This window comes from Nocardia sp. NPDC058244 (genome assembly GCF_042882065.1).
Taxonomy (GTDB): Bacteria; Actinomycetota; Actinomycetes; order Mycobacteriales; family Mycobacteriaceae; genus Nocardia.
In genome coordinates this window covers 505,265-559,776 of the sequence record NZ_JBHVWX010000004.1, presented here as the reverse complement: position 1 = coordinate 559,776, position 54,512 = coordinate 505,265, and the positions used below count along the sequence as shown (strand labels likewise).

Below are 54,512 nucleotides of genomic sequence, written 5' to 3'. Positions count from 1 at the left end.
GTGCCGATGTCGACCAGGCGCAGGGTGCCGTCGGCGGTGTTCACCAGCGAGATCCGCTGCGGCCGTTCCAGTTCGGCGTCCTTGTCGACCTTGTAGTCGCCGAGCACGATCGGTGAGTCCGCGCTGCCGGACATGTTGCCGATCCGGCCGTAGGGATCCGGGCTGGCGACCTTGGTGAACTTCCCGTCGCGATAGACCACGGCGCCGGTCTGGCAGCCGATCACCACCGCCTCGTCCTTCGCGGTCGCCTCGCCGTGCACGCCGGGGCAGTCCTCGTTCCTGGCGAGCTCCTTGCGATCCTGATCGAGCGCGACCGCGCCGACCCGCTTGTCCTCGGTGCCCAGGGTCACCACGAGCTGCCGGTTGCTCAGCTCGATCGCGACACCGTGGTGCGGTGCGGCCGCCCGATAGACCTCGGTCTTCGGCGTGCCGTGCGCGAGCTGCGCGGAGTCGAAGACGGTGACCTCACCCGATCCGTCGGCGAACAGCACGGTCTTGCCCGCGTGCCGCACGACGTGGCCGGGCTTGCGCGCGGGGAACTCGGTGCCGGTGAATTCCCGGTCGTAGGCGTCGAAGACGCGGAAGCCGTCCTTGGTCGACACCATGAGGTGGTCGTCGTCGCCCGCCGGGTTGAGCCGGTTGTAGCCGTCGAGCCGCACCTCGCCCTGCTGGGCCAGCGTGGCACCGTCGAGGACGTAGATGCCGCCGTTGTAGGTGAGCGCGATCGGCTCCGCGCCCGGCGTGTGCTCGTGGTCGTGCGCGGCGTCGTCCGTGCCGCAGCCACTGAGCGCGACCACCGAGGCGAAGACCCCGGACAGGGCCACCAGCGTGGTGGTCCGTGACCGACTGTGCATGTGCTGCTCCATTTCTCCTGCGTGAACTACGTTGTCGGCCCGGCCAGCCCGCGGGCGATGGCCTCGGTGTTGGCGCGGGCCATCTCGAGATAGGTGGCCGCGCCGCCGCCGGGCGCGGTGAGCGATTCGGTGTGCAGGCCGATCACCCGCACCGTCAGACCGGTGTGCTCGGCGAGGACGCGCGAGAGCCGGTCGGGCTGGGCGGAATCGGCGAAGATCGCACTCACGCCCGCGGCCCGGATGGCGGCGGCGAGCCCGTCGAGATCGGCGGCGCTGGGCGAGGCCAGGGTGGTGCCGCTGGGGATCACCGCGCCGATCACCCGGAAGCCGAATCGCTGTGCGAGATAACCGAAGACGTGATGGTCGGTGACCAGCTGCCTGCGGTCGGCGGGGATTGCCGCGAACCGGTCGGTCATCCACCGGTCGAGCTGATCGATCTCGGCGAGATAGCGGGCGGTGTTCGCGCGCACCGCTGCACCGTCGACGCCGTCCACCCGCGCGAGGACTTCCGCGCTGATCGCTTCGACGGCCGTGCGGACCCGCCGCGGGTCGGTCCAGAAGTGCGGATCGGGCTTGCCCGCCGACTCATCGGAGGTGTAGGCGATCGGGTCGACCCGTTCGGCCACCGCCAGCGTGGGGACGCCCGCCGCGGCCGCCGCCTGCACGTGCCGTGCGACGCCCTCCTCGAGGCCGAGTCCGTTGTGCACGACCAGCGCCGACCGTTCGATCTCGGCTGCCTGCCGGGCCGAGATCGCGAACGAGTGCGGATCGGCCCCGGCCTGCATGAGCACGGTGACCGGCACGGTGTCACCGACGACCGCCTTGGTCAGATCGCCGAGGATATTGGTCGTCACGACGATCCCGGAGCGATCGCTGTCGGCCGAACAGGCGCTGATCAGCGACATCAGCACGGCCACGCACAGCGCGAAGATCATCGCGGCAGGCCACGACCTCCGCCGGTGTGGACGACGGCTCCGAGCCGGCCGCAGGGTTCTCGTCCACCAGGAAGGGACGAGGTCGCGCGGCGGTCCCGGGTGGGAGACGCCGTCGCGCCTGCCGAAGGCCAGGACGTTGTCGCGGCCCAGGCCGAGACCACGGTTCGGGCTGCGGTCCACAGCCTGGCCGGGCGCTCCTGCGCGTCGGCGGGGTGTCGCGTTCACAGTCCGGTCTCCACGATCAGCGTCGGCGCGATATCCAGCGGAAAGTCGCGCGCCACACGAAGGTTGTCGTTGTAGGCGATCTCGTGGATGGCACGTGCGCGAATGTCGTTGACGTAGCCGCGATCCGGATCGACCTGGATCGCGGCGGTCTCGACCGGCCCGTCGACGAGGCCGAGACGTGCTGTCTCCGCTCCGGTTACCGGGTCGAGGCCGTGCAGGACGCCGTCGCGGGTGAGGATCAGCAGCGACGACCCCTCGCCCGCGGTGTTGACTGCCACCGCGTCGGCGATCGGCGTCGACCTCCAGGTCTTCGCCCTGATATCGAGCGTCCATACCCCAGTGCGTCCGGCGAGCGCGGTCAGCGTGGTGCTTCCCGGCCGATGGGTGAAGGCGGTCGCGCGCTCGGCGGACGCCGCCGGGTACGGAATCTTCTCGCTGACGAAACTGCCATCACGCTCCGCGACGACGAGAGCACCGTCGGCACAACCGAAGACGACCCCACGCCTGGTCACCGCCTGCCCCCGCGTCTCAGCGCAGGTCACCGGCTGCGCTTCCCCCGCCGCGCCGTCGCGCCCGCGCACCTCCACCCGCCCCGCACGATCGACGACGATCAACCGCTCCGCGTACGGCACCGCCACACCATCGATCCGCCGCGGCTCCCCCACTGTCCCTTCGCCCAGCGCGGCCCGATCGAACAGCATCGTCTCGCCACCCTCCGAGACGACCGCTGTGACAACGGGATCACTGTGGGCCGTGATCGGGCCCGGCTCCGCCGCCGCGAAATCGGTCGACCCGACCATCCGAATCGGCGCGCTGTAGTAGTGCCGATGATCGCCGTGATCGACGGTCCACGCGCCACTGTCCACGATCGTCAGACGGCCGCCGACAGCGAGGAAGCCGAAGCGGCCGTCCCCGGCCAACCGCACGGCGGCGCCATCCGAACTCGGCGAATGTGCCTGCGGGGAAACAGATTCCACAGCAGCGAGAGTGGTCACCCGCTCGGTGAGCAGGTCGACGATCCGCACCTCCCCCGTACCCGCGTCCGTCACGATCAACCGCGTCTGCGGCTCGGCCATCTCCTCGGCCCCCGCGACGAACCCGTGCGGCGTCTCCTCGACCATCGGCGGCTCCCCCGACCCACACCCGACCAGCGGCACGGCAGCGAGTGCGGCCACCGACGCGGCACCGAGCCGACGTGCGCCGAAGCGGTCGCGCAGCGCGGCGAGGATCGCCGACAGGAAGAACGCGGCGACCGCGACGGCGGCGATCGTCGCGCCCGCCGCGGTTTCCGCGTGCCACGAGACGAGCAGGCCGACGGCGGTCGACGCACCACCGAGCAGCGCCGCGACCACCATCACGACCGGAATCCGGTCCGACCAGTACAGCGCCGCGGCCGGCGGCGCGATGAGCAGGCCGAACACCAGCAGCGTGCCGACGACGTGGAACGACGCGACGATGGCCAGCGTCACCAGTCCGATCAGCGCCACCTGGGCGACCTTCGGCCGCAACCCGAGCGTGTGGGCCTTGCGCGGATCGAAGGTCGAGGCAACGAACGCCCGATGCCCCACCACCGTCACCACGAGCGCGATCACCAGCGCCGCAGCGAGATACCCCAGATCGCGCGACCGCACCGCCAGCACGTCACCGAACAAGAAACCGGTCAGGTCCACGGCGAACGACTGCGAACGCGACACGATGATCACCCCGGCCGCGAGCATGCCGACGAACAGCAGCCCGATCGCGGTATCGGGCGCGAACCGCTTGCTCCGGCCGAGCGCCGACACCCCGAAAGCCATGGCGGCGCAACTGATCGCGGCGCCGAGCAGCAGATTCCCGCCGAGCAGTGCCGCGACCGCGACGCCGGGCAGCATCCCGTGCGACATCGCGTCGCCGAGAAAGGCCATGCCACGCACCACGACCCAGGTCCCGGCCAGGGCGCACACGCACGACACGAGCAGCCCACCCCACAGCGCGCGTTGCACGAAGGCCACCTCGAACGGGGCGAACAGCCAATCCATAGCGCGAGACGATATACTGAAAATGATTATCGTTTCAATTGAGGTGAGATGCAGCACACAGAGGACAGCGCGATCACGATCGAGCGCTTGACGGCGGGCTACGGCGCGACGCCGGTGCTCACCGAGGTGTCGGCGACGATTCCGCGCGGACGGGTGACGGCGATCGTCGGCCCCAACGGTTCGGGGAAATCGACCCTGCTCGGGGTCCTGGCGGGCACGGTGCCGATCCAGGCGGGCCGGATGACCCGCGACACCACCCACCGACCGGCGATCGTGGTGCAGCACACGGCGATTCCACCGACCTTGCCGTTGACCGTGCGCGACACGGTGGCCATGGGACGGTGGGCGCGGCGCGGACCGTGGCGCCGCCTCACCCGCGCGGACAGGGCGATCACGCAGGCCTGCCTGGAGCGGATGGATCTCACCGCACTGGCGACGCGGCGGCTCGACACCCTCTCGGGTGGACAACGCCAGCGTGCCCTGCTCGCCCAGGCCCTGGCCCAGGAGTCCGATCTGCTGCTACTCGACGAACCGGCGACCGGCCTGGACGCGGACTCGCAGGCCGCGATCGCCCAGGTGCTGACCGAGGTCGGCGCGGCCGGGGTCACCGTCGTGCAGGCCACCCACGATCCGGCCGAGGCGGCGAGGGCCGATCATCTGCTGACGCTGGCCGAGGGGCGGATCGCCGCGGGTCGGCCCGGCGAGGTGGGTGCCCGGTCGTAGAATCGCGGGGCATCCGCTCCACCCGCTCGCCGCGCAGCAGGAGGAATCATGGCCGCGACACCGATCTCCGTGGACGCCTATCTGGCCGATCAACCGGAAGCTCAGCGCGCCGCGCTCCAGCGGATCCGCGAGACGATTCATCGCGTGCTGCCGGAGACGGGCGAGAAGATCAGTTACGCCATCCCGGCCGTCACCCTCGACGGCCGGGCGTTCATGTCCTTCGCCGGGTGGAAGGAACATGTGAGCGTGTACCCCGTCCCGGACGGGGACGAGGCGTTCGAACGTGCCGTCGCGCCCTACGTCGCGGGGCGTGGCACCCTGAAATTCCCGCTCGGAGAACCGATTCCGTACGACCTGATCGCGCAGGTCGCGGTCCGGCTCGCCGAGCGGGAACGCAGGCGCTGACTTACCAGTCGGCTTCGGTGAAGCGGATGATGCCGCGAATGTTCTTGCCGTCCAGCATGTCCTTGTAGCCCTGGTTGACCTCTTCGAGCGAGTAGGTGCGGGTGACCATGTCGTCCAGATTGAGCTGACCCGACTTGTAGAGCGACAGCAGGCGCGGCGCGTCCTGACGGGCGTTGCCGCCGCCGAAGATGGTGCCCTTCACCGTCTTCTGCAGCATGGACAGCAGGAAGCTGTTCATCTTCACGTCGCCGGCGTCCATGCGGCCCATCGAGGTGACGACCAGGGTGCCCGCCTTACCGGTCAGGATCAGGCCCTCTTCGATGTAGTCGCCGTGCATCTCACCCATGGTGAGGATGACCTTCTCGGCCATCCGGCCCTCGGTGGCGTCGATCATCGGCATGATCGCGGCGGCCATGCTCTCGTAGGTGTGGGTGGCGCCGAACTTCTGCGCCTGCTCGCGCTTCCACGGGTTCGGGTCGATCGCGATGACCTTCGACGCGCCGGAGAGCACCGCGCCCTGCAGCGCGCTCATGCCGACGCCGCCGATGCCGACGATGACCGCGGTCTCACCCGGCGACACCTGGGCGACGTGGGTGGCGGAACCGAAGCCGGTCGGCACGCCACAGCCGACCAGGCAGGCGACCTCGAACGGGATGGTCGGATCGATCTTCACGACCGAGGTGTGGTGCACCGTCATGTACGGGGAGAAGGTGCCGAGCAGGCACATCGGGATGACGTTCTCGCCGCGCGCCTGGACGCGGTAGGTGCCGTCCGAGATCGCCTGGCCCATCAGCAGGCCCGCGCCCAGGTCGCACAGCGCCATGTTGCCCGCGACGCAAGCGGGACAGCGGCCACAGGCCGGGATGAACGACAGGATGACGTGGTCGCCCACGGCCAGGTCGCTGGGGCAATTCGGGCCCAGCTTGGTGATGACACCCGCACCCTCGTGCCCGCCCATCACGGGGTACGACGGCATCGGCGTCGCGCCGGTGACGATGTGATGGTCGGAGTGGCACATGCCCGCCGTTTCCATCCGGATCTGCACTTCACCGGCGACGGGATCGCCGACCTCGATCTCCTCCACCGACCATTCCTGATCGATGCCCCACAGGATCGCGCCCTTCGTCTTCATGTCCGGTCGACCTCTCGCCAAGCTTGTGCCACGTTGTGATTGCACTCACCCTAACGAAGAATCGGCCAATTCTGAAACACGTTCTAGAAATTGTCCGAGAAAAATCTATCCGCGCACGTCATGGACATGATGGACGAGGTCGTGGAGGAAGTATCGGGACAGCGAGGTCACCGTGAACAGCGATCCGTCGCTGCGCGCGCCCCGCGCGCCGAGCCGATCCGCCGGCACCGCGGCGAAGGCGGCGGCGACCCGATCGGCGGCGGCCGCGAGTTCGGTCGCCACCACCGCCGGGTCCTGCCGGTCGTAGCGGTCGGCGACGGCGGTCGCGTCCTGGTCCCAGTTCTCGAAGCGCGGCGGCTCGACGCCGTCGTCGGCCAGCATCAGGGCCAGCCGGGCGTCGAAGATCCGGCACACGTCGCGCACGTGGGCGCCGTATTCGAGCACCGACCAGGTCGCGTCGTCCGGACGGACCCGCGCGTCGTCGCGCTCGAGCGCGGCGCCGATCCGCGCGGCGCTGTCGAGGGTCCGCTCGGGCACCGCCGCGTAGGCGGTCGCCTCGGCGTCGAATCCACAGTCGGGACACGCGCGTTCGAGGACCCAGGTCCAGTTCTTGGTGTCGGGAACGATCATGTCCCCAGCCTAGGATGTCTGAATCTTGCGATCCATCGATATTCCGCCAACCATCGGCGAGATCCGGGCATCACGCGGTCAGCTGACGGGCCTTCTCGAACAGTTCCAGGGTCACCGCGTGCAGGAAGTCACCGACCGGCTTGGGCGCCTTGCCCGCGAAGGCGCGGGCGTGCGTGCCCTCGAGCACGATGCCGAGCTTGAAGCAGGCGAGCACCTCGTACCAGGTCACCGCGCTCAGATCGCGGTCGGAGAACCGGCCGTAGTGCTCGATCATCTCCGCGGGCGTCGGCAGGCCGCCGACGGTGCCGAGGGTGCCCATCAGGCCGGCGCCGACGGTGCCTGGCACCGGCCGGGTGGCCAGCTGCCAGCCCAGGTCGAGCATCGGATCGCCGATGGTCGACATCTCCCAGTCGACCATCGCGGCCACCTGCGGTCCGTCGTAGTCGAACATCATGTTGGCCAGGTGACAGTCGCCGTGCATGATGCCCGGTGTCCAGGTGGCGGGCCGGTTGCGCTCGAGCCAGTCACCGACCTGCTCGACCCCCGGGATCCGCGGGCCGGGATAGCCCTCGTTGGCGGTGTAGGAGTCGAGTTCGCGCAGCCAGCGCGGGACCTGGCGTTCCAGGAAACCCTCGGGCTTGCCGTAGTCGTCCAGGCCGAGCGCCCGATAGTCGAGCGCGCCGAGCCGCGCGATCGCCTCGACCGCGGACAGGCCCATCTGCCTGCGGATCTCGGGATCGTTCGCGTGCAGCTCGGGCAGTTCGGTCTGCGGGTTGAAGCCGTGGATCGGCTCCATTAGATAGAAGACCGCGCCGATCACGGTCTCGTCGTCGCAGGCGGCGATGACCCGGGGCGAGCGCACCTCGGTGCCGTCGAGCGCGCCGAGGAGCCGAGATTCGCGGCGGATCACGTCGTTGCTCTTGGCGCGCAGATGCTTGGGTCCGCGCCGCAGCACGTACTCGCGATCACCACGGCGGAACCGCAACATGATGTTCTGCGTGCCACCGCCGATCGCGCTGACCGGGCCGAGCTCGCCGACGGGCAGGCCTCGCTCGTCCATCCATCGGCCGATCGCAGCGAAATCCGCGATCGCCGGGTCCACGTCGACCGGTTGCGAAACAGACATGGCGATCATTGTGCCCGAGGTGGGTCGTCCGTGGGCCCGGCGTAGGGTTTCTGCCACGATGCGGACGCTCTTGATCGACAACTACGACTCGTTCACCTACAACCTCTATCAGCTGATCAGCGAGGTCAACGGGAACGAGCCGATCGTCGTGCGCAATGACGAGGCCGACGGGCTCGCGCTGGCCGATTTCGACAATGTGGTGATCTCGCCCGGCCCCGGCCGACCCGATCGCGCGCGCGACATGGGGGTGTCGACGGCGGTGATCGCGGAGTCGACCCTGCCGCTGCTCGGTGTCTGCCTCGGGCACCAGGGCATCGTGATCGGCGCGGGCGGCACGGTGGGCCGCGCGCCCGAGGCCCGGCACGGCTACCTCGATCGGGTCTCCCACGACGACCGGGATCTGTTCGCCGGGCTGCCGCAGGATTTCACCGTCGTCCGATATCACTCGCTGGCCGCGCGGGAGCCGCTGCCGCCGGTGCTCGAGGTGACCGCGTCGACGAGCGACGGCGTGATCATGGGGGTGCGGCATCGCGAGCGGCCGCAGTGGGGTGTGCAGTTCCATCCCGAGTCCGTGTCGAGCGAGTTCGGCGCGGCACTCCTGCGCAACTTCGCCGACCTCACCAAGGCGCGCACGCGCGACGGCGCGCCGATCATCGTGCGCGGACCGCGCGAGGAGCCGCGCCGGACGGCGCCGGAGCGGCGATTCCGGCTGCGGCACAGCGTGATCGAGCGGGCCATCGACACCGAGGCGATCTTCCTGCGCCGCTACGCCGCGTCGCCGACCGCGTTCTGGCTCGACAGCGAACACGTCGAGCCGGGGCTGGACCGGTTCTCCTTCCTCGGCGACGCGTCGGGCCCGCACGCGGAGATCGTCGGCTATCGGGTCGGCGAGGGAGCCGTCACGGTGACGGACGGCGAGGGCGTCCGGTCCGTTCCCGGCACCGTCCTGGACTATCTCGACCGCGAACTGCGGCACCGGCACTGCGACACTCCCGATCTGCCGTTCGATTTCGCGGGCGGGTATGTCGGCTATCTCGGCTACGAGGTGAAGGCCGACTGCGGCGCGAGCGCGGTCCACCGCTCCCCCACGCCGGACGCCCAGTGGATCTTCGCCGACCGGCTGATCGTCGTCGATCACGAAGCGGGGCACACGCATCTGCTCGCGCTGACCGAGCACGACCTCGCCGCGGCGGATCGCTGGCTGGCCGAGACCGCCGCGGCCCTGGCCGATCTGCCGACCTGGGTCAATCCGGCCGACCTGCCCGTGCCCGCCGATCCGGATGCCGTGCAGGCGCATCTGGTGCGCGGTCGCGACCGCTATCTGGCCGATATCGCGGTCTGCCAGGAGCGGCTGCACGCGGGCGAGTCCTACGAGATCTGTCTGACCGACGCCGTGGCGGTCGCCGCGACGCCGGACGACGGGCTCGCCTTCTACCGGCGGTTGCGCCGCTGCAATCCGGCGCCGTACGCGGCGTATCTGCGGTTCGGCGGGCTCGATGTCGCCTGTTCGTCGCCGGAGCGGTTCCTCAAGATCGACCGCGACCGGGTGGTGGAGAGCAAGCCGATCAAGGGCACCGCGCCCCGTGGGCGGACCGTCGCCGAGGACGAGCATCTGCGGCTGTCGCTGGCCGACGATCCGAAGACCAGGGCCGAGAACCTGATGATCGTCGACCTGCTGCGCAATGATCTGGGCCGGGTCTGCGAGGTCGGCTCGGTGCACGTGCCGGAGCTGATGGCCACCGAGACCTATTCCACCCTGCACCAGCTGGTGTCGACGGTGCGCGGGACGCTGCGGCCCGAGGCCGGGGTGATCGACTGCCTGCGGGCCTGTTTCCCGGGCGGCTCGATGACCGGCGCGCCGAAGCTGCGCACCATGGAGATCCTCGACGAGCTGGAAACGCAGGCGCGCGGGATCTATTCGGGCACGATCGGCTTCCTCGGGCTCGCCGGTACCGCCGACCTGAACATCGTCATCCGCACGGCGGTCCGGTACGACGACGAGTGGCGGATCGGCGCGGGCGGCGCGATCGTCCTCGATTCCGACGCCGAGGACGAGTACGCGGAGATGGTGCTCAAGGCCGCCGCGACCTTCCGGGCCCTGCGCTAGCGGCGCTTGCCCTTGCCGGTGTCCGGTGGTGGTTCCTCGCCCGCGCGGCCGGTGATCCGGCCGAGCAACCCGACACCCGGCAGCTTCGCCAGCGCGCCGAAGAGGTCCTCGCCCAGCGAGATCATCGCCTCGAGCCGGGGCAGGAGCCGGTCGTAGGTGGCGAAGACCGGGTCGGCCAGCGCCAGGGTGCGATCGAGCCGGTCGATGGTGCTGTTGAGCCGGTCGACCGCGATCGACAGGTTCTCCACCAGATCCGGCAGCTGCGCGGCCAATTGCGCCGACGCCGGTGGCAGCCGCACCGCCGCGTCGAAGGCATAGCCCGCCGTCTGCTGCGCGGCGTCGATGGCCTGCCCCGCCGCCGTCTGCGCGGCTCCCACCGCGGCCTGCGCCGCGGACAGCAGATCGGCCCCCGGCACCTTTCGCCCCTGCGGCTCCGGCGGGGGCTCCGCGGCGCGTCCCCGCTTCTTCGGGTTCGTCATGCCACCACTGTGCCGCACCGAACACCAGGACGCAGGGATCCACCCCACCGTGTCCTGGGACAACGGTGCCTGATCGGAGGGGCCGCGCTTCGAGGGCGCCAGCGCTCCACAAACACTGTCGGTAGGGCGTGGCATCATGCGAGGACCATGGAACTCCGTAAGGGCGCGCACGCGCCGGTCCCGACATCGCTTCTCGCCGTGGTTCTTTCATGGCGGTCGGCGCATGCCGTCGACGCGCACGCGCTGCTGGTCACCGAGTCGGGGCTGGTGCGTGGCGATCGGGATTTCGTGTTCTTCAACGCCCCTCGGCACGCCTCGCAGGCGGTGACGCTGGATCAGGAGCCCGCGCCCGGCACGGCGCGGTTGAGTGTGTCGCTGCCGCGGACCGAGGCGGAGGTGGCGCGCATCGTCGTGAGCGCCTCGCTCGACGAGGGCACCTTCGATCAGCTCACCGAGCTGACGCTCACCGTGCACGCCGCCGACGGGCCGGTGGCCACGTTCGCACTGGACGCCATCGAGGACGTGCAGGCGATGATGTTCGGCGAGTTCTATCGGCGCGACGGGCAGTGGCGGTTCCGGGCGATCGGGCAGGGCTGGTCCGGTGGGCTGGCCGGGCTGGCCACCGAATTCGGCGTCACCGTGGACGAACCCGGCCGGGCCGCCGCGGATCGATCCGGAGTGCCCGCGCGGCCCGCTCCGGCGATGTCCGCTCGCGTCGCCGATCGCGCGGAGGTCGCCCTCGGTTCGCACGGCGATGCCTCGGTCGCCGCCGGGTACGCGGACACCGCGACCGACGATCCGGTCGACCCCGCCGGACGCGCGCTGCCACGTCCGCCCGCGCTCACCCGCCGCGTCATCGACGTCCCGCCACCACCGCCGCCGGATCCGGAACTCGCCGACTGGCATCCCGACCCGCAGGTCCCCGATCAGCTGCGCTGGTGGGACGGCGACGAGTGGACGACCAGCACCCGCACGCACGTGCGCGACAATCGCGCCCGCTGTCCCCGCTGCGACAACCCGCTGCGCCGCAAACTCTTCGGCGGGCACGGCCCGTGCCGGGCGTGCGCGGGCGAGATCGAGGAGTTCCTCACCCACTGGCGCACCCGCGCCCGCCGGGTGCTCACCGGCCCCGGCACCCTGTCCGAGGACTGGATCGAGGTGTGGGCGGCCCTGCGCTACCAGCGCATCGACGAAGAACGCGGCCGCGCGGTGCTGCGCGAGGCCGGGCTGACCCAGGTGGAGCGGATGGTCGCGTTCGCCTTCGCCGACGGCGAGGTCTTCGCCGACGAGCTCGACGCGTTCGAGCACGTGGTCAGCGAGCTGGCCCTGTCGGGCCCGATGGTCGAGGACCTGCGGCGCCGGATGCACCGCGGCCGCACCCTGTCCCGGCTCCGCGCGGGCGAACTGCCCACCATCGATACCCCGGGCCTGCACCTGGATCCCGAGGAACGCGTGCACCTGGATCTGCCCGCCGTGCACATCAGGATGCTCGCGCGCGGCCCGCGCAATACCGAGGGCCGGTTGATCGGCAGCTCCAAGAAGCTGCGTTTCGTCGGCGACGGCACCGGCATCGAGCTGCCGTGGAACCGCGTCGTCTCCGTGCATCCCGAGCACGGCACCGTGGTGCTCGCCGCCACGTCGGCGCGCGGCGGCGCCACCTTCGGCGTCACCGATCCCGACTATGTGGCGGCCGCGCTGGAAGGCGCGCTGCGCGTGGCGAAGCGCCTGGTCCTGACGCCGGGCCAGCGGGACAGCCGCAGCATCCCGCAGGACGTGAAGGCCCAGGTGTGGCAACGCGACGGTGGTCGCTGCGTCGAGTGCGGTGACGGCCACTACCTGGAGTTCGATCACATCATCCCGCTGAGCCGCGGTGGTGCGACGAGCGCGGCGAACCTGCAGATCCTGTGCCGAGCCTGCAACCGCGCCAAGGGCGCTCGGATCTAGCCGAGAATCGCGTTCATGATGGTGCCACCGCTGGTGGCCACCACGCCGCCGATCATGGCGCCGGCGATCATCTTGGGCGACTCCATGGCGCTGCCGTTCCACTTCTCCCAGGCGAACTTTCCGCCCGCGACGGTGATCGCCAGCACGCCCGACAAGATCATGAACCAGGTCAGGTACTGGACCATCTGCATGATCTTGTCCGACAGCGGCGGCGCCTCGGGCGTAGGGTTGCCGACCTGCGCGAACGTCGTGACAGTCTCGGCCATCGACGTCAGAATGATGCTCATAGCCTGCTCCCCTTTTCGCGTGATGCGAACTGCGTTCCAGCACTGCCGTATTCGAACGAGTCCAGGATACGGGCGCGCACCCCCGGCACACCAACAAAACCGATCGGTCCGCTCCGGGTGGGCGGCTGCGGCACCCGATTCGACCGGATAACATCAGCGACAGCAGTGCATCGCCGTTCCCCCGAGTACCGAGTGAGAGCAAACATGATTCTGGCCGCCGTCACCGATACCCTGGCGCAGATCGGCAATCCGACTCCCGAAGCACCCCCGATGTCGGACAAGATCTTGCAGCTGGTGCGTTACTTCACCTGGTTCATCCTGCTGTCGGGCGTCATCGCCATCACCTACGCGGGCGGCAGGTTCGCCTGGGAGAAGTGGACCGGCGGCGGACTCGAGTCGCCGAAGATGATCGCGGGCGCGATGATCGGCGGCGCGGTCGCCACCAGCGCGGGCACCATCATGAACGCCATGCTCTGATCCCTGTCCGCTCGGCGCGGTCCGGACAACTCCGGGCCACCTCGACCGGCAAGGCATCGCGACCCGAGTTCTCTTGTTCGGCAGGAGAACTCGGGTCGTCTGGCGTGCGGGGTCTCAAGTGTCGGCCCATGGCAGCTACCTCCTTACGTGTGGCGGGTCGGACCGGCTAGGTGTACAGGCGGTCCAGGAAGGCGAACAGGTTCTCGCGGACCCGCTGCGCCTTCTCCTCCGGCGTCAGGTCTTCGCGATACCGGCTGCCCAGCGCGGGCCGCTTCTTGTTGCGGGCGTACAGCGAGCAGGCCAGGTCGGTGCAGAGATAGCTGCCGACCGTGTTGCCGCGCCGACCCGACTCACCGGCCTTGTTCGCGGTCATCAGCGAGACGCCGCCGCCGGTGTGGGTGGTCAGGCAGAACGCGCACATCTGCGTCTTGCCCGAGCCGCCGGTCTCGTGCCGCAGGGCGACGCTCACCAGTTCACCGTCGCGCGGGACCGCGAGATAGCAGCGGCCCGGGTACGACGGATCGGTCCAGCCGAGGAAGTCGAGATCGTCCCAGGGACGGTCGTCGAGGTCGCGCGGCACGGACAGCCGTTTGGCGTCGCCCTTCGAGCAGTTGACGAACGATGACCTGATGTCGCGTTCGGTGACGGGTTCCATCGGAATGTCCTTTCGGTGTGGTGGTCACAAACGGTAGACAGGCTAACGATGCTGCTCGTGGTCGACAACCGATTTTCCGCCCCCGACCTGGGCACCGGAATCGCCGCTATTCCGCGCGAACCGGCCCGGAGGTAGATTCGAAAGGCGGCGGATTCGATCGGTCACCGCCGCCATCACGGCACACAGCTGCCGTCGACAGGACACCGGCGATCTTTCCGGATGTCCATGAAAATACGCCCACACTCAGCCGCGGTACCGACACTGCGAGGGACGATTTCGATGACACCCGATGAACTCATGGAAGAGGCATGCAGGCTGGCCAAGGAGTCGGTCGACAACAATTGGGGTGGCCCGTTCGGCGCCGTCATCGCGAAGGACGGCGAGATCATCGCACGAGGTCAGAACCGGGTACTGCTCACCGGCGACGTCACCGCGCACGCCGAGATCGAGACCATCCGCAAGGCGGCCCAGGTTCTCAACGGGGAAGCGCCGTCCATTTCCCGGGAACACCAGAACGAATCGACCCTGACATTGGTCCCGCGCCCGGAGGGATCCGCCGACAAGCTGCCCGAACGCGCGAAAATGTTGATGGGAATGGAGATCTACATCAGCGGCGCGCCCTGCCCCATGTGCATGAGCGCCATTTACTGGGCACGCCTCGACGCCGTGCATTTCGCGAGCGACCTGGCCGACACCAGCGAGATCGGATTCGACGACGCGTTCCAATACGAGGACTTCACGCGGCCGCTGCCCGAGCGCCGGGTGCGCATCGAACAGTTCCGCCGCGATCTGGGCGCCGTCGCGTACAAGGCGTGGGCCGAGAAGCCCGACAAGCACCCGTACTGACATGCCGGCCGCGAAGGCCGTGCCGCCCGCCGCGGCGACGGTGATCATCACCCAGCGGTTGCGCGCGGGCCGCGAGGCCGAGTTCCGGCGGTGGCAGGCGGAGGTCAACGACGCCGCGGCCGGTTTCCCCGGGTTCCTCGGCGCCGATGTCACCCCGCCGGGCGACACCGGGGCCGAGTGGTCGGTGCTGTACCGGTTCGACGGCATCGACCATCTGAAACGCTGGCTGGACAGCGAGACGCGGCGGGACCTGCTCGCGCGCGGAACCGGGTTCTTCGAGCGGCCGTCGACCCAGCACGTCCTGGTCGACGAGCCGGACGGCGAGGTGGCGACTGTCGTCGTCTCGCATCCCGTGCCCGCCGACCGCGAGACGGAATTCGTCGCCTGGCAGGCCCGCGTGACCGAAGCCGAGCGGACCTTCCGCGGCTTCCGCGGGTCCGAGCTGCACCGGCCGATTCCCGGTGTGCAGGACGAGTGGACGATCGTCTATTCCTACGCCTCGGTCGAGGATCTCAACGGCTGGCTCGAGTCCCCCGAGCGCCAGGCGCTGCTGGCCGAGGCCCCCGACTTCCGCGACTTCGAGGTCCACCGCATCGCCAACCCCTACGGGTCGTGGTTTCCGCCGACCACCGGGCCCGACGGCGGTCCCGCCTCGTGGAAGACGGCCCTGTCGGTGCTGGTCGGCCTGTATCCGACGGTGGTGATCCTCACCCTGGCGATCGACGAGCTCTGGCCGAGCGCCCAGCTGTGGCTGAGTCTGCTGATCGGCAACATCCTGTCGGTCAGCCTGCTGACCTGGGTGGTGATGCCGATCGTCACCCGCGCGCTGGGTTTCTGGATGCGCCCCGACCGCGACCCGCGCACCGACGTGCTCGGCCTGGTCTGCTCGATCGGTTTCCTGACCCTGGCCGCGCTGTTCTTCTATCTGGTGACGAGGGTGTTCTGGACCCTGCCGTGAGCGCGGTCCGGCGCTACCGGTCGAGGAGCGCCGCGACGGCGCGTTCGGCGCTCTGGACGGCGCTTTCCATCGTCGCCGACCAGTCGGTGCGGGTCCAGTCCCCGGCCAGCATGAGGTTCGGGACCGAGGTGCGCTGGTCGGGGCGCAGGTTGTCGGTGCCGAGGACCTGGGAGAAGGTCGCTTTGGGCATCTTCACCACGTGGCCGGTCACGACCTTCGCGTCGGCGGCTTCCGGGTAGTAGCGGCGGATGAGGTCGATCTGCTCGGCGACGATCTGCTCGTTGCTCTTGTGGATCTGCTCGTAGGCGCCGCTGGTGGTCAGACAGTACAGCCAGGTGCCGTCGGGGGTGCGGCCGTGCATGCGCTGCCGGTCGAAGACCTGATCGATCACCCCGGTGCCGCCGATCAGCGCCTCCATGGCCGACGCGGTCTTCAGCGGCCGGTCGAGATACAGGTTCGTGCTCACGATCGGGGTGACGTTCAGTTTGTCGGCGGCGGCATAGATTTCGGCATGCTCGGGCAGGTCGTCGAGGAGGCCGCCGATGTTGGAGTTCGGGACGGCGCAGATCACCGCGTCGGCCTCGAGCACCGTGCCGTCGGCCAGCTGCACACCGGTCGCCCGGCCGTCGGTGACGACGATCTTGCGGGCCACCGCCCGGTAGCGCACGTCGACGCCGTGGCGTTCGAAGACCCGCTCGGCTCCGGCGATGTAGAGGGTGTCCAGGTCCACGGTGGGGTATCCGATCGTGACGGCCGCCCGGTCCCGCATGCCGATCCGGACCCCGGTGGCCAGCACGTCGGCGAACACCTTCGCCGACTCCCGGTCCACCGGTTCCGCCGCGATCCCGAGCGCGAGCCAGTCCCACAGGGCTTCCCTGGCTTTCGCCGGCATGCCGACACGCTGGAACCACTGCGCGGTGGTGAGGTCGGCGAGGTCACGCGGCTGCCACAGCGCCTGGCGGACCAGCGTCAGCGCGGAGCGCAGCGCACGCAACCGCTCCAGCGGGCCCGCGTCCGGGTGCGCGCCCATCAGCGTGCGCACCGCGCCGAAACCCTTGGTGTACAACATGACCGCGCGCCCGCCCGGCCAGCGCAGGCTCCCGGCGCCGGGGAACTCCACGTACTGCCGGGTGCCGACGCTGTCCAGATACCGCCACAGGCTGTGATACCCGCTGGCCACCACGTGCTGGCCGTTGTCCGCGAGATCGTCCACCTCGGCGACGCGCATCGCCTGCGTGCGACCGCCCAGCCGAGCCCGCCGCTCCAGCAACGTCACCTGTTTCCCGGCCTCCGCCAGCCACACCGCGGCGGCCAACCCGGCCAGACCACCCCCGATGACGACGAACCGGCGCGAATCGCGTGCACCCACCATTGAGACAATGTAATTCAATTGCTCTCTTTATATCGCCAGAACGGCGGAGCGGCATCCGCCCGTAGCGCGGACACAGATGTTCGGACGCAAGCAGAATGCGGGGATGACGCGAGGACCTCTGAAGGTGGATCTCCAGCTGGACGGCCGCCCGGACAACGCCGCGGCCCGGGCGGCGGAACTGGCCGCCTGTGGCGCCGACGGCCTGTTCACCTTCGAAGGCCCGCACGATGTCTTCCTGCCGTTGACACTGGCCGCCGGCACCGCCCCGGTCGACCTGATGACCAATGTCGCCATCGCGCTGCCGCGCAGTCCCCTGCACCTGGCCCACGCCGCCTACGATCTACAGCTGCTCAGCCACGGCCGGTTCCGGCTCGGGCTCGGTTCGCAGATCCGTCCGCATATCGAGAAGCGCTACGGCGGAACATGGTCGCGGCCCGCCGCCCACATGCGCGAGACCGTCCTGGCGGTCAAGGCGATCCTCTCGACCTGGCAACATCGCACGCCGCTGCGATTCGACGGGGAATTCACCCGGCACACCCTGATGGCGCCCACCTTCGATCCCGGTCCCAATCCCTATGGGATGCCCGAAGTCTGCCTCGGCGCCCTCGGCCCGATCATGACCAGGGTGGCCGCCGAAGTCGCCGACGGTCTCCTGATCATGCCCTTCAACAGCGCCCGTCATCTGGCCGAACGCACCTGGCCCGCGATCGAAAACGGGCTCGACCGCGCCGGGCGGCAACGCGCCGACCTGGCGGTGTATCCGCAGGTCATCGTCGCGATGGGCCGGACCGCCGACGAGCTGGACGCGGCCTCGGTGGGCGCGCGGCGCCTGCTCGCCTTCTACGGATCGACGCCCGCCTATCGCCCGGTGCTCGAGGTGGAGGGCTGGCCCGACCTCCAGCCCGAGCTCAACGCGCTGTCCAAGCGCGGCGCGATCGCGGCCATGACCGATCTGGTCGACGACCGGATGCTCGGCACGCTCGCCGTCCACGGCACACCGGAGCAGTGCGCCGCCGCCATCCGGACGCGCTTCGGCGGCTTCGCCGACCGGATCTGCTGCTATTTCCCGGGTTACGCCGTCGCCGACGCCGATATCCGCGACCTGATCGCCGCCCTGCGGAACGGCGCGTAGGCTCCGCAGCGACCAGGGCGACCTTCCGCTCAGCGCTTGGCGGGCAGCATCACCGCGACCATCGTCACCGGCTTGTCCGTCCGATTGCTCCAGGCGTGCTTGATCCCGCGATTGATCACGGTGTCGCCCGCGCGCAGCAGGGTCTCGCCGGTCTCGTAGATCGCGTAGATCTCGCCGTCGATGATGGTGGCGATGTCGACGGTCTCGGTGGCGTGCAGGCCGACGATCGCGTCGTCCTCGGCCTTGGCGTCCTCGCCGTGCAGGTTGCCGATCGACTCCGCGTACACCGCCGGATCGATCTCGGCATCCGGCGGGAAGGTCGCCAGCCGAACCACCACACCCGCCGCGGGCGGATCCAGTTCGACGTCGGCGGCCAGGGTGTCACCATCGGCCATGGCCGCGGGCAGCGCGTCGACCCGCCAGACGTCGTTCACCGTGAACGCGGGCAGCGCGACCCGCGTCGCGGTGTTCTCGTCGACCGCGATGGCCGACTTGCCGTCCGCGTCGAGCCCCGCGATCACGCGCCGCGCGACCTTGGCCAGATGCTCACCACTCATGACATCACCCTTCGATCCGGAGCCGAACCGCTCGACCCTCATCTCATAGATAATATATTCAATATCACACTAGATGATCGCGCAAGGACTTGCGCAGAACCGGGTCGGGGTGGTCGCGGCCGCGCCGCGCGACCTCGCGTCGTCCGGCGCGGGCGGAAGCAATGGGTCCGGCGCTACCGGAGGATGCCCGCGGTGCGGGCGGCGCGGAGCCAGTCGGGGAATTCGCCGAGCAGGCGGCGGTAGAGTTCGGCGTCGTCGACGCGGTCGATATCGTCGATGGCGAAGAAGCCCGCGTTGTCGACGACGCGGCCGTCGAGTTCGTCGAGGGTGCGCAAGACGCCGAAGTTGGCCTTGCCGAGGCCGATGAACTGCCAGAAGGCGGGCAGGGCCGCGGCTTCGCGCATGAGCGCGGCGATTTCGCGTTTCTTGGCGAAGCCGCCGTCGGTGAAGAACAGGACCAGGGTGGGGGCGGCGCCCGCGGTGAGGGTGTCGATGACGGCGCGCATCACCGGGAGTTCGTCGTTGCGGCCGCCGATGCTGTCGTAGTCGATGCCGTCGTGGGTGCCGGTCAGGTGGAGGTAGGTCTGGGCCCACTGCTCGCCGCCCGCGACGGTGATGTCGGGCAGTTTGGCGAAGGTCAGCGCGTAGAGGTAGGCCTCGAGGGTGCCGTCGTCGTCGAGCTGGGTGGCCACCGGGATCATCCGTTCCACCACGCGGTGCACGGTGCCGCCGCGATACAGCTTCTGCATGCTGCCGGTCTTGTCGATGACCAGCACGACCCGCGCCCTGGTGCCGAACGCGCTCTTGTCGAGGAGCACCTTCGCGACCTCGCGCTTGCGCAGGTCCAGCTTCTCGCGCTTCTCGAACGACAGGGCCGCCTCGCCGGGGACGGTCCGCACCTCGGGCTGGGTCGCCACCGCGGGCTCGTCGTCGACGCTCACCCCGTGATCGGTGACCAGATCGGCGAACCCGCCGGCATACCCCTGCCCGACGGCCCGCACCTTCCACTGCTCACCCCGCCGGTACAGTTCGAGCGCGATCACCACCGACTCCCGGTCGAGCCCGTCGATCACGTACTCGTACAACGGGTTCCCCGCCGCGTCGGACACCGCGGCCACCGGTGCGACCGCACCGCCGAACGTCGTCCCTTCGGCCGCGACGGTGATCACCGCGCGAATCTGCTCGATGTCGGCGGGCACGGCCGCGAACGTCACCGCGAGCGCCGTCCCGTCGAGCCGAACACCTGGCGCCTGGGGCTGGTTGAAGAACACGAAATCGGCGTCGGAGCGCACTTTTCCGGCCCCGGTCACCAGCAGCGCCGACAGATCGGCCGGCACACCGCCCCGGACGGTCAGCACCACCTCCGGCTGCGCCAACCCCGCGTTCTGCCCCTTCACCAGCTCAGCAGCCACTGTCACTCCTCCATCGGCCGTCCTGCCCACACCCTAAGCGCCGCGACGCAGGCGGGCAGCGCGATCCCGCGACCAGATGCCGCTGTCAGCAGCGTTCGTACCGGCGCGCGAAATCCGTCGACTCGGGCGAGACCTCCCGCTCGGATCCGGGACAGCCGCCCACCAGAACACCGAAACCGAGATCGGGACCATCGCGCCGGACGATCTGGTAGTCGACCACGGCACCGAGCCGGGCGAGGTGCGGAAGATGCCATTCGGCGAGCTGCCGCGTCTGTTCGGCGCTGAATTTCTCCGCATCGGGCGGGAACACCATGACTTTCATGGCGCGTCCCGCGGTGTCGGGCGGGTCGATGACCGATATCTCGACGATCGCTCGGGTGGGTGGATCGGTCAGCAGCCGCTCCCACAGATCGAGTTCACTGTCGGACGGGAAGCGGCGGGGGCGGCTCCCGTAACCCAGACTGGGCTCGAGCGACGAATGCCCGCTGGTCGACCACTTCGCATGATCGGAGGACACCGCCCAAAAGTTGGCTGCCAGTTCGGGAAACCCGGCGATGATCCGGCGCATCGCCGCCGTCGCGTGGTGAGGTTCGGTCGCCGAGCCGGCGCTGACTTCGATGGTGCTGGACCAGCGGATCTTCGCACCGGTCCGGGCCGCCGACAGCCGGGACCAATCGGATACCGCGTTCGCTTCCACGTCCACGTTCCGCCCGAACAGCCAACTTCCGTAGTAGGAGTCCGACCCACGGTCGATATCGAGCAGGGTCGATTCGCCGTGATACTGCGGCGGGAGCTGCTGGGCGGCCATGGTCCGGACGACAGCCGCCGCCTCGGCCGGGGTGGCCTCGTCGTCGAGCCGCACATCGAGCTTGGAGGTGTAGTACGAGTTGTGGCCGTAGGGGTGGTAGTCGAACGAGTGTGCCGCGTCGGCCACTCCGGGAAGATCCTCGACCGCGGACTCGATCGCCCGCGACCAGCGGTCGCGCTCGGCTTGATCGGGACCCTGCGGAAACAGGGAACATCCGGTCAGCAGGATCGCCGCCAGCGCCGACACGAGGGCGAGCACAGTGAAACGCACGACATTCATCCTGCCAGCGGCAGGCACGAGTGTCGGGTCGAGCACCGATGACCTTGGGCGCGTACTAGATCCAGCCCTTCTCCCTGGCCTTGAGGGCGGCCTCGTAGCGGTTGGAGACGCCGAGTTTGCTCATCGCCGAGGACAGGTAGTTGCGGGTGGTGCCCGGGGACAGGTGGGCGCGGCGGGCGATATCGTCGACGGAGGCGCCGTCGGCGGCGAATTCGAGGACGTCGGCCTCGCGCGCGGTGAGGACGGTGTCGCCCGCGCTGATCGCCTCGGCCGCCAGCTCCGGGTCGACGTAGCGGCCGCCCCGGTGGACGGTGCGGATCACCTCGGCCAGGGTCGCCGCCGAGGTCGTCTTGGGCAGAAAGCCGCGCACCCCGGCGGCGAGCGCGCGTTTGAGATAGCCGGGCCTGCCGTGGCTGGTGACGATCAGCGTGCCCGCGCCCGGGGTGATCCGCTGCAGCTCGACGGCGGTATCGATGCCGTCGATTCCCGGCATCTGCAGGTCGATGACGGCTACCGCCATCGGCTCGTCCGCGTCGGCGCGGCGCCGCCACAGGTCGACGAGTTCGGAGCCCGATCCCACGTGCGCGACGACCGTCAGATCGGCCTCGAGCCCGAGCATCGTCGCGAGCGCGGCTCGGATGAGCGTCTCGTCGTCGGCCAGGTAGATCGGAATCACATCGTCTCCCAGTGGATTTCGAGGGTGAATTCCTCGGCGATCGCAGTGACGTCGAGGGTCGCGCCGACGGCGGTGAGCCGCTCGTCCAGGCCGCGCAGCCCGGAGCGCGCGCCGATCGCGGCATGCGGGCGGTCGTTGCGCAGCGACATCCCGGCGCCGCCGAGTGCCAGCGTCGCGGTGGTCGCGGCGGAGTGCTCGACGATATTGGTCGTCCCCTCGCGCACCACCCAGGCCGCCACCTCGTGGAATCGCGGCGGCACGGCGGCCGCGTCGCCTTCGACGACGAGCTCGCAGCCGACCGCAGAGAGCAGCGACCTGGCCCCGGCGACCTCGCCCCGCAGGTCGATATCGCGGTAGCCACGGACCAGCGCGCGCATGGCACCCATCGACTCGACGGCGAGCATCCGCACCGCCTCCATCTCCGACTCCGCGTCCGCGTGCTGACCCGATCGGGAAAGCGCGACGGCCAGTTCACTTTTCACCGCGATCGCGGAGAATCCCCGCCCGACGACATCGTGCAGATCGCGCGCGAAGCGCAAGCGTTCCTCGGCGACCTGCAACTCGGCTTCGACGAGTTTCGCGCGGTCGAGTTCGTCGATGATGCCCAAGCCCCACACGGTGAGCAGCGTGACCGCGACGGCGAAGAAGCCGGTGCCGAGGAACACCGCCGCGGCCTGCGGCGCGGCTCCCTGTGGGAGCCCGAAGACCAGCGCCGTGGCCAGGGCGAGTCCGATCAGCAGCCACCACCTGTGCCGGACGAACGGCACGACGGCGAACATCGCGAACATCGTCGCGAATCCGCCGGCCGCCCGCGCGGTGTCGACGATCCGCTCGTCGGTGGCCAGCAGGGACACCACCGCGCCGATCCCCCACAGCCCGGCCAGCGTGGCTGTAGCCACCGGCAGCAGCCACGGCCGCGCCACGATTCCGCGCCTGGTGGCGAGATCGGGCTGCGCTTCCACCGCCGCGACGGCCGCGATCCCGCCGAGGACGATCACCGGGATCGCCAGGCCCGAGGAGGCGGACAGGGCCATCGCGGCCACCACCGTGACGATGGCCGCCTGGAGGGTGAGCCGCGAGTACAACCGGAACTTCGCCGCGCTCGACAGCTCGTGCCACCAGGCGGTCCAGCGCCTCATCCCCGATCGTCCCAGCGGAAGCTCTTGCGGGTCAGCGCGAGTGCCAAGACCGTCCATATCGCCAGTGTCGCAAACGCGGGGCCCGACGCGGTGACGGTCCCGACCGGGCTCAGCACCGGATCGGTCGCCGCGGCCGTGGCCGTCTTGCCGGACGCGCCGAGGAACACCAGGTCGGAGACGGCGGCGAACGGCGTCCAGTCGGCGAGCACGGCCAGCCGATCGGGCAGGACGGTGCGGATCGAGGCGAGCCCGAGCATGGCCAGCAGCATCACCGGCAGCGAGGTGATCTGGGCGGCCTCGGCGTTCTTGGTGACCGCGCTGGTCGCCAGCGCGAGCAGCGCGAACACCCCGATCCCGCCGACGAGGGCCGCGATCATCAATACCGGATTGACCGGTGCGGGCGCCCCGCTGCCGTAGACGACGGCGGTGACGGCGACCGCGCACGCCAGGGTCACCAGCACACCCGGAACCGCGGGCGCGGCCTGGATCTGCCAATCGGCGGCCTCGCCGGTGCGCAACCGTTTCAGCACGCCCTCGCTGCGGCGGGTCGTCACCATCGACAGCACCGAGTAGTACTGCACGAATACCAAGGCCATGAGCGCGAGCATCTCCACGGCCACCGCGGCCATGGCGGCCGTCGGCGCGGTGTCCTTGCGGGCGATGAAGTAGGTGGCCAGCGGGATCCCGACCGGGAACAGCGTCGCCAGGTAGACGAGGGTCTTGTTGCGCCGGAACTGCAGCCACTCGGCCGCGGCGAGGGCGGCGAGCGGACGGCGGCGGGGCGCGGTGGCGGTGGTCATCGTCGGGCTCCGATCAGTTCGGTGGCGGGCGCGGGGGCGTCGTGGTCGCCCGCGATGTCGAGGAAGACCGATTCGAGGGAGGCGGCGCGGGCGTCGAGCCCGGCCAGCCGGACGCCGGCCTCGCGTGCCCAGTCGAGCAGGGCGAACAGGTGTCCCTGCAGGTCGTCGGTGCTGATGGTGACGCGCTCGCGCGCCTCGATCCGCGCGCCGCGCAGCGGCGGCACCGGCAGTCCGGGATGGTCGAAGACGATCCGCGACGGATGACCGTCGACGATCTCGCGCAGGGTCCCGCGCCGCGCGACCGCGCCCTTGTCCATGATCACGATGCGGTCGGCGAGCGACTCGGCCTCGTCGAGGTAGTGCGTGGTGAGCACCATCGTCACCCCGGCCGCCTTCAGGTCGGCGAGTAATCGCCAAGTCGCGCGGCGGCTTTCGGGGTCGAGGCCGGTGGTCGGTTCGTCCAGGAACAGCAGGCGCGGCTGACCGAGCAGCGCGCAGGCCAGGTCGACACGGCGTTGCTCACCGCCCGAAAGCGAGCCGACCCGCACCGTCGCGCGGTCGGCCAGGCCGACCTGGGCGAGCACGGTGTCGACCGTGGTCGGCGTGCTGCACGTCCCGCGCCACATCGCCAGTGTCTCGGCGACGGTCAGTTCGGCGGGCAGTCCCCCGGACTGCAGCATGATCCCGACCCGCGGACGCACCTGATCGCGATGCCGGATCGGGTCGAGACCGAACACCTCGACCCGGCCCGCCGACGGCGCGGCCAGCCCCTCCAGCATGTCCAGCGTCGAGGTCTTGCCCGCGCCGTTGGTCCCCAGCAGCGCGAACACCTCCCCCTCGACGACGTCCAGATCCACCCCGGCGACGGCTTCGAAGGCCCGCGCACCGCGACCGTAGGTGCGGCGCAGCCCGTGTGCGGCGATGACGATGTCGTTCATCGTGTGCCCCTTTCTCACACTCTCCACGGTCGTCGACGCGGGCTCTCCCCAGTAGTACGCGCGATCACCGATCAGCGATGAATCCCGCACGGGCGGCCGATGACAAAAGTCATGCGGGCTCGGCGACCGACGAATTCCGCAGCAGCGCAAACCCGTACACCGCGAACCAGATCGTCCACAGCAGCCAGCCGGACAGGCCGACCATCCCGAGCGGCCCCTTCTCGTCGATCACCACCGGCACGAGGGTCGCCGCAGTGAATTGCAGTGCGGCGGCGAGGAATCCGATCACCGCGTGCCAGCGCGGAACGAGCCCGGCGAGTCGTCCGGCCAGCGTCAGGCCGACGAGCGCCAGCGCCAGGAAGGTGCCGTTGAGCGCGAGCAGCGCATCGTGGAGCACCCACAGCGCCCCGGTCTCGGGCGCGAGACCCAGGGCGTAGCGGATCGCGACGATCACCGTGAAAGCGGCGTTCTGCAACAGCAATCCGGCGAAGCCGACGAGCGACCACCCGGTGCCCGCCGCGCGTTCGGCCCGCCGCACCGCCGTCAGCACACCGGCGCCGAACACCACCGCGCAGAACCACGCCAGCGGTGTCGGCGCCATGGCCGCGGCGACCAGACCGCGATGGTCGGCGAAGAACGCGCCCGCCGCACCGGAATCGGTGCCGGGCGTTGGTAGCCCCGAGGGCACGAGAACCAGGTTCGCACCGAGGATGACCAGGACGAACACGATTCCCGCCACGCCAGCGATCCGCTGGAACCGCACCTCGGCCGAGATATTGGCTTCATCACTCATGTTTTGAATATAGTGACCGTAAAACGAAAGGGGAACCATTGCCGAGCGACCCACCGCGCCGCCGCTACGACTCACTGCGCCGCACCCTGCAAGCCCAGGCCACCAGCGCCGAGATCGCCCACGCCGCGCGCCGCCTGTTCGTCGCCAACGGCTGGGCCGCGACCACCGTCCGCGAGGTCGCCCGTGAGGCGGGCGTCTCGGTGCCCACCGTGTACTCCGCGTACGGCAGCAAAACCGGCCTGGTCCAGGCGATCGTCGATGCCGCCGACCTGTCCGCGGACGGGCCGCGCATGCTCGCCGAACTCGACGCCGCCGCAGGCGATCCACCGCGCCAGCTGGCCGCCATGGCCGGCTACGACCGCCGCCTCTTCGAACGCGCCGCCGACGTGATCGCCCTGGTCCGGGAAGCCGGTCGCACCGAACCCGAGCTGGCGACCACCTACCGCGACGCCCGCCGTCGCGCCGACGACGTCCGCGTCCAGGTCTTCACCTCCTGGCCCGACGGCACCCTCCGCGACGACCTGGACACCGCCGTCGACGTCTACGCCGCCCTGTGCACCATCGACGTCTTCACCACCTTCACCACCGAACGCGGCTGGTCCCCGGACCGCGTCGAGAAATGGTGGGCCACCACCCTGTCCCGCGAACTCCTGGCCTGAGGTCAGCGGCGGCGCAGGGCGGGATCCAGGAGCGACGGTGGGGCGTCGTTCTTCTCGGCGGGTGCGAGGTCGGTGCCGGGAGCGACGATGGCATCGATGGCGTCGAGGACATCGGCGGACAGGCGGGTGTCGGCGGCCGCGAGTTGCGCGTGCAGGTGCGCCGGGGTGCGCGGGCCGATGATGGCGCTGGTGACGCCGGGGTGGGCGGTGACGAAACCGAGGGCGAGCTGGATCATGGTCAGCCCGGCCTGGTCGGCGACCTCGGCCAGCTGTTCGACGGCGGCCAGCTTGGCCCGATTGGCCGGGACGGTGGTGTCGAAGCGGTGGGGCATGAACGCCGAACGGCTGGTGGCGATCTCGCGATCGGCGCGAATGGCGCCCGAGAGCCAGCCCGAGGCGAGCGGACTCCAGGCCAGCACGCCGAGTCCGTACTCCTGGGTGACCGGCAGGACGTGGGTTTCGATGCCGCGCTGCAGGATCGAATAGCTCGGCTGCTCGGTGACGTAGCGGCCCAGGTGGTGTTCCCGCGCCGCCCATTGCGCCTGCACCACGCGGTAGGCGGGGAACGTCGACGAGCCGAAGTAGCGGATCTTGCCCGCCTGCCGCAGGTCGGTCAGCGCCGACAGCGTCTCCTCGTCGCTCACGCTCGGGTCCCACCGGTGGATCTGAAAGAGGTCGACGTGATCGACCCCGAGGCGGCGCAGACTGTCGTCGAGCGCGGTGACCAGCCAGCGACGCGAACCGCCGCGACGGTTGCGCTCCTCCCCCATCGGCAGGCTCGCCTTGGTGGCCAGCAGGAGATCGTCGCGACGCCCCGCGACGGCCTTGCCGACCAGTTCCTCCGACTCGCCACGGCCGTAGACATCGGCGGTGTCGACGAGGTTGACACCACCCTCGACGGCGATGTCGATCATGGCGGTGACCTCGTCCTGGGTGGACCTGCCCAGCGCGCCGAAGTTCATCGCGCCGAGCACGAGACTGCTGACCTGGACACCGGTACGACCGAGGCTGCGGTACTGCATGGGTTGCTCCTCCGTGAGCTGTGCGACTTGGTCCAGGTCGCCGGATCTGACATCCTGAACAAACGGAACAACGTTCCGCTAATCAACATACGGAACATGGTTCCGCTTGCCAACCCTCGGAGGTGACAGCACGGTGGCCGACAATGACAGCGCACCCGCGGCGCCGCGTCAGCGCGCCGATGCCCGGCGCAATCAGCAGACCCTGCTCGACGCGGCGGCGGCGGCTTTCGTCGCCGCGGGCGTCGACGTCCCGGTCCGCGAGATCGCCGCCGCGGCGGGCGTCGGCGTCGGCACGATCTATCGCCACTTCCCCACCCGCGCCGACCTGATCGTCGCCGTCTACCGGCACCAGGTCGACGCCTGCGCCGCGGCGGGCCCCGCCCTGCTCGCGACCGACGACTCACCGCACGCCGCGCTCGCCGCGTGGATCGAGCTGTTCGTCGATTTCCTCGTCACCAAACACGGTCTCGCCGAGGCACTCCAGTCCGACGACGCCGCCTTCGACACCCTGCACACCTACTTCCTCGACCGGCTGCTCCCCGTCTGCGCCGAGCTGCTCGACGCCGCCGCGGCGGCGGGCGAGATCGGTCCCGACACCGATCCCTACGAATTCCTGCGCGCCGTGGGCAATCTCTGTATCGGCGCGGGGAACAACCCCCGCTACCAGCCGCGCCGCGTGGTCGCCCTGCTCGTCCGGGGGTTGCGGACCTAGGAATCCGCGATCACCGAGCGAATCATCCTGCGGTGGAGGATGATCGGAAGGATGAGGTTCGATGTCGCGTTTCTGCAATACGCCGGCTCGGGTCCGATGCGGCACGAGGAGCGGCTACTCTCCGAAGGCCTGGCACGGCGCGGCATCCCCGTCCGCTACTACAGCTGGAAGCGGATCCACCACCGGCAGCTGCCACTGGGGCCGACCACCTTCATCGCCGGCGACACCGACGCCATGCACGGTGCCATGCGCCAGCTGCGCATTCCGGTGCCCGAACCCGACGACTACCCCGAGGCGCTGCGCGACTATCTCGGGCGCAGGGTGTGGACATCGACCCTGGGCGAGGTCGAGGCCGCGCTCGACACCGGCTCGGCGACACCGGTCTTCGTGAAACCGGCCGACCGCCGCAAGCGCTTCACCGGCACGGTCTGCTACTCCGAACGCGACGCCACCGCGTGGCACAGCACCAGCAGGCGCCGCCGGGTCCGATGTTCGGAGGTGGTGGCCTGGCGCACCGAATACCGCGTCTACGTGATCGACGGCCGCATCGTGACCGTGGACCACTACGACGGCGACCGCGCCGTCACCCTGGACATGTCCGTGGTCGAGTCCGCCGTCGCCGCCTACCACCGGACCGACACCGCGCCGATCGCCTACGGCATCGACTTCGGCGTCCTGGCCGACGGCCGCACCGCCCTCGTCGAAGCGAACGACGGCTACGCCCTCGGCGCCTACGACATCACCGCCGACGACTACACCGAACTCGTCCTCCGCCGCTGGACCGAACTCCTCACCACCTCCGGCGCCTGAGTCCGCGTTCCGCGCGCCGGAGCTCCTGACCGGAATCGTCTACCTCTCGGCCTGGTGCTGTGTCGAGTTGCCCAGCGTCGCCGACTACCTGGCGACGCTCGGACATCACGGTGGCGCCGAGACGCTGGTCGACTGGCGCTCCGCCGAGCCCACCCAGCTGGCCGCGCTGAAGCATGGCCTGATGGCCAACGCGACCCACGCTCACACCTCGACTAGGTGACCTGTGTCACGTCCTGTCACAGCGCATCGCCCGGCGGCGTCTCATGCCCGAAGCCCTCGAGTGAAGGAGAGACCGATGAGCGAGAAGATCCAGGTGGTCGTGGTCGGTGGCGGGTACGCGGGTGTGATGGCGGCCAATCGGCTGACCCAGCGCGACGATGTGGCGGTGACGGTGGTCAATCCGCGGGCGCGGTTCGTCGAGCGGATTCGGCTGCATCAGCTGGTGGGCGGGACCGATGACGCGGTGGCCGAGTACGGCGATGTGCTGGCGACCGGGGTGCGGCTGGTGGTCGACACGGTGACCGGGATCGACGCGGCCGTGCGCACCGTCGCGCTGGGCGGCGGCGACACGATCGGCTACGACTACCTGATCTACGCGGTGGGCAGCGGCAGTGCGGCGCCGCGCGTGCCGGGAGCGGCCGAATTCGCCTATCCCATCGCGAGTCTGGAGGAGGCGCAGCGGCTGGCCCCGGTGCTCGACGCCGCGGCGGCGACGGCCGCGGTGACGGTGGTCGGCGCGGGGCCGACCGGGATCGAGACCGCCGCCGAACTGGCCGAGCAGGGTCGCGCCGTGACGCTCGTCTGCGGCGACGTGCTCGGCCCGTACCTGCACGCTCGCGGCAGGCGTGCGGTCACCAAACGGCTGACCGCCCTCGGCGTGACGATCCTGGACGGCCCCGACGCGAAGGTCGTCGAGGTGACCGCGGAGTCCGTGCGACTCAGCGGCGGTCATGTCCTGCGCAGCGCCGTCACCATCTGGACCGCCGGTTTCGGCGTCCCCGACCTGGCCACCCGCAGCGGCCTGCGCACCGACGCCGTCGGCCGCCTGCTCACCGACGAGACCCTGACCAGCATCGACGACGAGCGGATCGTCGCCGCGGGCGATTCGGCGGCACCGTCGAACCTGCCGTTCCGGATGAGCTGCCAGGCCGCGGGCCCACTGGGCGCGCACGCCGCCGACACGATCCTGCGCCGGATCGCCGACGAGCGCCCCGACCCGATCGATCTGGGCTTCGCCGGTCAGTGCATCAGCCTCGGCCGCCACGCGGGCGTCTTCCAGTTCGCCGACAAGGACGACGCCGCCCGGTGGTTCCACCTCGGCGGCCGCCCCGGCGCGAAGGTGAAGGAGTTCGTGTGCGGCCACACCATCAAGCAGCTGGCGACCGAGGCGCGCAAGCCGGGCACGCACACCTGGGCCAAGGGTGACCAGCGCGCGCAACTGCTGCGGGACCGGGCCGACACCGACCCGGCGGGCGCGGCCGCGACCGCCGGGCACCGGTGACCGATCGGCCCCGACGACCGCGGCAGGTCATCCGGGGCCACCGGCTCGGGCGCACGCTGCCGAACAGCAGCGAAAAGGGCGGCGCTACTCAGGTATTCGGCGTCGCGGTGATGCTCCAGAAGTCGGCGTAGCGACCACCCAGCTCCAAGAGCTCACGATGGGTGCCCTCTTCGACGATGCGCCCCCGGTCGACGAAGACGACGCGGTCGGCCGTCGCCACGGTCCGCATCCGGTGCGCCACCAGCACGACGGTGCGCCCCGCCATCAACCGCTCGATGCCCTGGTGCACGGCGGCCTCGTTCACGGGGTCGAGGGCGGAGGTGACTTCGTCCAGCAGGACGATGGGCGCGTCCTTCAGCAGCGCGCGGGCGATCGAAACCCGTTGACGCTCACCGCCGGAGAGCAGCGCGCCGCCTTCGCCCACGTCGGCGGACCAGCCACCGGGCAGTCGCTCGATCACCTCGTCCAGGCCGGCGGCCGTCGCGGCGGCGCGGACCTCGGCGTCGGTGGCGTCGGGGCGGCCGAGCCGGATGTTGTCCTCGATGGTGCCGTCGAAGAGATAGACGTGCTGGAAGACGATGGCGATGCGCGACATCAGGGTCGTGGTGTCGATCTCGCGCACGTCGACGCCGCCGATCCGGACGGCGCCCGCGCCCACGTCGTGGAAACGCGCGAGCAGCTGGAGCAGGGTGCTCTTGCCCGCGCCCGAGGGGCCGACGATCGCGAACCGCTGTCCCGAGGGCACGGTCAGCGACAGGTCGTCGACGACGGTTCGGTCGCCGTGCGCGAAGCCGACGGCGTCGAACTCGAGGTCGTGCCGGTCCGGTGCGATCGGGTGGTCGGGTTCGGGCAGCGGCGCCAGCTGGAGCAGGTCGTCCAGGCGGGTCAGTTGTGCTCGCGCACTGCGCAATCGGCCGCCGATCTCGGCCAGCGACAGCAGCGGTTCGGCGCAGCGGGCCGCCAGGACGAGGATCGCCAGCAGTTCGGCCGCGCCGACCCGCCCACCCAGCGCGAGGTAGGCGCCGAGGGCGAGCAGCACGGTGAACCCGACCTGCACGGCCAGCGTCAGGCCGACGATGCCGGGCAGAGCCGACAGCGCCGATCGGCGGGCGGCGCGCTGGAGTCCGCGCAGGGCGTCGTCGAGCAGGCCGAAGCGCTCGGTGGTGCGTCCACCGGCACGCAGCACCGGCTGGGCCTGCAGGTACTCGATGACCCGGCCGGCGGCCTGGTGATCGCGGTCGTGGCGTTCGGCGTCGGCGGCGGCCATCGCCCGGCCCGTCCAGCCCTGGATCGCGGCCACCAGCGGAACGGCGACCATCGCCGCCAGCCCCAGCTGCCAGTGGAACGCGAGCAGCACGACCACGATGGTCAGCGGCGTCACCACCGCGCCGACGAACGGCGCGAGCAGGTGCGCGATCACGCTCATCGCCTCCAGCACACCGCGACTCGCGAGCACCGACACCTCGCCGACCCGGTCGGGTCCGTACCAGCCGAGCGGCAGCCTGGCGAGGTGATCACCGAGCCGGTGATAGGTCCCGCGCAGCAAGGTGGTGCCCGCACGGAAACCGGCCAGGTCACTGAGATAGCGCAAGGCGCCGTAGAGGGCGACCGCGATCCCGAACGCGAGCAGCCACGGCTCGGCGCCGTTCGGATCGTCCCCGAACAGTTCTCGGAGCACCGGCACGAGCAGGGCGTAGGACAGGCCTTCGAGCACCGCCGTGGCCGTCATCAGCGCGACGGTGCGGCGCACCGGTCCGGCGTACTGATGGCCGAGCACGCGCAACAGGGTCCGGATCATGATGCGTCTCCTCCGTGGGATCGCCGGAACGCGGCGACGGTGCTGTGGCCCGCCAGGAGCCGGGCGGGCGCGCCGCGCTCGACGATCACGCCGTCTGCCAACACGACGACGGTGTCGGCGTCGGCGATGGTCTCCGGCCGGTGCGCGATGACCAGGATCGTGCGGTTCTTCCGCAGGCTCGACAGCGCTTGCCGCACAGCCTGTTCGGTCCGCGGGTCCGCGAAGGCGGTGGCTTCGTCGAGCACCAGGATCGGGGTGTCGGCCAGCAGGGCGCGGGCCAGGGCGAGGCGTTGCGCCTCACCACCGGACAGCCCGGCCTCCACGCCGAGCACGGTGTCGTATCCGCGCGGGAGTTCGGTGATCCGGTCGTGGATACCGGCCAGCCGGGCCGCGCGAACCACCCGCGCGTGGTCGGCGTCCGGGACGGCCAGCGCGATATTGTCGGCCACCGACGCGCGCAGCAGGCGCACGTCCTGGAACACGAACGACACCTCGCGATAGAGCCGGTCGCTGCCGAGCTCGCGCAGGTCGACGCCGCCGAGCGTGATCGTGCCGTGGGTGGGGTCGAAGAACCTCGGAAGCAGCTGCACGAGTGTGGATTTGCCGCTGCCGGACGGTCCGACGAGGGCGGTGACCGTGCCCGGTTCGAGGACCAGGTCGATCCCGCGCAGCACCTCGCGCCCGGCGTCGTAGCCGAACCGGACGCCGCGCAGTTCCACGCGATGCCCGCGCGGCGCGATCGGTTCGACCGGCTCGGGCAGCGGTGCGACGTCGAGGACGTCGTTGATCCGGCCCACCGCGCGGCCCGCCGCTTGCAGATCGTCGAAGCCGTGGCCCAGGGCCGCGACCGGGGCGGTCAGCCCGAGGCCGAGCAGCAGGAACGGCAGGAGATCGACGGGGGCCAGCCCGCCCCTCGTGATCAGCAAGGCGCCGCCCACCAGGACGACAAGCAGCACGAACGGCGGCGACAACGCCAGCTGCATCCCGGCGGCGATCGGCGAGAGCCCGCGCGCCCAGCGCAGGAAGGTGTCGGCGAAATCGTCCACCGCCGAACGGAATCGGCGGTGCGCGCGGTCGCCGCCACCGAATGCCTTGACCTCGGCGATGCCCTGGACGAACTCCACGACCGCATCGGCGATCCGGCTCATCGCCGCGTCGAACTCGGTCTGCTCGCGCTGTCTGACCGGCGTCATCATGAGCGGGACCAGCGCGATCGCCAGCAGCACCGGGATCAGCGTGATCAGGGTCAGCCGCCAGTCGACGGTCACCAGATAGACCAGCGACACCAGCGGCACCACGAACGCCGACACCAGTTCGCCGGGCGCGTGGGCGAGGAACGGATGCACCGCGCTCACATCCTCGCCGACCACCTTGGCCAGCTCGCCGGTGCCGCGCCGGGAGAACCACCCGATCGGCACCCGCCCCAGATGGGCGGCCAGCTGCCGCCGCAACGACAGCTGCACCGCGCCGTCGACGAGGTGCCCGAGCCCGGCGGACGCGGCGGTGAACACCAGCCGGACGAACAGTCCCACCGCCCCGAGGACGACCACGAGCCACACATGACCGCGATCGATCGGCCCCGACGACAGCAGGGTGCGCCCCAGCTCGACCACGGCCAGCAGCGGGGCCAGGCCCGCGACGGCGCCGATGATCTGCAGGACGATCACGGCCGCGAATCCCCCGAGATGCGGGCGCAGCAGCGCGATGAGGCTCGGCCCCGCGGGTCCGGCGTCCGGTGGCGCGGCGGAAGTCTCCGCTACCTCGACGAGGTCGGTGGTGGTCATCGGTTTCCCCTTCTCCTCGCGTGACCGCGGCATCGGCACTGGTCGGCGACCTGACGCCGAGCCTCGCGTCATTCGAGAAAGTCACTGTCTCTAGCAAGTGACTGTAGGTAACCCGATTCAGACAGTCAATGTCTATAGCGAGTTACTTTCTGTAACGAGTGGCTCTTGCTAATCTGCTCGCATGACCGGACTTCGCGAGCGGTGGCGGCTCAAGGCCATGCACACCATCCAGGAACGCGCCCTGGATCTCTTCGACGAGAAGGGGTTCGGCGCGGTCACGATCGAGGAGATCGCGGCCGCCGCCGAGGTGTCACCGTCGACGGTCTATCGCCTGTTCGGCACGAAGGAGGGCATCATCGTCGCCGACGAGTTCGACACCATGAGCGAGGCGGAGATCGCCGCCATGGTCGACCCCCACGATCCCGTCGAGAGCCTGCTGCGCTCGGTCCGCGCCGACGAATCCGCCCCCGCCGGTGCCGAATCCGCCCCGGCCGACCAGGGCCCGTGGCGCCGGGTCCGCTACCACTTCACCGAGCCCTCGGTCCGGATGGCCGCCTGCGCGTCCGCCGACCGCACCAGCCGGCGACTGCTGCCCCTGATCGCGTCGACCGGCAAGTTCACCGAAACCCAGGCCCGAGTCGCCACGAATGCCCTGACCTTCGGCTATTTCGCCGCCCTCGAACAGTGGTACCTCGACGGCGGCGAACGGCCCATCGCCGACTACGTCGAGGAGGGCCTGCGCCCCTTGCGCGCACTCTGGCCGTCCGACGACCGACTCGCCTGAATCCAGAACTCCGCCACCGCCCGGACGAACTCGTCCGGGCGCTCGAGCGGGAGGAGATAGGCGGCGCCGTCGATGACGGCCGCCGACCCCGACGACAGGGCCGCCGCGGCGGCCCGCGCCTGCTCGCCCGTCCAGTCGGAATGCTCGCTGCCGGTGAGGAACAGCGTCGGCGCGTGAATCGCGGACAGTGCCGGGGTGAGGTCGCGGCGCCGCAGCGAGATCGAGACGATCGCGTTCGCCATCGCCCGCCGGTCCGCCGCCCGGAATTCCTCGCCCACCATCGCGACGGCAGCCGGATCGCTCGCCGCCGTGCGCGGCGAGAGCAGGACCTGGCTCAGGATGTCGACCAGGAACCGGGCCGGGCCGAGCACACGGTAGAGCGCGAGCAGCAGTCGCGTCCGCTGCCGCCCCTTCCACGTGTACGCGCGGACCGGCGTGCCCGCGGTGACGAGCGTGCGCACGAGGTCGGGGTGCTGGGCGGCCAGCAGGATGCCCACGTGACCGCCCCAGGCGTTCCCGATCCAGTCGACGGGCCCGTCGATGCCGAGCCGCCCGAGCACCTGGCTCGCGGCCTCGGCGCACTCCGCCATCGTGTAGCGGCGGCCGGGATCGCCGCTCGCCCCGTGCCCGGGACCGGTCACGAAAACGAGCCGCCGCTCGCGCGCCAGGGCGGGTTCGACCCGCGCCCAGCTGCGGCTGTCGACGAAGAGGCTGTGCCAGAGGACGGCGGTCGGGAGCGTGCCGTCCCGGCCCGTGTCGCGTACGAGCAGCGGGCCGACGATTGTCTCGACGATCTGCTCGGACATCGCTGCCATCCCTTCGATTGACAGTGTCAACCTGGGATCAGTATCGTCCCGTGGATTGACACTGTCAACCATGGCGGGAGGTGCTCGTGCCTGCGAAGACGACGCTGCGCGACCGGCTCATCGCGGCCGCGCTCGAGCTGCTCCGCGACGAACCCGCGGAGACCTTGAGCATCCGCAAGGTGGCGCACGCGCTGGGCACCAGTCACCAGGCCCCGTACGTGCATTTCGGCGATCGTCGCCGCTTTCTCGCCGCCGTCGCGGGTGCGGGACTCGCGGACGCCGCGGCCGACGCGGAAGTCGCCGTCACCGCCGCGGGCGCCGATCCCGAGGACCGGTTACGCGCGCTGGTGCGCTCCTACGTCCACTTCGTCGACACACGGCCCCACGTGCACGCCCTCGCGTTCGGCCCCCTCGTCGCCATGAACGACGACCCCGTCCTGCAAGCCGCCGCGACCCGCTACTGGACCGTGCTGTCATCCACCGTCGCCGCCAACCAGCCGGCCGGGGTGGACGACGCCGACGTGGCTCGGCGCACCGCGATGGTCTGGGGAACCGTGCACGGCATCGCCGGGCTGGCCGCGGCGGGCAAGATCCCGAGCGGTGTGCCTGCCGATCGAATCACCCTGTTGGACAATGCCGTTCACGCGATGCTGGCGGGCTGGCGCGCCGGAGAGCGCTAGTCGAGAACACCCCGGAGGACGCGGGCGAAAGCCTCCGGCTGCCCCGGGTAGCCGGACTCTTCACCGGCGAAGCCGCCGTGATGACTGGGGAACACGACCGGCTCGTCCCCGAGCTGCTCCGCGATCGCCGACGAGGTGCGCTCGGTGACCGTGCCCGTCGACTCCTCGCCGTAGCCGAGGACGATCCGGGTGGGTGCCGCGGTGAGCGCGGCGATGTCGGCACGGTAGTCGAGGACCGGCCTCGACCGCTCCGCCAGCAGCGGGTGGTCACGCGCGCCGTCGTCCTCGACCGGCAGGCCGAACATCGCGGGATCCACAGCGGGCGCGTCGAAATAGCCGTCGGTGAATTCGCCCTGCCAGGACGTCATCGCGATGAAGGTGGCCATGCCCGCGCCGAAGCCTTTCGCCGCGTAGGCGTCGCGATACCCGGCCGCCGCGCGCTGGGCCGCCGCCGAGTCGGGGAGCGCGGACAGCAACGGCGGTTCGTGCGCGACGAGGGTGGTCACGTCCTCAGGATGGGCAGCCACGAGCGCGAACGCGACGATGGCTCCCCCACTGCTGGCGAACAGCTCGACCGGGCCCGCACCGAGGGCCTCGATGACGGCATGCACGTCCTCGGCATGCACCGCGGGCACGTTGTCGACCTCACCGTCGGTGCGGACGCTGCGCCCGAGTCCGCGCGGGTCGTAGGTGACGACCGTGCGATCGGGGAAATGCGCGGCGAGCGCGGTGAACCCGCCCGCGTCCATCGGGAGACCGATCATGACCAGCGGCGGTCGCCCGTCGGCGGTCGGGAGCGGCCCGTGGACGTCGTGGGTGAGAGTCGCACCGGAGGTTTCGAGCTCGTGTGTCGTCATGCTGGTACTGACGTGTCGGCAGGCGAGAACTCATCGGCAGGTGCCGAACCGTTCCTACTCGTCCAGCCGGATCCGGATGCCCGCCATGCGGTCGGGTCCTCCGCGCAGCGCACTGCCCAGCAGCCCGACCCGAGCGGCCAGCCCGTACTTGCGCTTCATCAGACCGGGGAAGTGCGCGCTCGCGTCCGGCGCCAGCACCTCGGCGGATCCGGGCACCGAGGCGCCGAGCGGTCTGCCGCGCCAGTCGCAGGCGGCGAGCGTCACCCGGCCCCCGTTGCGAATCCGCTTCACCTTCCCGGCGTCCGCCGCGCTCCACACCGCCAGCGACCGACCGTCGCGCATCACCCAGACCGGGGTGGGGACCGCTCGCCCGTCCCGGCGGAAGGTGGTGAGGAGCAGATACTTGCCGGCCGCCAACTCGCTCAGCACCGTGTCGATGTGTTCCATGGAGAAATACTAACCAGTTAGTTATATTCGTGGTCGTTGGAGCCGCTCGACAGTGCGCACGAGGCAGTCGGAAGGAACCCGGATGGGGCGATTCGTTTGGACCCTGCTCGCGGGCTTCGCGCTCGGCACCCCCGCGGTCCCCCTCGGCCTCTCGCTCGCCCTGCCCGGCCCGATCACGCTGGTCGCGGTGCTGCTGGGGGCGGCGTGCGGTGTCGTCTTCGCGGTGTTCGTCATGGAACGCGTTCGACTGCGCTGGCAGGCTTGGCGGGTGCGCCGGAATCCTGCTGCGGTGTCAACCGGTTCGGCGAACGGCGCGAGCATTGTCGACGGCGCGGCGCCCGGTGACAACGCTCGCCTCTCGGGCGGCGCGGGGCGACGGGCACGGCGCGTCCTCGACCGGTACGGCGTCGCGGGCTTCGGTATCGCGGGACCCGCCCTCTTCGGCACCTGGGGCTCCGCCCTGCTCGGTGCCGCGCTGGGCATCCCCCGCTGGCGGCTGATCCGGTGGCTGACGACCGGGATCGCCCTGTGGTGCACCGTGCTGCTGTTCGCCTCGGACGCGGCGTTCGCCGTCTTCGGGATCGGCTGACGCGACGGGGTGCGCAGAGGCAACTAACCAGTTAGTCCGAATTACGATGGCCGATATGTCCCGCGCCGACGCCACCAAGGCCCGCATCCTCCAGGCCGCCACCGACGAGTTCGCCACCTATGGCATCGCCGGAGCCCGGGTGGACCGGATCGCCAAGGCGGCGGCAGCCAACAAGAACCTCATCTACGTCTACTTCTGCAACAAGGAACAACTTTTCGACGCGGTCCTCGACGCCAACGTCACCCACGGCCTCGACTCGGTCCCCTTCACCCCCGACGATCTCCCCGAATACGCGGGACAGATCTTCGACTACTGCCAGCAGCACCCCGAGGTCATCCGGCTGGCCACCTGGCACCGCCTGGAGCGCGGCGACCAGGACCCGGCAGGCATGTCACCGGCGCGCGAGGCCAAGCTGGCGGCGCTCGCCGCAGCGCGGAAGAACAGCGGCCCAGGCTCCGACTTCACCCCCACCGCGCTACTGACCTTCGTCCTGAGCCTCGCACTGGCCTGGACCCCGAGCAACGTCGCGAACATGCCCGCCTCCCCGACCCAGAGCACCGCCGACCGTCGTCGCGCGATCGTCGACGCCGTGCGCCACCTGCTGTGAGCACGCCCGGGCAACCCCGGCAGACCCGCAGGACCGAGATCGATAGCAAGCCCAGAGACCGACCAGGGCGCCGAGCCTCGATACCGACCGCGCACCCGCCACAGCGAAAATGGTTGGCCGACAAAAGTATTCGTCCGCACCAGCGGCTGCTCGATGTCGCCACCGCCGCCCTTACGGGATCTCCGGGCAGGTCGAGAATCCATTGGTGCGGATGCACCGCTCTCGATCAACCGGTCGCAGCCCGCCAAGATATCCGCTGGTCAGAGGGGAAAGTGGGGCGGGTGGGGCTCGAACCCACGACCAGCGGATTATGAGTCCGCGGCTCTAACCGACTGAGCTACCGCCCCTGGCCGCGGGTGTCCGCGGGCGAGTCGCATGGTACCCGGTGGGTGCGACGTTGACCACTCGGCGAGCCGGGTGGCGGGGGTCGGCGGGGCGGGCGAGGATGGGGGTATGGCCGATCTTTTCGTGCGGGTACTGCGGGGGCATCAGTGGGTGTACGAGCACAGCGGTGGGCTGGTGGGGCACCGGTTGCTGTTCGGGAATCCGACGCTGTTGCTGCGGACGGTCGGGCGCAAGAGCGGGCAGGCGCGCACGTCGGCGTTGACCTACGCGAAGGACGGGGCGGATTTTCTGGTGACCGCGTCGAACGGTGGGTCGCCGCGGCCGCCGGGGTGGCTGGCGAATGTGAAAGCGCGACCGGACTGCGAGATCCAGGTGGGGACGCGCACGATCGCGGTGACCGCGCGGGCGACCTACCCGGACGATCCCGACTACGCCCGGCGCTGGGAACTGGTGAACGCAGTCAACGGCGACCGGTACCGCGACTATCAGACGAAGACGCGGCGACCGATCGCCGTGGTGGTGTTGAACCCGAGAACCGAACCCAGCTAAGCCTTTTCGGCCTTCTGCCGCTGCACGCGTGCCCGCTCCTCGCGGTCGCGACGTTCGATCTTGCCCCCGGGGTTGCTCGCTAGCTTGATCACGCCGACAACCAACAGAAGCACCGCAACTATCACCGCTATAACAATTATTCCCTGCACAGTATGAACTTATAGCGTATTCCGTTGCGGCGCAGACTAAGTTACAATGACGCGCCGATCGTCAAGAGGGTCCGGCCGAGCGCCGATCGGCTCTCGATGACCGCGTGCGCGCGCTCGACTTCCTCGATCGGGAACGTCTGACCGATCACCACCTCCAGCCTGCCTGCGGCGACCTCGGCTTGTGCGCGCCGGGCGATGGAATTCCAGTCGATCTCGCCGGCGACGACATCGAACAAACCGACGACGGCGACCCCGCGGGCGGCGGCCGCATCCGCGTCGACGTGAGCGAAATCACCTGCGGCAGACCCGTATCCGAGGAACGATCCGTTGTCCGCCGCGGCGGTCAGTGCCTGGCCGCCGATCGCGCCACCCGCGCCGTCGAAGACGACATCGGCGCCCCCGCCGGTGATCTCCCGCACCCGCGTCTCCCAGCCGTCGACCGTGTAGTCGACGACCGCGTGCGCGCCGAGCCGCTGGGCGAGGGCGAGTTTGTCGGCACCGCGCGCGGCGGCCACCACCTTGGCGCCCGCCGCCACCGACAGCTGGATGAGCAGGGTGCCGAGTCCGCCCGCGGCCGCGGTGATCAGCACCCACGAATCCGGTGCGACAGCGGCACTGTCGAAGACGGCGAGCGCGGTGCGGCCGTCGTGGGCGAGGGCGACGGCCTGCTGGGTGCTCAGCCCGTCGGCGATCTCCACCAGTGTCTCGGCCTTGGCCAGGGCGTGTTCGGCGTAGCCGCCGGTGGGGACGCCGCCGCCGACCCCGCTCGCGGCGGTCTGGGTGACGACGCGCTTGCCCAGCCAGCCGGGGTCGACCTCGGCGCCCACCGCGGAGACGACGCCGCCGACCGCGCCGCCGGGCACGTACGGCAGGTCCAGCGCGAAGAAGTCGCCGCCCCAGCCGCTGCGCAGCCTGGTGTCGAGGAACATCACGTCGGCGACCTCGACGTCGACGACCACCTCGGCCGGACCGGGCTGCGGCACAGGGACTTCCCGCACCTCGAGCACTTCCGGACCGCCGAATTCCTTGACCTGCACCGCACGCATCGCGCCTCCTTCGTGGTAATCACGGACGCGTCCAGCTTGGAACCTGAAGTCGAGTTCAGGTCAAGGGATGTGCGAGGTGGATCACACGATCACGAACCGCCGCCGCAACTCGAACCACCACCGCAGCTGCTGCTCGAACCACCACCGCAGCTGCTGCTCGACCCGCCGCCACAGCTGCTGCTCGAGCCACCGCTACAGCTACTGCTGCTCGAGCCGCCACCGCACCCGCTGTTGCCGCCCCCCGAGCACCCGGTGCCCGAACCACCGCCACAGCTCGATCCCGAACCGTGCGGCCCCGGCGACCCGTCGAAGAATCCGTAACTCCCCGCCGACCCGGCCAGCCAGCTCTGGTCGACGAACCCCTGGGGCCCGCGCGGCGGGCTCAGCTTGCGCACCAGCACCACGACCGCCGTGACCAGCACCGCGATACCGACCACCACGAACGCGAGCACGATCAACAGCATGACAACCATGTCTGCAGGCTAACCGCCGGATCCGTCGCGGGCAGCGCCTACGGACGACCACCCAGGGGGCTTACAGTGAATTCGTGGCGCTCTCGTTCCTTCGACGCGGACCGCGACCGATCGACCTCACCGCGGTCGATCGCACGGTCGCCGACCTGCGGTTCCCCGACGCGATCTTCAAGACCTGTCCCTGGCAGCCGCGGGAACTGGTGGAAACCGGTCTGCGCCAATGGTTGCGCTGTTGCGGCGCGGCGATGCGCGACGACCAGGTGATCGGCATGCCCTCGCACGCGGTCGACGAGGCCTGGCACGGCTTCATCCTGTGCACCCAGCAGTACGCGCGATTCTGCGCCGAGGCCTACGGCAGCTTCCTGCACCACTTCCCCGACGGCGCGGGCGACAGCGCGCCCGACCACGGGTCGATGCTCGACCAGCTCGGCCGCACCGTGGTGGCCTGGTCGCTGGTGGCGGGCCCGGACGAGCGGTGCGTGCTGTGGGACCTCGACCGGCAGGTCGGCGTGGAACAGCCGTGGGGCGTGGACGCCCGGCACGTCGCCGCCGTACAGGAGCGACTGCGCCGGGCGTGACCGCGCGTCAGACCAGCTTCATCCGGCGGGCCGCGAAGCGCACCGCGCCGGGCGCGAGCCGGTTGATCCGGTACTGCACCCACGATTCCGGCGTCACCGGCACGATGTCGCGGCCGCCGCGCACCGCCTTCACGATCTGCGCCGCGACCTTGTCGGGGGTGTAGCCGCGCCGCTCGTAGAGCTTGTCGAACTTGCGCTGGGTGGCCGCCTCGTCCTCGGCGGAGACACCCGAAATGCGGGTGGTGGCCACGATATTGGTGTGCACGATGCCGGGGCACACGGTCGAGACCGAGATCCCGCGTTCGGCCAGCTCGGCGCGCAGGCAGTCGGAGAACATGAACACCGCCGACTTGCTGGTGGCGTAGGCGGCCATGTCACGCTGCGGGCTGTAGGCGGCCATGCTGGACAGGTTCACGATGTGCCCGCCGAGGCCGCGCTCGGCCATCGCCGCGCCGAAGGCCCGGCAGCCGTTGACCACGCCGCCCAGATTGATCCGCAGGACCCGGTCGAACTCCGCGGACGGGGTGTCGAGGAAGCCGCCCGCCTGGCCGACGCCCGCGTTGTTGATCAGGATGTCGGGCACGCCGTGCGCGGCGATCACGTCGGCGGCGTGTTCGCGCACCGCGGCCTCGTCGGAGACGTCCAGCGGATAGGCGTGCGCGACACCACCTTCGGTGCCGACGAGCTCGGCGGTTTCCTTGGCGGCATTCTCGTTCACGTCCGAGAGCACCACCTCGGCGCCGAGCCGGGCGAAGGCCAGCGCGGTCTCCCGACCGATTCCACTGCCGCCACCGGTGATCACCACCAGCTGGTGGTCGAATTCCTTCCGGGTGCGGCCCACTTCGGCGCGCGCGAGGCCGCGCGGCACATCGCCGCCGGCGAGCGCGTCGATCAGTTCCGTAGTGGCGGTGGCCAGCAGTTCGGGGTGCGAGAACGGCATCCAGTGCCCGGCGGGCACGTCGCGACGCCACAGGCGCGCGGTCCACTTGCGGGAATCGTCGTAACCCGCGGGGCGCACAGCTACGTCGCGACCGGCCACGATCAGCTGCACGGGCACCTCGGTGCGGCGCTCGCGCGGGGACAGCATGCGCTGCACGATGTTCGCGCGGTAGATGAGCAGGCCGTCGACCATGTCGCGGCGGAACGTGGGGCCGAGCACGACATTGCCGGGGGCGGTGTCGTTCATCAGCGCGACGGCGCGCTGCCACACCTTCTCGGTGCCGATCGCGGTGAAGGTCACGCGCGGCAGCACGGGGGTCATGAAGAACGCGGTGTAGGCCGAGGACAGCGCCTGGGTCACCGGCTGCCAGATGTTGCGCGGGGTCGGCCGGGAGAGGCGGTCGCGCACCCAGGCGGCCAGGTGGTCGAGGTTCGGGCCCGACACCGAGGTGAACGAGGCGATCCGCTCGCTCGCCTGCGGCTCGCACACGGCCTCCCAGACCTGCACCGAACCCCAGTCGTGGGCGAGCACGTGCACCGGACGGTCGGGGCTGACCGCGTCGATGACGGCGTAGAAGTCGCGGGAGAGTTCGTCGAGGCGGAAGTCGGCGGTGCGCTGGGTGCGGGTGGACTCGCCGTGGCCGCGGGTGTCGTAGGCGACGACGTGGAAGCGCTGCGCCAGCCGCGGAATCACCTTGTCCCACAGGTGGTGGGTGTCGGGCCAGCCGTGCACGAGCACGATGGTGTCGGCCGCGGGATCGCCGTATTCGAACACGGCGAGGTCGAATTCGCCGTTGCGGACGGTGCGCCGGTTGGCGGCCTGCGTGGTGTCGACAGACATATCTCTTCGGACTCCTTGTCCTGGAATCGAACTCACAGGTCGAGCACCAATCGCTCACCGTGCGAACGGGATACGCAGGCGAGCATGTCGCCCGCGGCGTGGTCGGCATCGGAGAGGGTGTTCTCCCGATGATCGGGCTCGCCCGCGAGCACCCGGACCACACAGGTGCGGCAGAAACCCTGCCGGCACGAGTAGGGCTGGTCGGGGCGGGTCGCGAGGATGGCGTCGAGGGCGCTGCGGTCGGCGGGCACCTCGATCACCGCGCCGGTGGAGGCGAGTTCGATCTCGAAGGCGGTGCCGTCGACGATCGGCGGTGGCGAGAACCGCTCGAAGTGCAGTTCCACCTCGGGCATGGTGCGCACTGCGGCGACGATCGCCGAGGTCATCGGGGTCGGGCCGCAGGCGTAGACCGCCGTGCCCGCGCCGACCTCGGGCAGCAGGGCGGCCGCGTCGGGCAGGCCGTGCTCGTCGTCGGTGCGCACGATCACGTGCTCGCCGAAGCTCTCCAGTTCCGCCAGGAACGGGATGGTGTCGCGGGAACGCCCGGTGTAGACCATCGTCCACGGCACGCCGAGCCGGTGCGCGAGCCGCGCCATCGGCAGGATCGGGGTGATGCCGATGCCACCGGCGACGAAGTGCAGGCGCTGGGCGGGCGAGCCGTGGCCGGGGACCGCGAACGGGAAGGCGTTGCGCGGGCCGCGCACCACGAAGCGGCTGCCCACCGGCAGCTCGTCGTGCACCTCGCGCGAACCACCGCCGCCGTCGGGGATGCGGCGCACCGCGATCCGGTAGGCGCGTTCGTCGGCGGGGTCACCGCACAGCGAGTACTGGCGCAGCAGGCCGGAGGGCAGTTCGAGATCCAGGTGCGCGCCGGGGCGCCACGCGGGCAGCACCCGGCCGTCGGGCGCTTCCAGCCGCAGGCTCACCACGTCCTGGTCGTGCGCGACGATCCGGCGCTCGGTGACCACCACCGGGAACCGGCGATCGTCGACGCGCGGACGCGGATCACGGCGATTGACCAGGGCGCTCCAGCGCAGCCGGGCGGTCGCGATCGCGTCGAGCACCCGGGTGCCGGGATCGTGGCGATGCTTGCCGTAGAGGTCGCCGGGCAGCGCCTGCGGCACGTCGCGCACGGTCACGAGGCCGCCGCCCGCGCCGCGGGCGACTGCGCCAGGTAGGCGACGGCCTGGGCGGTCGAGCCGACGGTCTCCGGGCTGTAGCCGGGCTGGAAGGTCGACAGCGCGCTGATCAGCAGCGACGGGATGCCCGGCAACGCGCCCCGCCACATCGCGCCCAGGATCGAGGTGATCACCCGCGGATACCCGTGATCGGGCAGCTGCGGATCCTGCTGCACCAGGAACTTCGCGCCGCGCACCACCAGCGCGATGAAGATCGGGAACACCAGCATCATCGAGGCGCAGCGGCGCACGTAGCCGACGCCGAAGTACTCGGCGACATCGTGGGCGACGTTGCGGTGCTCGACCTCCTCGGCGCCGTGCCAGCGGAACAGGTCGGCCATGCGCGGGTCGGCGCCGAACTTCTCCAGGTCGGCGTTGATCACCCAGTCGCCGAGCCAGGCGAAGAAGTGCTCGAGGCAGGCGATGAACGCGAGGCGTTCGATCAGCATCTGCCGTCCGGCGCGGTCGTCACCGCCGCGCGGGCCCAGGGTCTTGCGGAACAGGTATTCCATCTGCCGCACGTAGGGGCCCGCGTCGATGCCGTTGGCGGTGAGCACGTCCTGCAGGACCTTCTCGTGGGTCTCCGCGTGCATCGATTCCTGCCCGATGAAGCCGAGCATGTCCTCGCGCAGCTTCTCGTCCTTCACCAGGGCCAGTGCCTCGCGGTAGGTCACGATGAACATGCGCTCGCCCTCGGGCAGCAGCATGTTCAGTGCGCTGATCAGGTGTGACGCGTACGGCTCTGCCGACATCCACTGCAGGTCGACATCCGACCAGTCGAAGGTCACGTTGCGAGCGTGCAGGGCGACCTTGCCGGGATCTACCTCCGGTCGCCGTGCGGCCCGGCGAAGTAGCTTCATCGGTACTCCTCGTCCTACCGCGCGTTGCTCGGTCGAGCGCCGGGCGCCACGGTGCGCCGGTCGTGCGGTAAGGAAATGATACATGTACGTAGTATTTGAGGTAACACCTATTTTGCAGCGATTTCCCCGAAATCCGGCCGCGAGCGGGTGCCGGCGGTCACCCGGCCGAGGTGCGACGCCGGAACCGGCGCACGAGGACACCCGGGTTCCAGGCGCCGCCGCGCCCCCGCGTGAGCGGGTAGCAGGCGAAGCCGATGGCGGCCGCGCTCGCGTGCCCGACATCGGTGAACGTGCGATTCACGAAGACCGGCGGCAGCACGACCGCGAGCACGCCGACGACGTAGAGCCATCGCCACGGCGTCACCAGCCGATAGGCCAGCACCGCAGCCACCCCGGCCAGCGCGTAGCTGACGCCCACGTCGAGGGTGTACATCGCCCGCGCGGGCGCGTCGTCGTTGCGGATCGCCCACAGCAGCACGCCTTCGCTGAGGTAGGTGGCGCCCACATGGGCGACCACGGCCACCACGAGCCAGCGCAGCGTGCCGAGCCAGCGTTCGGTGTTGGCGTGGAAGAGGGTGAACAGCACCGCGTAGGCGAACCAGCTGCCCCCGTCGGTCCAGAACGCGCTGCCGATCAGCACCCGGACGGGGTCCTCGGCCAGATGGTGCAGGTTGGTCGACCGGTGGCCCAGCCACTGGCGCGCCTCGTCGTCCGGCAGTCGCCGGATGATCACCGTGGTCACCGCCAGCGCGGCCAGCCACAGATAGGTGCCCGGCGCGCTGCGCACCCACCGCCACACCGCTACCGCGCCTCGTCGAGCCCGCCCGCTGCCAGCTGCGCTCACCACCCCAGTCTGCCGGATCAGCCCTGGACCACAATGGAAGGCACGACCTTCCCCGATCGACCGTGCGAGCGAGAGGCAGGTGGGTGCGGTGATCCGCCTCGGCACCTCCGGCTGGCAGTACCGCGACTGGCGTGGCGTGCTGTATCCGGATGGCCTGCCGACGCGGCGGTGGCTCGAGCGCTACGCCGAGGCGTTCGCCACGGTCGAATCGAACTCCGCGTTCTACCGGCTGCCGAGCCGGGAAACCTTCGTCGCCTGGCGGGACCGCACACCCGCCGACTTCCTGGTCGCGGTGAAGGCGAGCCGCTATCTCACCCACATCCGGCGGCTGCGCGACGCGGCGGAACCGGTCGCGCGGCTGCTCGACCACGCGGCGGGACTCGGCGATCGGCTCGGCCCGATCCTGCTGCAACTACCGCCGACCCTGCGTGCGGACGCCGCCCTGCTCGACGACTGCCTTGGCTGTTTCCCCGCCACCGTGCGGGTCGCGGTGGAACCGCGCCACGACTCCTGGTGGACCGACGAGATCCGGACCGTGCTCGAATCCCGCGACGCGGCCCTGGCCTGGGCCGATCGCGACTCCCGGCCGGTCACCCCGCGCTGGCGGACCACCGGCTGGGCCTACCTGCGCCTGCACGCCGGACGTGCCTCTCCCCCACCGCATTACGGTCGCCGCGCGCTGGCGAGCTGGATCGATCGCCTGACCGGCACCTGGCCGGACGACGCCGAGATGTTCGTCTACTTCGACAACGACCACGGCGGTGCCGCGGTCGAGGACGCCGTCACCTTCGCCCACCTCGCCGACGCGGCGGGCGCGCGGGTCACCAGGGTGCCCTGGTAGCGACAGCACAGCACCCCCGCCTCGGCATCGAGACGGGGGTGCGCGCGGCGGACATCACCAGCCGGGATCGGTGTCCAGCGGGACGTTGATCCAGCTCGGGCGAGCGGGGTCGAGTTCGAGGTGCTGGGTGCGCAGGCCGCTCTCGTTCAGCAACGGCCGCAGCGGGATTCCGCTGGGGAAGTTGCTCGCGAACACGTCGATCCGCAGGCGGTGGCCCGGCAGCAGCACGCCGTCGGTGGCGCGGATGCCGATCTCGATCGTGGTCGGCTCGCCGGGGACGACCGGCTGACGGGTGTCCAGGGTGAGGATCGGGTACGGGTCGGTGTAGTCGCCGTTGGGCGAGCGGGTCGACTTGCCGTCGTCGATCGCGCGCAGCGAGGCCACCAGCTGACCCTGCGACCAGACCGTCGACCGGCCGTCGGGCGCGACATCGTTCACCGTCACCGTCCAGTACCCGTCGGTCGCGTCGAGCACCGTGTTCAGGTGCGCGGCGATCGCGCCGGAGATCCGGGTCGGCTGGGTGACCGGCGCGGTGGTGAAGGTCAGCGCCGCGCCCTCACTGATCCGCGCGTCCTTGGCGCACACATCCGGCAGCGGGATCAGCCCCGCCGTGCCCTGCGCGGCGTCCCGCGAGCAGATGGTGGTCAGGCTCGGATCGACCGAGACCCGCTGTGCCGCACCGGGCGCGCCGACGAGGCTGCCGTCGAAGCGGGCGCCCGGCGCCGAGCCGGACGACGCGGGGTCGAGATACATCCGCCGGTACTGCATGCCGGGGCGCGGGAAGGCGACGTCGGTGGTCCACTGCTCGCTGCCCTGCTGCCACAGGGTGACCGGCTCGTAGCGGTCGACGCCGTTGTCGATGCCCTTGAGCCACTTGTCGAACCAGGCGCGCTGCAACGATTCCAGCGGCGCGGGCGCGCCGGCCTGGCCGAGGCCCGAGCTCACGGTCACGTGGTAAACGTTGCCCATGACGAGCTTCTTCTGCTCGGCAGGCACATCGACGGCGTTGTAGATGCGCGGGGTCGAGTAGGTGAAGATGTCGTGCCAGCCGCCGTAGAGGAAGGTCGGCACCTGCACCTGGTCCGGCTGCCCCACCCAGGCGGTGCGCAGCGGGCTCTCGTCGTCGAGGATGCTGGCCATCTCCGGCGGGATCTGGTCCACGCTCGGCGTGGTCAGGGCCGCGATGAGCACATTGAAGAACGTGAACGGGTCGCGCACCCGGTCGCCCAGCCAGGTCCAGTCGAACTTGCCGTTCAGGATCGACACCAGGTCCGGCAGCAGTTTCGCGCCGTCGACGGCGAGCAGCCACGGCGGAATGAAGCCGACGCCGAGCGCGCCACCGGGCGCGGCGACGTCGCGAATCAGGTCGCTGCCGGGCACGATCGGGAAGATCGCCTTCAGCGCGGCGGGGTGCCGCTGCGCGGTCTGGAGCTGGTTGATCCCCGAGTAGGAGATGCCGCTCATCCCGATCTTGCCGTCGGACCAGCCCTGCGCCGCGGCCCAGTCGACGACCTCGACGCCGTCGAGCTGTTCGCGTTCGCCGAACACCTGCCAGGTGCCCTGCGAGAAGCCGGTGCCGCGCACGTCGACGACCACCTGGGTGTAGCCGCCGCGGATCAGGTTCCGGTCGACGCCGAAGGTGCGGGCCGCGCCGCCGGGCAGCGCCTTCATCATGTCGCTGAGGCTGCTGAAGCCGAAGGCCGAGAAGTCCAGGTTCTGCAGCACCGGCATGAGCACGTCCGACAGGCCGGGCACCGCGAGCGCCGAGTCGGCGACGTTGGACACCAGCTTCGTGTACGGCGTCATATTGACGATGGTCGGCGTCGGCTCGGTGATCGGCTGACCGTCGGCACCGGCCGGGTGATAGACGTTGGCTTTCAATACCGTTCCGTCACTCATCGTGATCGGCACGTCCCATTCGATGAAGACGTTCGGGTATTGCTGCGGGCCGTTGTGGGTGGCGACGAACTGCGCGTCCAGCCCCCCGTTCGCCGGCAACGCCTGGCCGACCGGGGCCGATGCGACGGCACCCGTGAACACGACGACGGATGCGACCAGCGCGGCCAGTCGCCCTCGATATTTGATCATGCTTCGGTCTCAGCCCTCCACCATCGGGAACCACGACGTTCCCGTACCGGGAAGTAACGTAGCCTGCGTCACGTTCGATCGCAAGAACATGTTCTCGGCCGATTCCCCGCAACCACCAACCGCCGCACCGACCCCCGCGGGCCACCTGACAGAATCGATGGCGTGAACGCGCCCGAACTCGATGCCGACGGACGCAGGTACCGCGGCGCCGCACCGGGGCAGCGCCAGCAGGACCGCCGCGCCCGGCTGATCGAGGCGGCCACCGAAGCCTTCGGCACCGACGGCTACCGCAACACCACAGTCACCACCCTCTGCGCCGCGGCCGGTGTCGGGAAGCGCTACTTCTACGAGTCCTTCACCGACAGCGAGGACCTGCTGCTCGAGGTGTATCGCGAGGTCACCGCGCGCATGCTGGAGGCGATCCACGTCGGCATCGGCGACGTCGACGCCGATATCGACACCAGGGTGCGCGGGGCGCTCACGGCGTATTTCCAGCTCATCCTCGACGACCCGCGCGTGCCGCGGATCGCCTTCTTCGAGATCCTCGGCGTGAGCCCGACGGTGGACCGCGCCTACCACGATGTGCTCGACGCGCTCGTCGACATCTGTCTGGCGCTGTTGACACCGTATGTGGACCTGGACTCCCATCCCGCGCCGAGTGCGCGGATGGTGGTCCTCGGCCTGGTCGGCGCGATTCTGATCATCGCCCAGAAATGGGTGCTCGACGACTACCGGCAGCCGCTGGCCGATGTCGTCGACAGCGGATTCCTGGTGGTCGGCGCGGTGCTGGCCCGGATCCGCGCCGACGCCGAATAGCGTTGCGCTAGCGCGCCTTCCGCGCGCCGATGCCGTCGAGCAGCGCGCTCAGACCGTACCGGAAGGTGCTGTCGGGGGCGGCGTTGTAGCCGGTGCCCGCCGCGCGGTCGATCCGGGCGCGGAGCCGGGGGAAGGCGGCGGCGATCTCGGTCGCCTCCGTCATCGCCTGCGCCAGTTGCGTTTCCGGGTCGGCACCGCCCTTGCCCAGTCGCCTGCGCAGCGAGACGTTGGCGGCCGGGCCGGTGGCGTTGCCGAGGACGAACAGGAAGAGCGCGGCGACCGCGCGATCGGCCTCCTCGTCGTCGAAGCCGGCCGCCTCGAAGACCGCGAGCGCGTTCTCGTCGTGCCGGGACTTGTTGGGGCCGTAGAGCAGATGACTCGCCTGCGCCTGCACCAGCCAGGGGTGCCTGGCCAGCGTCGCGTTCATGCCGGTGGCCATCGCCTCGGCCGCCGCCCGCCAGTCGGCGACATCGGGATCGGGGAGCTCGATCTCGCCCCACACCTCGTCGACAGCCAGGCGCACCAGGTTGTCCTTGTTCTTCACGTGCCAGTACATGGCGGTGGCGGCGGAGTCGAGGCGCTGCCCGAGGCTGCGCATGTTCAACCCGTCCAGCCCTTCCTCGTCGAGCAGCTCGATCGCCGCGCCGACGATCTGTTCCCTGGTCAAGGTGTCGCGTGCCATGCGGCCACGATAGGCGCGCCGCCGTCGCTTTTACAAAGTTCAAGAAATCTCTTGCACTTAGTTCAAGTCGGGAGCTATAGTTCTTTTACTTAGTTCAAGCCGGATCGGAGCACACCATGAACGCCCTCGTCGCCGCCATCGAGATCGCCATCGCCGCCGCCTTCGTGAGCATGCCGATCGTCCGCAACCGCTACGGCAAGGCCGCCATGGCGACCGCGCAGGCCGAGCTGTCCCGCCAGGGCGTGCGCACCACGGCGCTGCACGAACACGGGATGCGCTTCGACGCCAGCGGCCACGAGAGCGCCGCCCCGCTGAGCGTCGCCGCGATCATGCTCACCGCCGCCGCGCTGAACCTGGCCGGCCTCGACATCGCCCGCCCGGTGAACTGGGTGGTGCTGGGGCTGGTGTTCCTGGGCAACTGCGTGATCGTCTACAGCAACCACACCGCGGTCAGCTCGGTGACCGCCGCCTTCGCCCGCACCGGCGACCCCGAACTGGCGCGCATCGACGTGCCCGCGCTGCTCGACTGCGCCGAAGCCGGGTTCCCGGCCTGGACCTGGACGCTCCAGAAGGTCCGCAACACCGTGGTTTTCGGTGGCGCGCTGCTCGGTCTGGCGATCTCGATCCTCGGCTGAACCCACGAAAGCCCCGGCTCCGGCCGGGGCTTCGTCGTGCGTGGGCCGAACACTGCGACCTGCCGCAGAACTCCGCCTGCGTGCCGTCTTCCGAAGCAGGTCAAGCGATCCCGGCGGTGAAGGCGGTGAACCGCTCGGCGATACGGTCGGGATACTCGCCGTTGATGGCGTGCGACGCGTCGGGCCAGACCTCGACCTGGGCGCCGGGGATGAGGCGCGCGGTGGCGGCGGCCGCGGCGGAGTCGTGCACGATCGAGCGACCGGCGAACAGCGCGAGGACCGGGACCGTGAGCGCGCGCAGCTGGTCCTCGGTGGGGCGTGGGAGCAGGGGCTGGGCGCCGCGGTAGTCCCTCATCCCGGCGGCGATCAGCCTGGCCTCGGGCAGCGAGTCGTCGACCGGAACGCCACCGGAGATCCAGCCGAGCAATCGGTGTCGCACCCCGGCGGGCAGGGCGGGGATGGCGCTGCCCAGCGAGACGACGATCATCTTCCAGCTCAGCGGGGCGAAGGTGTTGGCCGGATCGAGCAGGGTGATCGAGGCGACGCGCTCCGGGCGATGCAGCGCGGTCTGCACGGCCAGGTTCGCGCCGATGCTGACCCCGAGCAGGTGGGCCCGCCGAACACCCAGTCCCACCAGTGTTTCGGCGACCCAGGTCGCCTGATCGGCGCCGTCGGTCAGCGCGCGGGTCTGCCCGCTCGCGCCCGGTTCGCCCACGCTGTCCACCGACCAGACCGTGCGCCGCGCCATCAGGCCGGGCAGGTTGGCGGCCCACATCGGGGTCGAGGCCTGGCGGCCGGCGAGCAGGACCACCGGAATATCGCCGCCGGGGCCGAACCGATAGGCGCGCACCGGGCCGAACGAGGTCGGCACCGCGGCGATGGCGTCCGGCGGCGGGAGTTCCGCCATCCCCGCGCGATAGGCGGCGGCGAAGTGCTCGAAGCCCGCCTGGTCGGTGAAGTGCCCGACCTTGTCCGTGGGTCGGCCGATCGTGGGATCGAGGAACAATCCGTCGGCGGCCATATCGCCGAGCGTAGCCCGCTGACCTGAACGAATCCCACAGTCGCGGTCGGCACGCCAGCAGCCGGTCAGCGTCCCCGCAGCAGGGCGACGATCGCGTCCTGACCCTTGCGCTCGGCGTTCTGCAGCGCGGTGCGGCCCTCGGCGTCGCGAATCCCCGGGTCGGCGCCCGCGTCGAGCAGCGCGGTGACGGTCTCCTGGTAGCGCTGCGAGCCGTCGCCGTAGACGATCGCCTCCTGCAGTGCCGTCCAGCGCGGGGTGTTGACATGGTTCACTTCGACCCCCGCCGCGATCAGCATCCGCACGGTGCTCACGTGCCCGTGCTCGCTCGCCGGGATGAGCGCCGTCCCGCCGTAGCGGTTGACGCTGCGCAGGTCGGCGCCGTGCCGCAGGGCCGGCTCGAGGATCTCGTCGAAGCCCTCGGCACCGGCGTAGAGGTAGGCGGAGTCCTGGAGGTCGTCCTTGGCGTTCACGTCGGCGCCGGCCTCGATCAGCGCCACCGCGGCCGCGCTCGCCCGGTTCTTGGTGGCGGCCACCAGCGGGGTCCGGCCCTGGTCGCCGCGGGTTTCCGGATCGGCGCCGCGGGCGAGCAGGTCACGCACCCGCGCCACGTCGTCGGTCGCCGCGGCGGCGAACAGTTCGTCGTCGAGGCTGTGGTCGAACTGCCGGGTGGTCGGCGGCGCCTCGGCCTGCGCGGGCGCGGCGGTGCTCACCGGGACCGGGGCTGACTGCGGCACGTCCGGGTCGGCGGAGCAGGCGCCGATACCCACCGCGAGCACGGCGAGCGCGAGCACGCTCGCGCGGGTGCCACGGACTGTCGGGCGAGCCGGATTCATGGGTTTCTCCTCTGGTCAGGTCCCTTCCACCGTGCCCATCGAGCCACCGTGCGTCCAGGACGCAGTACCGATCATCACCATCGACACCGTCTATGGCGGATCGCGGTAGCCGCCGGATGAACAGCACAGAACCATCGCCCCCGCCGTATTGCCCTGCGCGGCGGCCGATGTCCAGACTGGGAGCCGGTCGACCACCCGCCCGGTGCACGACGACGGGCGGCGATCATCACGAGCCGAAGGACGCGCGATGCCGTTTCTGCTGATCTCCGGAGTCTTCGTCGTCGAAGGCGCACAGCCCGACGGTGACTCGGTGCGCTTCCGTCCCGACGACCCAACCCTGTGGGACCGGGTGGGCGGCCCGCACCGGGTGAAGCGCAATGCCTCCGGTGCCGCGCAGCTGCGCCTGGACGGCATCGACTCGCTGGAGACGCACTACACGCCCCGCCACGGCACCCGCACCCATCAACCGCTGCCGTTGGCGCGCGCTGCGGCCGCGGAACTGCTTGCCTGGCTCGGCTTCACCGGCGTGGTGCGGGACGCGAACGAGACCGTGACCAGCGCCGATCAGGCCGGGGTGCCCGGGTTCATCCTGACCAGGGGTGCCGATCTGCACGGCCGCTGCGTCGCGTTCGCCGGGCGCGGCGCGTCCCCCGGCAGCGCGGGCACCGAGATGTTCGTCGACGTGGCCCTGCTGCGGCTCACCCTCAACCACCACCAGCTGGCGACCGGCCTGGCCTACCCGACGTTCTATCGCAGCCTGTTCCCCGCCTTGCGCGCCGAACTCGCCGCCGTCGCCACGGCCGCCGCGACCGCGCCGACCCCGCTCGGCGTCTGGGCGGCCGACGCCACCACCAGCGGCGCCGCGATCACCACGCCGACCTCGCTGTTCGACGACGTGGTGATGCTGCCGAAGCTGTTCCGCCGCCTCGCCGACTACCTCGCCCTCGGCGACGGCGATCTCTCGCTCGACGGCTTCCCCGCCTTCCTCGCCCAGGCCGCCGACCGCTTCTTCGTCGTCTCCACCGGCCACT

General features: G+C 70.4%; 57 protein-coding genes and 1 tRNA gene (2 of these 58 running past the window's edge). 23 read left to right on the top strand and 35 right to left on the bottom strand.

The window, feature by feature from the left end; all coding sequences use genetic code 11:
- The 3 genes from aztD to aztB form a co-directional block, all read right to left on the bottom strand.
- Window positions 1-854: the 5' portion of a zinc metallochaperone AztD gene (aztD, locus tag ACFVW6_RS15755; RefSeq protein ID WP_378827263.1), read on the bottom strand. The gene continues 313 nt to the left of window position 1, outside the view; only the first 854 of its 1,167 coding nucleotides appear in the window; the start codon lies at window positions 852-854; its stop codon lies beyond the left edge, outside the window.
- A 26-nt stretch (window positions 855-880) separates the two neighbouring features.
- On the bottom strand, window positions 881-1,789 hold the full coding sequence (aztC, locus tag ACFVW6_RS15750) for a zinc ABC transporter substrate-binding protein AztC (RefSeq protein ID WP_378827266.1): 909 nt from the start codon (window positions 1,787-1,789) through the stop codon (window positions 881-883).
- Window positions 1,790-2,010: 221 nt separating this feature from the next.
- The gene (gene aztB / locus ACFVW6_RS15745; RefSeq protein ID WP_378827268.1) at window positions 2,011-4,089 is read right to left on the bottom strand and encodes a zinc ABC transporter permease AztB; all 2,079 of its coding nucleotides are present in this window, start codon (window positions 4,087-4,089) and stop codon (window positions 2,011-2,013) included.
- Between aztB and aztA the strand changes: the two genes are divergently transcribed.
- Entirely contained in the window at window positions 4,081-4,755 is a 675-nt protein-coding gene (aztA, locus tag ACFVW6_RS15740; RefSeq protein WP_378827270.1) for a zinc ABC transporter ATP-binding protein AztA, read from the top strand. The two genes, aztB and aztA, sit on opposite strands and share 9 nt — an antisense overlap.
- Window positions 4,756-4,803: 48 nt before the next feature.
- A complete protein-coding gene (locus ACFVW6_RS15735) occupies window positions 4,804-5,160 on the top strand; it encodes an iron chaperone (protein ID WP_378827273.1) in 357 nt (118 codons plus the stop codon).
- 1 nt (window position 5,161) lies between these two features.
- Here the strand turns inward: ACFVW6_RS15735 and ACFVW6_RS15730 are convergent, their stop codons facing one another.
- The 3 genes from ACFVW6_RS15730 to ACFVW6_RS15720 all read right to left on the bottom strand — a co-directional run bounded on the left by ACFVW6_RS15730 (window position 5,162) and on the right by ACFVW6_RS15720 (window position 8,057).
- Window positions 5,162-6,292 (bottom strand): NDMA-dependent alcohol dehydrogenase, encoded by a 1,131-nt coding sequence (locus tag ACFVW6_RS15730; RefSeq protein ID WP_378827275.1) that lies wholly within the window; start codon window positions 6,290-6,292, stop codon window positions 5,162-5,164.
- Between the two features lie 105 nt (window positions 6,293-6,397).
- On the bottom strand, window positions 6,398-6,922 hold the full coding sequence (locus ACFVW6_RS15725; RefSeq protein ID WP_355278986.1) for a DinB family protein: 525 nt from the start codon (window positions 6,920-6,922) through the stop codon (window positions 6,398-6,400).
- A 70-nt stretch (window positions 6,923-6,992) separates the two neighbouring features.
- Window positions 6,993-8,057 carry a phosphotransferase family protein gene (locus ACFVW6_RS15720; protein WP_378828162.1) on the bottom strand — a complete coding sequence of 355 codons (1,065 nt, stop codon included), beginning with the start codon at window positions 8,055-8,057 and terminating at the stop codon, window positions 6,993-6,995.
- A 49-nt stretch (window positions 8,058-8,106) separates the two neighbouring features.
- On the opposite strand from ACFVW6_RS15720, the gene pabB reads away from it, so the two are divergent.
- Window positions 8,107-10,155, top strand: coding sequence for an aminodeoxychorismate synthase component I (gene pabB, locus ACFVW6_RS15715; protein ID WP_378827278.1), 2,049 nt, complete (start codon window positions 8,107-8,109; stop codon window positions 10,153-10,155).
- On the opposite strand, the gene ACFVW6_RS15710 is transcribed toward pabB, so the two are convergent.
- Window positions 10,152-10,634 carry a hypothetical protein gene (locus ACFVW6_RS15710; RefSeq protein WP_378827280.1) on the bottom strand — a complete coding sequence of 161 codons (483 nt, stop codon included), beginning with the start codon at window positions 10,632-10,634 and terminating at the stop codon, window positions 10,152-10,154. The two genes, pabB and ACFVW6_RS15710, sit on opposite strands and share 4 nt — an antisense overlap.
- Window positions 10,635-10,781: 147 nt before the next feature.
- Here ACFVW6_RS15710 and ACFVW6_RS15705 point away from each other — a divergent pair, with 147 nt between their 5' ends.
- Window positions 10,782-12,578: a TerD family protein gene (locus ACFVW6_RS15705; RefSeq protein WP_378827282.1), complete on the top strand. Its 1,797-nt coding sequence runs from the start codon at window positions 10,782-10,784 to the stop codon at window positions 12,576-12,578.
- Here ACFVW6_RS15705 and ACFVW6_RS15700 read toward each other — a convergent pair.
- On the bottom strand, window positions 12,575-12,865 hold the full coding sequence (locus tag ACFVW6_RS15700; RefSeq protein WP_110040221.1) for a hypothetical protein: 291 nt from the start codon (window positions 12,863-12,865) through the stop codon (window positions 12,575-12,577). The two genes, ACFVW6_RS15705 and ACFVW6_RS15700, sit on opposite strands and share 4 nt — an antisense overlap.
- A 204-nt stretch (window positions 12,866-13,069) precedes the next feature.
- On the opposite strand from ACFVW6_RS15700, the gene ACFVW6_RS15695 reads away from it, so the two are divergent.
- Complete coding sequence (locus tag ACFVW6_RS15695; protein ID WP_019045974.1) at window positions 13,070-13,342, top strand: hypothetical protein; 273 nt, start codon at window positions 13,070-13,072, stop codon at window positions 13,340-13,342.
- Window positions 13,343-13,508: 166 nt separating this feature from the next.
- Here the strand turns inward: ACFVW6_RS15695 and ACFVW6_RS15690 are convergent, their stop codons facing one another.
- Entirely contained in the window at window positions 13,509-13,997 is a 489-nt protein-coding gene (locus ACFVW6_RS15690) for an FBP domain-containing protein (RefSeq protein WP_355278975.1), read from the bottom strand.
- Between the two features lie 279 nt (window positions 13,998-14,276).
- Between ACFVW6_RS15690 and ACFVW6_RS15685 the strand changes: the two genes are divergently transcribed.
- Together ACFVW6_RS15685 and ACFVW6_RS15680 are read left to right on the top strand one after the other, a co-directional pair.
- Entirely contained in the window at window positions 14,277-14,843 is a 567-nt protein-coding gene (locus ACFVW6_RS15685) for a nucleoside deaminase (protein WP_378827285.1), read from the top strand.
- 1 nt (window position 14,844) lies between these two features.
- Complete coding sequence (locus ACFVW6_RS15680) at window positions 14,845-15,801, top strand: antibiotic biosynthesis monooxygenase (RefSeq protein WP_378827287.1); 957 nt, start codon at window positions 14,845-14,847, stop codon at window positions 15,799-15,801.
- Window positions 15,802-15,814: 13 nt separating this feature from the next.
- Here the strand turns inward: ACFVW6_RS15680 and hpnE are convergent, their stop codons facing one another.
- Window positions 15,815-17,173, bottom strand: coding sequence for a hydroxysqualene dehydroxylase HpnE (hpnE, locus tag ACFVW6_RS15675; protein ID WP_378827289.1), 1,359 nt, complete (start codon window positions 17,171-17,173; stop codon window positions 15,815-15,817).
- Window positions 17,174-17,291: 118 nt separating this feature from the next.
- Between hpnE and ACFVW6_RS15670 the strand changes: the two genes are divergently transcribed.
- Window positions 17,292-18,305 carry a TIGR03617 family F420-dependent LLM class oxidoreductase gene (locus ACFVW6_RS15670; protein ID WP_378828164.1) on the top strand — a complete coding sequence of 338 codons (1,014 nt, stop codon included), beginning with the start codon at window positions 17,292-17,294 and terminating at the stop codon, window positions 18,303-18,305.
- Between the two features lie 29 nt (window positions 18,306-18,334).
- On the opposite strand, the gene ACFVW6_RS15665 is transcribed toward ACFVW6_RS15670, so the two are convergent.
- The 8 genes from ACFVW6_RS15665 to ACFVW6_RS15630 form a co-directional block, all read right to left on the bottom strand.
- The gene (locus ACFVW6_RS15665; RefSeq protein ID WP_378827291.1) at window positions 18,335-18,862 is read right to left on the bottom strand and encodes a cupin domain-containing protein; all 528 of its coding nucleotides are present in this window, start codon (window positions 18,860-18,862) and stop codon (window positions 18,335-18,337) included.
- A gap of 173 nt (window positions 18,863-19,035) precedes the next feature.
- Window positions 19,036-20,274: a VWA domain-containing protein gene (locus ACFVW6_RS15660; protein ID WP_378827293.1), complete on the bottom strand. Its 1,239-nt coding sequence runs from the start codon at window positions 20,272-20,274 to the stop codon at window positions 19,036-19,038.
- A gap of 85 nt (window positions 20,275-20,359) precedes the next feature.
- Window positions 20,360-21,352: a hypothetical protein gene (locus ACFVW6_RS15655; protein ID WP_378827295.1), complete on the bottom strand. Its 993-nt coding sequence runs from the start codon at window positions 21,350-21,352 to the stop codon at window positions 20,360-20,362.
- A 64-nt stretch (window positions 21,353-21,416) separates the two neighbouring features.
- The gene (locus ACFVW6_RS15650) at window positions 21,417-22,037 is read right to left on the bottom strand and encodes a response regulator (RefSeq protein WP_378827297.1); all 621 of its coding nucleotides are present in this window, start codon (window positions 22,035-22,037) and stop codon (window positions 21,417-21,419) included.
- The gene (locus tag ACFVW6_RS15645; RefSeq protein WP_378827299.1) at window positions 22,034-23,176 is read right to left on the bottom strand and encodes a sensor histidine kinase; all 1,143 of its coding nucleotides are present in this window, start codon (window positions 23,174-23,176) and stop codon (window positions 22,034-22,036) included. The genes ACFVW6_RS15650 and ACFVW6_RS15645 overlap by 4 nt, the downstream gene beginning before the upstream one ends.
- On the bottom strand, window positions 23,173-23,976 hold the full coding sequence (locus tag ACFVW6_RS15640) for an ABC transporter permease (protein ID WP_378827301.1): 804 nt from the start codon (window positions 23,974-23,976) through the stop codon (window positions 23,173-23,175). The genes ACFVW6_RS15645 and ACFVW6_RS15640 overlap by 4 nt, the downstream gene beginning before the upstream one ends.
- A complete protein-coding gene (locus ACFVW6_RS15635) occupies window positions 23,973-24,914 on the bottom strand; it encodes an ABC transporter ATP-binding protein (RefSeq protein ID WP_378827303.1) in 942 nt (313 codons plus the stop codon). Before ACFVW6_RS15635 ends, ACFVW6_RS15640 begins: the two co-directional genes overlap by 4 nt.
- A gap of 109 nt (window positions 24,915-25,023) precedes the next feature.
- Window positions 25,024-25,707, bottom strand: a complete 684-nt coding sequence (locus ACFVW6_RS15630) for a hypothetical protein (protein WP_378827305.1) — start codon at window positions 25,705-25,707, stop codon at window positions 25,024-25,026.
- A 38-nt stretch (window positions 25,708-25,745) separates the two neighbouring features.
- On the opposite strand from ACFVW6_RS15630, the gene ACFVW6_RS15625 reads away from it, so the two are divergent.
- Window positions 25,746-26,366: a TetR/AcrR family transcriptional regulator gene (locus ACFVW6_RS15625; protein ID WP_378827307.1), complete on the top strand. Its 621-nt coding sequence runs from the start codon at window positions 25,746-25,748 to the stop codon at window positions 26,364-26,366.
- Between the two features lie 2 nt (window positions 26,367-26,368).
- Here the strand turns inward: ACFVW6_RS15625 and ACFVW6_RS15620 are convergent, their stop codons facing one another.
- Window positions 26,369-27,388 (bottom strand): aldo/keto reductase, encoded by a 1,020-nt coding sequence (locus ACFVW6_RS15620; RefSeq protein WP_378827309.1) that lies wholly within the window; start codon window positions 27,386-27,388, stop codon window positions 26,369-26,371.
- Window positions 27,389-27,521: 133 nt separating this feature from the next.
- On the opposite strand from ACFVW6_RS15620, the gene ACFVW6_RS15615 reads away from it, so the two are divergent.
- From ACFVW6_RS15615 to ACFVW6_RS15600, 4 genes are all read left to right on the top strand, one after another.
- On the top strand, window positions 27,522-28,100 hold the full coding sequence (locus ACFVW6_RS15615) for a TetR/AcrR family transcriptional regulator (RefSeq protein ID WP_378827311.1): 579 nt from the start codon (window positions 27,522-27,524) through the stop codon (window positions 28,098-28,100).
- Between the two features lie 51 nt (window positions 28,101-28,151).
- Window positions 28,152-28,910, top strand: coding sequence for an ATP-grasp domain-containing protein (locus ACFVW6_RS15610; protein WP_378827313.1), 759 nt, complete (start codon window positions 28,152-28,154; stop codon window positions 28,908-28,910).
- 67 nt (window positions 28,911-28,977) lie between these two features.
- A complete protein-coding gene (locus ACFVW6_RS15605; protein WP_378827315.1) occupies window positions 28,978-29,130 on the top strand; it encodes a hypothetical protein in 153 nt (50 codons plus the stop codon).
- A 75-nt stretch (window positions 29,131-29,205) separates the two neighbouring features.
- On the top strand, window positions 29,206-30,411 hold the full coding sequence (locus tag ACFVW6_RS15600; protein ID WP_378827317.1) for an NAD(P)/FAD-dependent oxidoreductase: 1,206 nt from the start codon (window positions 29,206-29,208) through the stop codon (window positions 30,409-30,411).
- Window positions 30,412-30,499: 88 nt separating this feature from the next.
- Here the strand turns inward: ACFVW6_RS15600 and ACFVW6_RS15595 are convergent, their stop codons facing one another.
- Together ACFVW6_RS15595 and ACFVW6_RS15590 are read right to left on the bottom strand one after the other, a co-directional pair.
- Window positions 30,500-32,209, bottom strand: coding sequence for an ABC transporter ATP-binding protein (locus ACFVW6_RS15595; RefSeq protein WP_378827319.1), 1,710 nt, complete (start codon window positions 32,207-32,209; stop codon window positions 30,500-30,502).
- A complete protein-coding gene (locus ACFVW6_RS15590; RefSeq protein ID WP_378827321.1) occupies window positions 32,206-33,993 on the bottom strand; it encodes an ABC transporter ATP-binding protein in 1,788 nt (595 codons plus the stop codon). The genes ACFVW6_RS15595 and ACFVW6_RS15590 overlap by 4 nt, the downstream gene beginning before the upstream one ends.
- 181 nt (window positions 33,994-34,174) lie before the next feature.
- Here ACFVW6_RS15590 and ACFVW6_RS15585 point away from each other — a divergent pair, with 181 nt between their 5' ends.
- Window positions 34,175-34,777, top strand: coding sequence for a helix-turn-helix domain-containing protein (locus tag ACFVW6_RS15585; protein WP_365015918.1), 603 nt, complete (start codon window positions 34,175-34,177; stop codon window positions 34,775-34,777).
- Here the strand turns inward: ACFVW6_RS15585 and ACFVW6_RS15580 are convergent.
- A complete protein-coding gene (locus tag ACFVW6_RS15580; RefSeq protein ID WP_378827324.1) occupies window positions 34,714-35,583 on the bottom strand; it encodes an alpha/beta fold hydrolase in 870 nt (289 codons plus the stop codon). The genes ACFVW6_RS15585 and ACFVW6_RS15580 overlap by 64 nt on opposite strands.
- Window positions 35,584-35,669: 86 nt before the next feature.
- Here ACFVW6_RS15580 and ACFVW6_RS15575 point away from each other — a divergent pair, with 86 nt between their 5' ends.
- The gene (locus tag ACFVW6_RS15575) at window positions 35,670-36,263 is read left to right on the top strand and encodes a TetR/AcrR family transcriptional regulator (protein ID WP_378827326.1); all 594 of its coding nucleotides are present in this window, start codon (window positions 35,670-35,672) and stop codon (window positions 36,261-36,263) included.
- On the opposite strand, the gene ACFVW6_RS15570 is transcribed toward ACFVW6_RS15575, so the two are convergent.
- Window positions 36,260-37,120, bottom strand: a complete 861-nt coding sequence (locus ACFVW6_RS15570; RefSeq protein ID WP_378827328.1) for an alpha/beta fold hydrolase — start codon at window positions 37,118-37,120, stop codon at window positions 36,260-36,262. The genes ACFVW6_RS15575 and ACFVW6_RS15570 overlap by 4 nt on opposite strands.
- Before the next feature lie 54 nt (window positions 37,121-37,174).
- A complete protein-coding gene (locus ACFVW6_RS15565; RefSeq protein ID WP_378827331.1) occupies window positions 37,175-37,567 on the bottom strand; it encodes a PPOX class F420-dependent oxidoreductase in 393 nt (130 codons plus the stop codon).
- Window positions 37,568-37,649: 82 nt separating this feature from the next.
- Here ACFVW6_RS15565 and ACFVW6_RS15560 point away from each other — a divergent pair, with 82 nt between their 5' ends.
- Together ACFVW6_RS15560 and ACFVW6_RS15555 are read left to right on the top strand one after the other, a co-directional pair.
- Entirely contained in the window at window positions 37,650-38,156 is a 507-nt protein-coding gene (locus ACFVW6_RS15560) for a hypothetical protein (protein ID WP_378827333.1), read from the top strand.
- Between the two features lie 55 nt (window positions 38,157-38,211).
- Window positions 38,212-38,763 carry a TetR family transcriptional regulator gene (locus ACFVW6_RS15555; RefSeq protein ID WP_378827335.1) on the top strand — a complete coding sequence of 184 codons (552 nt, stop codon included), beginning with the start codon at window positions 38,212-38,214 and terminating at the stop codon, window positions 38,761-38,763.
- Between the two features lie 273 nt (window positions 38,764-39,036).
- On the opposite strand, the gene ACFVW6_RS15550 is transcribed toward ACFVW6_RS15555, so the two are convergent.
- Window positions 39,037-39,110: transfer RNA gene (locus ACFVW6_RS15550), tRNA-Ile, on the bottom strand.
- Window positions 39,111-39,216: 106 nt separating this feature from the next.
- Here ACFVW6_RS15550 and ACFVW6_RS15545 point away from each other — a divergent pair.
- Complete coding sequence (locus tag ACFVW6_RS15545) at window positions 39,217-39,657, top strand: nitroreductase family deazaflavin-dependent oxidoreductase (protein ID WP_378827337.1); 441 nt, start codon at window positions 39,217-39,219, stop codon at window positions 39,655-39,657.
- Window positions 39,658-39,847: 190 nt separating this feature from the next.
- On the opposite strand, the gene ACFVW6_RS15540 is transcribed toward ACFVW6_RS15545, so the two are convergent.
- Both ACFVW6_RS15540 and ACFVW6_RS15535 read right to left on the bottom strand, forming a co-directional pair.
- Window positions 39,848-40,852: a zinc-binding dehydrogenase gene (locus tag ACFVW6_RS15540; protein WP_378827339.1), complete on the bottom strand. Its 1,005-nt coding sequence runs from the start codon at window positions 40,850-40,852 to the stop codon at window positions 39,848-39,850.
- Window positions 40,853-40,941: 89 nt separating this feature from the next.
- The gene (locus ACFVW6_RS15535) at window positions 40,942-41,325 is read right to left on the bottom strand and encodes a hypothetical protein (RefSeq protein ID WP_378827341.1); all 384 of its coding nucleotides are present in this window, start codon (window positions 41,323-41,325) and stop codon (window positions 40,942-40,944) included.
- Between the two features lie 74 nt (window positions 41,326-41,399).
- On the opposite strand from ACFVW6_RS15535, the gene ACFVW6_RS15530 reads away from it, so the two are divergent.
- The gene (locus tag ACFVW6_RS15530) at window positions 41,400-41,903 is read left to right on the top strand and encodes a hypothetical protein (RefSeq protein ID WP_378827343.1); all 504 of its coding nucleotides are present in this window, start codon (window positions 41,400-41,402) and stop codon (window positions 41,901-41,903) included.
- A 7-nt stretch (window positions 41,904-41,910) separates the two neighbouring features.
- Here the strand turns inward: ACFVW6_RS15530 and ACFVW6_RS15525 are convergent, their stop codons facing one another.
- From ACFVW6_RS15525 to ACFVW6_RS15510, 4 genes are all read right to left on the bottom strand, one after another.
- Entirely contained in the window at window positions 41,911-43,683 is a 1,773-nt protein-coding gene (locus ACFVW6_RS15525; RefSeq protein ID WP_378827345.1) for an SDR family oxidoreductase, read from the bottom strand.
- A gap of 32 nt (window positions 43,684-43,715) precedes the next feature.
- The gene (locus ACFVW6_RS15520; RefSeq protein WP_355278900.1) at window positions 43,716-44,822 is read right to left on the bottom strand and encodes a PDR/VanB family oxidoreductase; all 1,107 of its coding nucleotides are present in this window, start codon (window positions 44,820-44,822) and stop codon (window positions 43,716-43,718) included.
- Window positions 44,819-45,721, bottom strand: a complete 903-nt coding sequence (locus ACFVW6_RS15515; protein ID WP_355278897.1) for a metal-dependent hydrolase — start codon at window positions 45,719-45,721, stop codon at window positions 44,819-44,821. The genes ACFVW6_RS15520 and ACFVW6_RS15515 overlap by 4 nt, the downstream gene beginning before the upstream one ends.
- 157 nt (window positions 45,722-45,878) lie before the next feature.
- Window positions 45,879-46,565 carry a rhomboid-like protein gene (locus ACFVW6_RS15510; protein ID WP_378827348.1) on the bottom strand — a complete coding sequence of 229 codons (687 nt, stop codon included), beginning with the start codon at window positions 46,563-46,565 and terminating at the stop codon, window positions 45,879-45,881.
- Between the two features lie 88 nt (window positions 46,566-46,653).
- Between ACFVW6_RS15510 and ACFVW6_RS15505 the strand changes: the two genes are divergently transcribed.
- Window positions 46,654-47,406, top strand: coding sequence for a DUF72 domain-containing protein (locus tag ACFVW6_RS15505; protein ID WP_378828166.1), 753 nt, complete (start codon window positions 46,654-46,656; stop codon window positions 47,404-47,406).
- A gap of 54 nt (window positions 47,407-47,460) precedes the next feature.
- Here the strand turns inward: ACFVW6_RS15505 and ACFVW6_RS15500 are convergent, their stop codons facing one another.
- A complete protein-coding gene (locus ACFVW6_RS15500) occupies window positions 47,461-49,494 on the bottom strand; it encodes a CocE/NonD family hydrolase (protein ID WP_378827350.1) in 2,034 nt (677 codons plus the stop codon).
- Window positions 49,495-49,656: 162 nt separating this feature from the next.
- On the opposite strand from ACFVW6_RS15500, the gene ACFVW6_RS15495 reads away from it, so the two are divergent.
- On the top strand, window positions 49,657-50,310 hold the full coding sequence (locus tag ACFVW6_RS15495) for a TetR/AcrR family transcriptional regulator (RefSeq protein WP_355278890.1): 654 nt from the start codon (window positions 49,657-49,659) through the stop codon (window positions 50,308-50,310).
- 7 nt (window positions 50,311-50,317) lie between these two features.
- Here ACFVW6_RS15495 and ACFVW6_RS15490 read toward each other — a convergent pair whose 3' ends face one another.
- Entirely contained in the window at window positions 50,318-50,992 is a 675-nt protein-coding gene (locus tag ACFVW6_RS15490; protein ID WP_378827353.1) for a TetR/AcrR family transcriptional regulator C-terminal domain-containing protein, read from the bottom strand.
- Window positions 50,993-51,108: 116 nt separating this feature from the next.
- Between ACFVW6_RS15490 and ACFVW6_RS15485 the strand changes: the two genes are divergently transcribed.
- On the top strand, window positions 51,109-51,627 hold the full coding sequence (locus ACFVW6_RS15485) for a hypothetical protein (RefSeq protein WP_378827355.1): 519 nt from the start codon (window positions 51,109-51,111) through the stop codon (window positions 51,625-51,627).
- 100 nt (window positions 51,628-51,727) lie between these two features.
- Here ACFVW6_RS15485 and ACFVW6_RS15480 read toward each other — a convergent pair whose 3' ends face one another.
- Both ACFVW6_RS15480 and ACFVW6_RS15475 read right to left on the bottom strand, forming a co-directional pair.
- Entirely contained in the window at window positions 51,728-52,648 is a 921-nt protein-coding gene (locus tag ACFVW6_RS15480; protein WP_355278884.1) for an alpha/beta hydrolase, read from the bottom strand.
- Window positions 52,649-52,713: 65 nt separating this feature from the next.
- Window positions 52,714-53,481, bottom strand: a complete 768-nt coding sequence (locus ACFVW6_RS15475; protein WP_378827357.1) for an ankyrin repeat domain-containing protein — start codon at window positions 53,479-53,481, stop codon at window positions 52,714-52,716.
- Window positions 53,482-53,728: 247 nt separating this feature from the next.
- On the opposite strand from ACFVW6_RS15475, the gene ACFVW6_RS15470 reads away from it, so the two are divergent.
- Window positions 53,729-54,512, top strand: partial view of a hypothetical protein gene (locus ACFVW6_RS15470; RefSeq protein ID WP_378827359.1) — the 5' portion only. Its footprint extends 95 nt past the window's final position; only the first 784 of its 879 coding nucleotides appear in the window; the start codon lies at window positions 53,729-53,731; its stop codon lies beyond the right edge, outside the window.

Excerpts from the sequence above, each read along its gene's own strand:
- aztC (WP_378827266.1), bottom strand. The coding sequence starts at position 1,789 with ATGATCTTCGCGCTGTGCGTGGCCGTGCTGATGTCGCTGATCAGCGCC.
- aztA (WP_378827270.1), top strand. The coding sequence starts at position 4,081 with ATGCAGCACACAGAGGACAGCGCGATCACGATCGAGCGCTTGACGGCG.
- ACFVW6_RS15735 (WP_378827273.1), top strand. The coding sequence starts at position 4,804 with ATGGCCGCGACACCGATCTCCGTGGACGCCTATCTGGCCGATCAACCG.
- ACFVW6_RS15730 (WP_378827275.1), bottom strand. The coding sequence starts at position 6,292 with ATGAAGACGAAGGGCGCGATCCTGTGGGGCATCGATCAGGAATGGTCG.
- ACFVW6_RS15725 (WP_355278986.1), bottom strand. The coding sequence starts at position 6,922 with ATGATCGTTCCCGACACCAAGAACTGGACCTGGGTCCTCGAACGCGCG.
- ACFVW6_RS15720 (WP_378828162.1), bottom strand. The coding sequence starts at position 8,057 with ATGATCGCCATGTCTGTTTCGCAACCGGTCGACGTGGACCCGGCGATC.
- pabB (WP_378827278.1), top strand. The coding sequence starts at position 8,107 with ATGCGGACGCTCTTGATCGACAACTACGACTCGTTCACCTACAACCTC.
- ACFVW6_RS15710 (WP_378827280.1), bottom strand. The coding sequence starts at position 10,634 with ATGACGAACCCGAAGAAGCGGGGACGCGCCGCGGAGCCCCCGCCGGAG.
- ACFVW6_RS15705 (WP_378827282.1), top strand. The coding sequence starts at position 10,782 with ATGGAACTCCGTAAGGGCGCGCACGCGCCGGTCCCGACATCGCTTCTC.
- ACFVW6_RS15700 (WP_110040221.1), bottom strand. The coding sequence starts at position 12,865 with ATGAGCATCATTCTGACGTCGATGGCCGAGACTGTCACGACGTTCGCG.
- ACFVW6_RS15695 (WP_019045974.1), top strand. The coding sequence starts at position 13,070 with ATGATTCTGGCCGCCGTCACCGATACCCTGGCGCAGATCGGCAATCCG.
- ACFVW6_RS15690 (WP_355278975.1), bottom strand. The coding sequence starts at position 13,997 with ATGGAACCCGTCACCGAACGCGACATCAGGTCATCGTTCGTCAACTGC.
- ACFVW6_RS15685 (WP_378827285.1), top strand. The coding sequence starts at position 14,277 with ATGACACCCGATGAACTCATGGAAGAGGCATGCAGGCTGGCCAAGGAG.
- ACFVW6_RS15680 (WP_378827287.1), top strand. The coding sequence starts at position 14,845 with ATGCCGGCCGCGAAGGCCGTGCCGCCCGCCGCGGCGACGGTGATCATC.
- hpnE (WP_378827289.1), bottom strand. The coding sequence starts at position 17,173 with ATGGTGGGTGCACGCGATTCGCGCCGGTTCGTCGTCATCGGGGGTGGT.
- ACFVW6_RS15665 (WP_378827291.1), bottom strand. The coding sequence starts at position 18,862 with ATGAGTGGTGAGCATCTGGCCAAGGTCGCGCGGCGCGTGATCGCGGGG.
- ACFVW6_RS15645 (WP_378827299.1), bottom strand. The coding sequence starts at position 23,176 with ATGAGGCGCTGGACCGCCTGGTGGCACGAGCTGTCGAGCGCGGCGAAG.
- ACFVW6_RS15640 (WP_378827301.1), bottom strand. The coding sequence starts at position 23,976 with ATGACCACCGCCACCGCGCCCCGCCGCCGTCCGCTCGCCGCCCTCGCC.
- ACFVW6_RS15635 (WP_378827303.1), bottom strand. The coding sequence starts at position 24,914 with ATGAACGACATCGTCATCGCCGCACACGGGCTGCGCCGCACCTACGGT.
- ACFVW6_RS15630 (WP_378827305.1), bottom strand. The coding sequence starts at position 25,707 with ATGAGTGATGAAGCCAATATCTCGGCCGAGGTGCGGTTCCAGCGGATC.
- ACFVW6_RS15620 (WP_378827309.1), bottom strand. The coding sequence starts at position 27,388 with ATGCAGTACCGCAGCCTCGGTCGTACCGGTGTCCAGGTCAGCAGTCTC.
- ACFVW6_RS15610 (WP_378827313.1), top strand. The coding sequence starts at position 28,152 with ATGAGGTTCGATGTCGCGTTTCTGCAATACGCCGGCTCGGGTCCGATG.
- ACFVW6_RS15600 (WP_378827317.1), top strand. The coding sequence starts at position 29,206 with ATGAGCGAGAAGATCCAGGTGGTCGTGGTCGGTGGCGGGTACGCGGGT.
- ACFVW6_RS15595 (WP_378827319.1), bottom strand. The coding sequence starts at position 32,209 with ATGATCCGGACCCTGTTGCGCGTGCTCGGCCATCAGTACGCCGGACCG.
- ACFVW6_RS15590 (WP_378827321.1), bottom strand. The coding sequence starts at position 33,993 with ATGACCACCACCGACCTCGTCGAGGTAGCGGAGACTTCCGCCGCGCCA.
- ACFVW6_RS15585 (WP_365015918.1), top strand. The coding sequence starts at position 34,175 with ATGACCGGACTTCGCGAGCGGTGGCGGCTCAAGGCCATGCACACCATC.
- ACFVW6_RS15580 (WP_378827324.1), bottom strand. The coding sequence starts at position 35,583 with ATGTCCGAGCAGATCGTCGAGACAATCGTCGGCCCGCTGCTCGTACGC.
- ACFVW6_RS15570 (WP_378827328.1), bottom strand. The coding sequence starts at position 37,120 with ATGACGACACACGAGCTCGAAACCTCCGGTGCGACTCTCACCCACGAC.
- ACFVW6_RS15565 (WP_378827331.1), bottom strand. The coding sequence starts at position 37,567 with ATGGAACACATCGACACGGTGCTGAGCGAGTTGGCGGCCGGCAAGTAT.
- ACFVW6_RS15560 (WP_378827333.1), top strand. The coding sequence starts at position 37,650 with ATGGGGCGATTCGTTTGGACCCTGCTCGCGGGCTTCGCGCTCGGCACC.
- ACFVW6_RS15555 (WP_378827335.1), top strand. The coding sequence starts at position 38,212 with ATGTCCCGCGCCGACGCCACCAAGGCCCGCATCCTCCAGGCCGCCACC.
- ACFVW6_RS15545 (WP_378827337.1), top strand. The coding sequence starts at position 39,217 with ATGGCCGATCTTTTCGTGCGGGTACTGCGGGGGCATCAGTGGGTGTAC.
- ACFVW6_RS15540 (WP_378827339.1), bottom strand. The coding sequence starts at position 40,852 with ATGCGTGCGGTGCAGGTCAAGGAATTCGGCGGTCCGGAAGTGCTCGAG.
- ACFVW6_RS15535 (WP_378827341.1), bottom strand. The coding sequence starts at position 41,325 with ATGGTTGTCATGCTGTTGATCGTGCTCGCGTTCGTGGTGGTCGGTATC.
- ACFVW6_RS15525 (WP_378827345.1), bottom strand. The coding sequence starts at position 43,683 with ATGTCTGTCGACACCACGCAGGCCGCCAACCGGCGCACCGTCCGCAAC.
- ACFVW6_RS15515 (WP_355278897.1), bottom strand. The coding sequence starts at position 45,721 with ATGAAGCTACTTCGCCGGGCCGCACGGCGACCGGAGGTAGATCCCGGC.
- ACFVW6_RS15500 (WP_378827350.1), bottom strand. The coding sequence starts at position 49,494 with ATGATCAAATATCGAGGGCGACTGGCCGCGCTGGTCGCATCCGTCGTC.
- ACFVW6_RS15490 (WP_378827353.1), bottom strand. The coding sequence starts at position 50,992 with ATGGCACGCGACACCTTGACCAGGGAACAGATCGTCGGCGCGGCGATC.
- ACFVW6_RS15485 (WP_378827355.1), top strand. The coding sequence starts at position 51,109 with ATGAACGCCCTCGTCGCCGCCATCGAGATCGCCATCGCCGCCGCCTTC.
- ACFVW6_RS15480 (WP_355278884.1), bottom strand. The coding sequence starts at position 52,648 with ATGGCCGCCGACGGATTGTTCCTCGATCCCACGATCGGCCGACCCACG.
- ACFVW6_RS15475 (WP_378827357.1), bottom strand. The coding sequence starts at position 53,481 with ATGAATCCGGCTCGCCCGACAGTCCGTGGCACCCGCGCGAGCGTGCTC.